The organism is Mesorhizobium sp. LMG 17147 (assembly GCF_024297145.1).
Classification (GTDB): domain Bacteria; phylum Pseudomonadota; class Alphaproteobacteria; order Rhizobiales; family Rhizobiaceae; genus Mesorhizobium.
Genome location: NZ_JANCTC010000006.1, coordinates 111,504 through 168,617 on the forward strand (window position 1 = coordinate 111,504; position 57,114 = coordinate 168,617).

A 57,114-nucleotide genomic window follows, 5' to 3' on the forward strand; every position below is an offset into this window, starting at 1 on the left:
CACCTGAAAGGAGCCCGAATCAGGCGGGGCTAAAGTCGCCAACATCATCCACAAGGAAGTCTGGCGGAGCGCCTTCTCCGACCCGGACAAGAAGGGATGATCCTCGAGCGCAGCATGGTCGAAACCATCGCGGCGGCACTTTCCGCACACGGTCTCGTGCTTCGCGGCGGCTTCAATTTTGCAGGCGCTGAGAAGGCGCCTTCCGATCTCTCCGGCACTACCGCCAAATCCGTCCTGCTGGTGGGCCAGGCGGGTGCCGCACCTTGGCCGCACTTCATGCGCTGGCTGGAGAAACAGTCACAGCCGATCGACGATCCGCTCGACAGATGGTCGCGCGAAGTGATCGGCGCGGTGGCCGGAAAATTCGGGGCGCGCGCGGTGTCGCCGTCCGACAGGCCTTATCTGCCATTCCAGCAATGGGCGATGCGTGCGGAGGGGTTGAAGCCGTCACCGCTCGGCATTCTCATGCATCCGCAATATGGGCTCTGGCATGCCTATCGCGGCGCGCTGCTGTTCGAAGACGAAATTGCGCTCCAAGAACCCCGCGACATGATTCACCTTTGCGATACATGTCTGGAAAAACCTTGCCTGAAATCCTGTCCGGTAGAGGCTTATTCTGCGGATGGTTTTGCACATGAAACCTGTCTGGCCCATGTGCGCGGGCAAAACGGCGCGCCCTGCCGGACCGGCGGCTGCCTTGATCGCAACGCCTGTCCTTACGGCACCGACTATCGCTATCCGGCCGAAGTTCAGGCCTTTCACATGGCAGCATTCGCGCGTCTGTAGCGTCGCCGAATGCCGCACGAAATCTTGAAGCAGATCGCCTCACTACAGCTTGCGGCGACGGTCACCGCCGGTATCTATCGCACGTCGGGCCGGTCGGCATTGTCGGCTACTGCATGGGTGGAGCGCGGGCGCTGAACGCAGCGGCCAGCTATCCCGGCCGCATCGTCGCGGCGGCCAGTTTCCACGGCGGCAATCTGGCTGGTGACGCTGCCGACAGTCCGCACCGGCAGGCCGCTTCGCTCAAGGCAAGGGTTTATATCGGTACGGCCGGCACTGATCGCAGCTTTCCGCCCGCGCAAGCCGCGCGGCTGGCCGAAGCGCTGCGCGCGGCCGAGGCAGACCATGTCATCGAGAACTATGCCGGCATGGCGCACGGCTGGTGCGTGCCGGACCACAGCGCCTTCGATGCAGCCGGCGCCGAGCGCCACTGGAAGCGGCTGACGACGCTGTTCGCGGAGACGCTCGGTCAGGGCACGCCAACCGTTACGACGTGACGGCGCGCCAGAAAATTCTTTCCATCGCCCCAAGGAACAGCCATTAGCCTTCGTCCAACAGGCAATGATGGCGATGATGCTGGACGAAAGCGAAGCCTCCGACGCTGAACTGATCGGGCGGGCGAAGGGCGGAGATCGGGGTGCTTTCGGCAAGTTGCTCGAAAGGCACTACGGTTTCGTCTATCGCGCCGCCTATCGCTGGTGCGGGAAAAAGGCCGACGCCGAGGATATCGCCCAGGAAGTCTGCGTCCGGCTTGGCCGGGCGATCCGCGACTATCATGGCAGCGGCGCCTTCACGACATGGCTCTACGCCATGACGCTGAATGCGGCGCGCGACATGATGCGCAAAACCGCCCGCGAGACGGTCAAGACCGATGCCTATGGCGCCTATGTCCTGATTTCGGGGGAAATCTCGGCTGAGCCGGAAGACCCGGCCGAGGCGCTCTGGGCGGCGGTGCGCAAGCTGCCGGACAAGCAGCGCGACGCGGTGCTGCTGGTCTATGGCGAAGGGCTGAGCCATGCAGCCGCCGCCGAGGCGATGGCGATCTCGGAGACGACGGTTTCCTGGCACATCCATGAAGCGAAGAAACGGCTGAAGACGCTGATGCGTTCAGCCGGGGAAGTGTGACCATGGTCGACGACAACGAACTCAACAAATTGCGCGACATCGCGGCACCGGCGCCGGACGCGGACGCAAAGGCGCGTGCCCTCCAGGCCGCGCTGCGCGCCTATGACATGGAAGAAAAAACTTTACCGGCCGCCCAAGGATCGACAAGCGGGCTTCGTCTCACAGAGCGAGCACAAAGGCTCTGGAGCGAAATCATGCAAAAGAAACTCTTCGCCACGCCGGCCATCGCCGGGCTCGTTGCCCTGCCGATCGCCGGATACGCTGCCATGTACATGCTTGGGGAATCCAAATTCAGCGGCCCCGAATTCGGCGGGGACGATAAGATCACCGAGACACTGGCCGACAAGCCGGCGGCCGTCAAACCGCCGGTCGTGGCCGAAGCAGACAAGCAGAAGAAGGCGGACGCCGACAGCGAAAGCCGTAACGCCGGCGAGGCGCTTGTGGCGCCGACATCGCCGCCGAAAGCGGAATCGACCGCAGTCGGCGGGTTGACCCAGCAGGACGTGCTCACCCGCAATGCTCCCGAACCGGCGCAGAGTGGCGAGTTTGTGCTGAATGGCGGCACCAGCACCGCGGCTCCGGCCGTCGATGGCGGCGCGCGGGTCGGACGCATGCCTGGCACGGTTGCCGAGCCCAAGCTGATGGCACAGCAGCCTGCCGCTGCGCCGGCCGACCAGATGCTGCCGCAAGAGGAAAACCGCGATCGCATCGAGAATTTCAAGACCAATCCGGTGCATGCCGCGCTGGAAGATCCGGTCTCGACGTTCTCTATCGATGTCGACACCGCTTCCTATTCCTTCGTGCGGCGCTCGCTGAAGGAAGGTTTTATTCCGCAAGCCGATACGGTGCGCGTCGAGGAGATGGTCAACTACTTCCCCTATGACTGGAAGGGACCGGACTCCGCCTCGGCGCCGTTCAACTCGACCGTCAGCGTCATGCCGACGCCGTGGAACGAGCACACCAAGCTGATGCATGTCGCTATCAAGGGCTTCGACGTGAAGCCGGCCGAGCAGCCCAAGGCCAATCTGGTCTTCCTGATCGATGTGTCGGGCTCGATGAACGAGCAGGACAAGCTGCCGCTCCTGCAGTCGGCCTTCCGACTGCTGGTCAACAAGCTGAGACCTGACGACACCGTCTCGATCGTCACCTATGCGGGCGATGCCGGTATCGTGCTGGAGCCCACCAAGGCTTCGGAAAAGGACAAGATCCTCGCCGCCATAGACAATCTGACATCCGGCGGCTCGACGGCAGGCGAGGCCGGCATCAAGGAAGCCTACAGGCTGGCGCAGAAATCCTTCGTCAAGGACGGCATCAATCGGGTGATGCTCGCCACCGACGGTGATTTCAATGTCGGCCAGACCGACGATGACGATCTGAAGCGGCTGATCGAAAAGGAGCGCAAGACAGGCGTATTCCTGTCTGTGTTCGGCTTCGGCCGCGACAATCTGAACGATCAGATGATGCAGACCATCGCCCAGAACGGCAATGGCACCGCTGCTTATATCGATACGTTGGCGGAGGCCGAGAAGGTACTGGTCGAGGATGCCTCCTCGACACTGTTCACCATCGCCAAGGACGTGAAGATCCAGGTCGAGTTCAACCCGAACAAGATTTCGGAGTACCGGCTGATCGGCTACGAGACCCGCGCCTTGAATCGCGAGGATTTCAACAATGACCGGGTCGACGCCGGCGAGATCGGCTCAGGCCATTCGGTCACAGCGATCTACGAAATCACGCCTAAGGGCAGCGGCGGCGAACAGATTGATCAACTGCGCTATGGCCAGGCCTCGGTGAACAATGGCGGTGTTGCCAATGCCGACGAATATGCCTTCGTCAAGATCCGCTACAAGCTGCCGAACGAGGACACTTCGAAGCTGATCACCACGCCAGTAACGTCAGCCAACGAAGTGGCGTCGTTCGACCAGGCCAGCACCGACCAGCGTTTCTCCGTTGCGGTTGCTGCTTTCGGCCAGAAGCTGCGCGACGAGGATGCGACCGCGAAGTTCGGCTACGACAAGATCATGCAGATTGCCACCGCCGCCAGAGGAGCCGACCCGTTTGGATACCGGTCCGAGTTCCTCTCGCTTGTGCGCCTTGCCTCGGCGCTCGGGGGTAACCGGTAGTGGCAATGACGGCCGGTTTCCTTCAGATGGGATCGTTCTGATAGGGGGAGCCGGCCTACGGGCGGGTGAGGCAGGCCGGCGAGGGAAACCTTGCCGGCCTTTTTTCGCCGCCGCACTGCTTCGCGCGGACCATGTCGCAGACGAAAGCGTCAGGCGCGTCCGCGGCGCCGCTCGCGGCGGGCTTCGCTGGTCTCGGCGACGTTGACCGTAGCCTGCTTGTTGCGCATCGGGCCGATGCGTTCGACGATCTGCTCGACGGTCGGGCGATCCGACTTGGTGTGCGCATCGAGCGCCTTGCGCATGGCGGCAAGGTGCTGGAACGAGGTACCGCAGCAGCCGCCGACGATCTTGGCGCCGGCATCGACGGCGAGGCGCACATAATCGGCCATCAGCTCGGGCGTGCCCGAATAGTAGATCTCGGCACCGCGAAATTCGGGAATGCCGCAATTGCCCTTAACGATCACCGTTGCTTCCGGCTTCGCCTCAGTCATGTCGAGCAGCGAGGCGAGAATGTCGGAGGCGCCGACGCCGCAATTGGCGCCGACAGCGAGCGGCGTCTGCGACAGGCCATCGACGACGCCGTGAATGTCCTTTGGCAGCAACCCCATCATGGTACGCCCGGCGGTGTCGAAGGAACCGGTATAGGTATACGGCAGGCCGACGCGGATGGCGGCTTCGGCGGCGGCGCGGATCTCGTCGGGCGCCGACATGGTCTCGATCCAGGCGACTTCGGCGCCGCCGGCCTTCAGGCCTTCGATCTGTTCGGCAAAGGCCTCGACCGCCTCATCATAGGTCATGGCGCCGAGCGGTACCAGCAACTCGCCGGTCGGGCCGACCGAGCCGGCCACGATCACCTTGCGGCCGGCCTTTTTTGCAACGGCGCTTGCGATCTCGGCGGCGCGCTTGTTCAGCGCATAGACCCGGTCCTGCGCATGGTGCAGCTTGAGCCGATGGCGGGTGCCGCCAAAAGAGTTGGTCAGGATGATGTCGGCGCCGGCATCGACAAAGTTCTGGTGCAGGCTGGTGATGGTGTCGGGAGCGGTCTCGTTCAAGAGCTCGGGAGCCTCGCCGGCCTCAAGGCCCATGGCGAACAGATTGGTGCCGGTGGCGCCATCGGCGAGCAGGACGCCCTTTTCGGCAAGCAGCGCGTCGATCGGATTGGTCATTGTGGAATACGCCTTCCCGGAGAATTATTGAGATAACGATATAAAGAATTCTTTATGTGACGTCAATGTCGGCGCGGGAAACAACCGGTCAAAATCGCATCTCCGCCAGCTTTCGTGTGAAGCTGGCCGCCTCATGCGCGTTGACGTCCGCGGCACGGATCAGATTGTCGAAATGGCTGGTCAGGATGCGGATCGGCTGCGTGGCGTTCAGCACCAGATACATGTCGCCGACGTAAATGGCAGCGCGATAAGGTCCGAAGATCGTGTAGGGGATCGAATAGCGCATCCGCCCGTCATAGAGAAACAGGCGGAAGGTGGGATAGAGGTCGTCGAGCAGTGTCGCCATGTGCAGGAGTTGCTGGTGGCGGTCGGCTTCCGGAAAGCGGTCCCACACGCCCAGCCCGCGCGCGAAGATCTCCAGCGTGTGGCGCGGCATACAGACTTCCATGTCGGTTTCCGGCCGTCGGTTGTAGTCGATGCGGTACTGCGTTTCGCCGGCCTGTGCCTCGCGGCTCTTGTTGGCGATGACGGCTTCGTAGTCGACAAGCGCCTCGGTGCGCAGAAGATCGGGAATGCCGGCCGGCACGTAGCGGATTTTCGTTCCCGCCGCCTCGGCATGCCAGCGAGCCAGCAGCGTGCGGTCGAAGCCGTCCGGCGCCTCCTCGATCTCAAGGCTCTCGCGGATTTCACCGGTGACGCCCTCGTCGTGGCTGAGGCCGAGCAGCCAGTCGAGCGAGACTTTGAATTCGGCGGCGATGTTGAGCAGCGTTTCAGCACGGGGAAGGCGGGTCGAGCCGCCGGAGAGCAGCTGCGACAGTGCCGAACGGTCGATGCCAACCGCACCGGCGAACGCTGATTGGTTCAAATCGGACCTTGTCAAGAGCATTTTCAGGCGCTCGCGAAAGATCGTCGACAGGTCGCGCTTGTCCAAATCGCCGTCCCACTCGATAGGAGGACAAATTTGCGCTGAAACCTGCGAATGCGGAGCTTCAGGCGTAAATGAATCCGGTTCCTTGTTTACAATGCATAACATATGCAGCTGAAAATGCGCAATCGCAACAGTTTGTGCGCTTTATCGCGTTGCCCCGATGCAACGCTCCTGACACAATGCTGTCAGGAATCAAACGGGTTCCGGCGACTGGAAGGCAGTGGTCGATAGCATGACGAGCATGGGCAACAGGCGACATGGCGCGGCGACCATCGAATGGCCGACGGTGTTTCTCGCACTTTTCTGCTACGGCGGCTGGCTCGCTGCCGGCTTTCTGCTCTGGCCATCCTACCCGCTGCTGGCGCTCGTCTTTCTGACCCTGATTGCGACGCTGCAATCCTCGCTGATGCACGAGGTCCTGCACGGCCACCCAACCCGGAACGCGCGGCTCAACGAAGCGTTTGTGTTCCTGCCGATTGGCCTTGTCTGGCCGTTTCGCCGGTTCAAGACCATTCACCTGCGCCACCATGCAGACGAGCGCCTGACCGATCCGCTTGACGATCCCGAAAGCTATTACAAGGCGCTCTGGCAGCACGAGGAGCTGCCGTCGGCGATGAAATTCCTGCTGAAGATCAACAACACAATGCTCGGCCGTTTCGTGCTGGGCCCGTGGCTGTCCTGCATAGGGTTCTTCATCGGCGACGCCAGGCAGGTTGCCGCGGGCGACAAGGTCGTCCGCAAGGCCTGGCTGCTGCACGCTATCGGCCTCGCCATCGTGCTGCCCATCGTGCAGTTCGGCTTCGGCATGCCGTTGTGGCTTTACGTTCTGGTGCCTGTATGGCTGGGACAATCGCTGATTTCGATCCGCACCTACGCCGAGCACCAATGGTCGGAACATCCGGAAGGCCGCACGATCATCGTCGAGCGCTCGCCGCTGTCCTTCCTGTTCCTCAACAACAATCTGCATTTCGTCCATCATAAGAGCCCGACGGTGGCCTGGTACAGGCTGCCGAAGCTGTTTCGCGACCGCCGCGACGAGTGGCTGCGGATGAACAATGGCTACGCCTATCCGAACTATTTCGCGTTGCTCAAGGCCTATGCCTTCAAGGCGAAGGAGCCGGTCGTCCATCCCGTGCTGCGGCGCATGCCGGAGCCGGGACGCGCATTCAAGCCGCGTGTCAGGGCACGCAGCCTCAATGGGCTTGGCAGCGCACCGGTACCCGCCGAGCCGCCGAAAGAGTGATTCTTGCGTTGTTGCAGGCGGTTCCGCGCGGACGACGCTTTCCTGAACTTGTCAATTTCCCCGCATAACGGTCAAATCCCCGACATGAGCGAATTCATTGCGGCTTTGCCGATGTATGACTGGCCGGAAGCGCGGGACGAGGTCGACGCGCAATGGGCGCGGTTGCGCGACACCTTCAGACAAAGAGGCATCGATGCGCCGGAGACGATCATCCGCCGCAATGGCGATTTGCCTCCAGTGCCTGGCGGTATCCGAGACGATCAGGGAAAACCCGTCGCGCCAGATCCGGCGACATTGCCGCCGGACGAGCTGGATTTTCACCGGCTCTGGCTGCACCCGGCGCTGCTCCTTGCGCAAACCTGTTGGGGACCGATGGAACTCGGCCTGTCGCAACGTGTCCAGCTCGTCGGTCAGCCGCGTTACGACGCCTTCGAGGGTGGACAGGGCGAACTCTATTCGAGCGCTATCATCATGAGAGCGGGCGAGGCACCGCAGGCAAGGTCGCCGGCCGACGGCGGTGCCGTCATTCCGCTCGATCTGCTGCGCGGCCAGCGTTTCACCTTTAACAGCTTGGATTCCATGTCGGGCATCATCGCGCCAACTCGCGACCTGCAAGCATTGGGCGAGAGTCTGGACATCTTTTCCGCGTTGAGCGAAAGCTGTGGGCACCGTGCTTCGATCGTTGCTGTTGCCGAGGGCAGGGCCGACGTCGCGGCGATCGACTGCGAGAGTTGGGCGCTGGCGCAACGTTTCGAGCCTGCGGCGCACAAGGTGACGGTCGTCGGCTGGACAAGGCGTCGCAAAGGCTTGCCGTTCATCACGGCCAAGACAACGCCGGAAACGATCGTTACCACGATGCGCGAGGCGATCGCAGCGCTCACATAACCGCGTCGCGTTCGGTCGGCCTCATGCGAGCACTTTAGATTCCTGTTTATGCATGTCGTTATCGCAAAACTGCTGCCCACCCTCGGGTCAAGCCCGAGGGCATGCTTTTACGCGACATGCATTAGCAGCCGCCAAGCAGCCGATTGTCGAGCGGGTAGGTCGAAAGCTTCTCGTTGCCGGACTCGGTGATCAGTATCTGTTCCTCGATCTTGACGCCTTCGTAGCCGCCAAGTCGACCGATATAGCTCTCGACGCACAGCACCATGCCAGGTTCGAGCACCCCGTCGGGTGTGTCGTCGGTCCAGTCGCTAGCATGCGGCAAGGTCGGGTATTCGTCGGCAAGACCGACGCCGTGATAGAGCACCCCGTAACGGGCGGGGAAGCAGTCCCCCGGCGGCACTGACGAGCGCTCGACGAGGTCGCGGAACGATACGCCCGGCCGCATCAGCTCCGTGTTGTGGGCGATCTGGTCGGCGGCGATTCGGAACAGGTCGCGCTGCTCCTGCGAGGGCGGCGCGTCACCGCAAAGCCAAGTGCGCGAAAGGTCGGCGCAGAAGCCGTAAGGACCGATCAGGTCGGTGTCGAAAGCGACGAGCTCGCCGGCCTCGATCGTCCGCGACGAACACTCCTGAAACCATGGATTGGTGCGCGGACCTGACGACAGGAGCCGGGTTTCGATCCATTCGCCGCCGCGCGCGATGTTGCCGCGATGGAGTTCGGCCCATAATTCGTTCTCGGAGATGCCAGGCCTCAGCGCCTGCTCCATCTCGCCCATCGCCGCCTCGCAAGCGACGATCGCCCGGCGCATGGCAAGGATCTCGTCGGGCGATTTGATCAGCCGCGCATTTTCCATCACCGCCTCGCCATTGCCGGTCGAGATGCCGAGACGGGCGAGTTCTTCGATGCCCTCGGGATTGATGTGGTCGACGGCGATGCGGCGATTGCCGCCGCCATGTTCCAATACCAGCTCGGCGATGCCGGCTGCCCAGCGGCGGACTTTTTGACCGGTCAGCTCGCCGCTGTAGAGGTAAGCCCACGACACCGCCGGCCGCACCTCGTCGACGACGCCGGAATGATCGGAAAGGTGCTTGCAGGAGAAATAGTCGAACAGCACCACCGGCCCATCGGTGGCGACGAAACAATGCCTGGTCCGATTGTGTGCGACCCAGAGCTGCATGTTGGTCGCATCCGTCGCGTAGCGAATGTTGACCGGATCGTAGAGCAAGGCTCCCGCATAGTCGCGGCGCTTCAGCTCGGCGCGGATGCGCTCGAGCCGGTATCGGCGCATGGCGGGCAGGTCAGGAGCAGCAATTCCCGCCGCCTGCCATTCGGTTTCCGCCAGCGCTCCATAGCCCAGCGCATGCTGGTTGAGTTCAGCGGCCTTCAGCCGCGATTTTTTGCGCAGCACATCGTTCGAGCCGTCCGGCTCGAACGGCATGATCTTGCGGTGATGACGGGGCCGGTCAGTCGGGTTCCTGTCCACCGTCGGCTCCTCCGCTAACGCCTTCTTTTGGCGCCGTGGCTCCTCCCACCGCCATTCTCTTCAATCTTACATAGGCGCCGGGCCGGGTGGACTTGCCGGTGCCACGCAACAGCGGAACCATCATTTGCCGCGGCTGGCCGTCCGGCTCATAGCCGGCCGCTTTGAGCTGGTCCAAAATGACCGGACGCGGATCGTCGCGGTCAAGCCAGACGAGTACGGCCGGCTCCTGCATCAGCATTTCGAAATTAGGCACTTCCTGGTCAAGTGCGACCAGTTTTTCGTCGACCAGCCGCAGGTTTCCGACCCATGCACCATCAGATATTGCGGTTTTGACCGGTCCGTCCGCAGTCAGTTGGCGATAGAGGGCGGGGTAATCCACGCGGATCATCCGCGACAGACCACTGGTCCCGTTTATCTGGACGTACCAGGTGGCGGGCGCGAGGAGCACGGCGATGATCGCTCCAGCCGCGATTACCAGGAGCTGCGCATTCCTGCCGTGCGGTGCCAGCCGTTCCATAGTGGCGACGATGGCCAGCGGCAACATGAACAGGACAGGTAGCAGCCAGCGGTCCTTGACCACCGTCACGCCGGTGGCCAGTACAAGTATTGCAAGCATGGCCAAGCCGAGCGCCAAGGCACGCCGCAACAGAATTTCCCGAGCCGGACCTTTCGGGTGCCACTCGGAGAAACGAAACCCGGCCAGCCCGAAAGCCAGCGCGGAAACGAGCACCGGCAAGACCGCGAAATTGAAGGTTCCCATGACAAACTTGCCGGCACCGACAAAAGCCGCCGCCATGCGCCCTCGTTGCGAGTCTATTCCGAACTTCTCGCCTCTCGACAATAAATCGGCGGGATGCATGAGGCTCCAATAGGTGGTTGGCGCCAGCACCAATATCGCGACCGCTATGCTGATGGCGAACTTCGGATCGAGGATTACGCTGCGCCATTCGCGCAGCGACAGCACTGCCGCAACAAGGGCCACCACGAGGAAGACATCATTATATTTGGCAAGAATTGCGGCCGCCGTGGCCAAGCCAAACGCCGCATAGGCGGCCATGCTTCGCCGCTCGAGAAGATAGGCCATGGCAAGCAGGAGCAGCGAGCAGAAGGCGACGACGGCGACGGAATGCGACAAGGCGCGCTGCGATTCCCAGACGATCTGCGGGATCGTAAACAGGCCGAACATGGCCGCCGCCGCTGTCGCTTTGGTGTAGCCGAACCGCCGCATGGCGGCGAACACGCTGCAGGCGGCGAGGAACAGCACGGAGTATTTGACGAGCTTCAGCGTGAAGATACTGGTGCCGAAAACATGCGCGGCCAGCCAGTTGATCCAGGTGTAGAGGGGTGGTTGCGAGCCGCCATATCCAGCCCAGAGATACGGTATATAGATCAGCTGCTCCGCATCATCGATGCCGACGCCGGTTCCCGCCCAAGAGCTCAACAGGGACAGTATGATGGTCTGCAAGGCGAAGTAAGCCGCGACCATGACGATCGCCGCCGGGAACGGGCCGATCCGTCCCTCGGCCAGCCACTCGGCCCATCTCAGATTGTACTTCAATGAAATCTCATCGCCCTTGCCAGCAGAGTGTTGCCGGCTGCGCTAGCATGAAGAGCATGCTCCGCACAATGCGACCGGCTGGCTGCGCCTACGTCCTCATCTTTTCGCCGCTCGGGTCGAACGGCGGTTCGACATTGATGCGTGCGGGACGCCGGTGGCCAAGGATTTCGATCTCGAACAGTCCGACGCTCTCGTTCTCGGCAAGCGCTGCCGGTACATAGCCTTGCGCCATCGACTTCTCGACATAATGCGCATAGCCGCCGGAGGTAACCCAGCCGACCACGCGCCAGTCGCCGTCCACAATGCCGCGCACGGCAGACGCGCCTTCGGCGGCGTTCGAGCCGCGCACTTCCTTGCCGCCCGCGTCGAAGCGCGGCGCACCGTAGCCATGCGGCTTTTGCACCGTGCCGTAATCCTTGCCGCCGACCTTGGCCCAGATCGGCTCGTCGCCCATGACGTCGGCATCCGCGGCATCGACGATGAAGGAAACGCGGCGCAGCTTCGGCCCTGCCGCCTGTTCCCTGGCTGCCGCCTCCCGGCCGATGAAATCGTTCTTCTCCAGCTTGATGAAGCGGTCCATCGAGCCTTCGAATGGTCCGTAGATCGGACGTAGCTCGCGGAACCAGGTCGGGAAGTTCTTCTCAAGGCGCATCGAGAGCAAAGCCCGCATTCCGAAATCGATAAGGCCAAACTCTTCGCCAGCCTCCTTGATCGCCTTGTAGACCAGGCGCTGGTAGGCGGGCGCCATCCAGATCTCATAGCCGAGGTCGCCGGTGTAGGTGATGCGGTTGACCATGCAGGGCGCGCCGCCGACCGCCATCTCGCTGAAATCCATGAAGCGGAAGGCCTTGGTCGAGATGTCGACATCGACCAGTTTCTGCAGCAGGTCACGCGATTTCGGCCCGGCGATCGACAACCCGACCAGCGTCTGGTCGAAGCGGTGGATGCGGATGCTTCCATCCTTCGGCAGATGCTTCTCGAACCAGCGCATGTGGTATTTCTGCGCTGCCGAAGAACCCCAGATCATGAAGCGTTCTTCGCCCGCCTTGGCGATGGTGAAGTCGCCGATCAGCCGGCCGAACTCGTTCAGCATCGGCGTCAGCACGATGCGGCCGGTCTTCGGCATGCGATTGGTCATCAGCCGGTTGAGGAAGTCCTCGGCCCCTGGTCCGGAGACTTCGTATTTGGCAAAGTTGGCGATCTCGGTGACGCCGACCTTCTCGCGGGTGGCTCGCACTTCCTCGCCGATCGGGCCAAAATCGTTGGAACGGTGGAAGGACACGATGTCCTTCGGCTCAGAGCCTTTCGGCGCGAACCAGAGCGGGGTTTCGAGCCCCCAGCTATCGCCCATGACGGCGTTATTGGCGAGCATCGTGTCGTAGAGCGGGGTTGTCTGCGCTGGTCTTGCCGCCGGCAATTCCTCGTTGGGAAAGCGGATGGAGAAACGGCGCGAATAGTTTTCGCGCACCTTTGCGTTGGTGTAGCGCAGCGTTGCCCATTCGCCGAAGCGGGCCACGTCCATGCCCCAGACGTCGAAGCCCGGATCGCCATGGACCATCCAGTTGGACAGTGCGAGACCGACGCCGCCACCCTGGCTGAAGCCGGCCATGACGGCGCAGGCGCACCAGAAATTGGTCAGGCCCTGCACCGGGCCGACCAGCGGGTTGCCGTCCAGCGCGAAGGTGAAGGGACCATTGATGATCTGCTTGATGCCGGCCTTCTCGATGCCGGGGAAATGCTTGAAGCCGATCTCGAGCGACGGCGCGATGCGGTCGATGTCGGGCTGCAGCAGCTCGTGGCCGAAATCCCACGGCGTGTTGACCGGCGACCACGGCTTGCAGGCCTTTTCATAGGTGCCGAGCAGGATGCCGTTGCGCTCCTGGCGGGTATAGATCTCGCCCTTGAAATCGAGCACGCCGATCATCTCGCGGCCGGTCGACTTGTTGAATTCCTCGACCTCCGGCATCGGCTCGGTCAGGAGATACATGTGCTCCATGGCCAGCACCGGCAGTTCGACGCCGACCATGCGACCGATCTCACGCGCCCACAGGCCGCCGCAGTTGACGACATGCTCGGCTTTGACCGTGCCTTGCTCGGTGACGACGTTCCAGGTGCCGTCGACCTCCTGCGTCAGTTCGACGACGCGGTTGCGCAGCACGATCTCGGCGCCCAGCTTCCTGGCGGCCTTGGCATAGGCGTGGGTGGTGCCGGAAGGATCGAGATGGCCCTCGACCGGATCCCACATGGCGCCGACGAAATTCGTCTCGTCCATCAGCGGGAACATCGCCTTGGCTTCGGACGGCGTGATCAGTTCCGTATCCATGCCGAGATAGCGGCCCTTGGCGTGGGCGAGCCGCAAGAAGTCCATGCGCTCGGGCGTGTCGGCCATCATCACGCCGCCGGTCAGGTGCAGCGAGCAGGATTGGCCGGAAATCTCCTCGATCTCCTTGTAAAGCTGCACCGTATAGGCCTGCAGCTTGGCGACGTTGGGATCGCCGTTCAGCGTATGGAAGCCGCCCGCCGCATGCCAGGACGAGCCGGAGGTGAGCTCCGAACGCTCGATCAGCAGGATGTCGGTCCAGCCAGCCTTGGCCAGATGATAGAGCACCGAGCAGCCAACGACCCCACCGCCGATGACAACCGCTTTTGCATGAGATTTCATGAAGATAGTTCCGTTTTCGAAGAGATTGAATCGAGTGAGCGGGGCGCGAAAACAAAGCGGAGGTCGAATACAGCGATGTTTTCGGCCAGCCTGCCATCAAGACGGAGTGGGGGTCGACTACTCATCCGATGATCAGAAATCGGTCGGCGCGCCGCCTTCGGCCCGGCGCTTGTCGACGAAAGCGTTGAGCTCCTCGCGGATTGCCGGGTCCATATAAGGCTCTTCATAGGACGCCAGCCGTTCCTTCCACACGCGATTGGCCTTTTCGAGTGCGGTCGGCGATCCGGCCTCAACCCAACTCTCGAAATTGCGCCAGTCGGAAATGATTGGCGCGTAAAACGCGGTCTTGTAGCGGTCCTGCGTGTGCTGGGTGCCGAAGAAATGGCCGCCGGGGCCGACCGACTGGATGGCGTCGAAACCGAGCGCTTCCTCGGAAAGATCGAGCGGTGTCAGGAACTCGGCGACCATCTGCAACAGGTCTATATCGAGGATGGTCTTTTCGTAGGAGCAGCGCAGGCCGCCTTCGAGCCAGCCGGCCGCATGCATCATCAGATTGCCGCCACCCTGGATGGCGCCCCACAGCGAGAACACGCTTTCATAGGCGGCTTGAGCGTCGACCGTGTTAGCGGCGCAGGTGTTGGAGGTGCGGTAGGGGATGTTGTAGCGGCGGGCGAGCTGCCCGCCGACCAGCTGCGCCTTCATATATTCCGGCGTGCCGAAGGCCGGCGCGCCGGACTTCATATCGACATTCGAGGTGAAGCCGCCGTAGCCGACAGGCGCGCCCTTGCGCACCATCTGCGCAAAGGCGATGCCGGACAGCGCCTCGGCATTCTGTTGCACCAGCGCGCCGGCAATCGTCACCGGCGCCATGGCGCCGGACAGGGTGAAGGGCGTCACGATGACCACCTGGCCCTTGCTCGACATCTGGATGATACCTTCCATCATCGGCACGTCGAGCTTGAGCGGCGAATTGGTGTTGATGATGGTGAATACCGACGGCTCTGCGAGCAACTGCTCATGGCTGATGCCGCGCGCGATCCTGGTGATCTCGATGCCGTCGACGTTGCGCTCCTTACCGAGCGAATAGATGTGGAACATCTTGTCAGTCAGCGTGGCGAGGTCACGGATGCATTCGAGGTGGCGCACGGACGGATGGATGTCGATCGGCTCGACCGGGTAGCCGCCCGTGCAGTTCAATATGTTGTGCATCTGCGCAAGCTTGAGGAAGTTGCGGTAGTCCTGCTGGTTGCCTGGCCGGCGGCCGCGGTCGACGTCTGAGCAATTGGGTGCCGACGCCATCATCGAGATGATCAGATTATCGCCACCAAAGCGCACATTGTGCGCCGGGTTGCGGGCGTGGATGGTGAATTCCGGCGGGCAATGGGCAACCAGTTCCAGGATCATGTCGCTGTCGAAGCGCACCCGCTCACTGCCCTCGCGGACATCGGCGCCATGCGCCTTCATGATGCGCCGGGCTTCGTCATGCAGCACATCGACGCCGATTTCCCGCAGCACGCGCAGAGAGGCGAGGTGAATTGATTCCAGCTCGTCGTCGGAAACCAGCCGGGTCGGCGTCAGCGGGTTCTTCAACTGCCGAAACGGCGGCTGCTCAAACGCCGTCGATCCGCCGGCACGCTTCCCCGCGCGGCCGCCGCGACGGGCGCGGTCGTTTGCCAGTGCCGGTTCGGCGGGCTGAAGGGCGGCGGTCATGATAGTCCTCGTACGCTGCGGCAATGCGGCGGCATAATGGACCGCCGGCCGTCCGGCCATTGCGGAGGCGGCGACCACTAGGGCGAGGGAAGCGACATGCCCTGGGGCAGCCGGCGGGATCGCCAGCCTCTTGATCGCGTTCCGGCTGGCGCAAGCGGTTTTCGTTGCCGGTGCTTACCGCGACGGAACCGAAACGCTAATCCTGCATCATGGACCGGGCGGAACAAAGCAGCGGCGAAATAGGGCAATGGGCGGCGATCACCGGCGTGATCGCCACCGTCTCGGTGTTCGCCATCGCGCAAGGGCTGAGCTATCCGCTGTTGAGCTTCATCCTGCAGCGCCAGGGCGTCTCGCCGGCCATAATCGGCCTGTCGGCGGCAATGACGCCGATCGGCTTCATCGTCTCGTCGCCGCTGGTTCCGGCGCTGGCGCGGCGTTTCGGGGCAGGGCGCACCGCGCTTACTTGCGCGGCACTTTCCGCGCTGGTGCTCGCGCTGATCGGCTGGACCCAAAATGTCTATCTGTGGTTTCCGCTGCGCTTTTTGATCGGCGCCGTCACCAACCCGCTCTACGTGCTGAGCGAAGTCTGGGTGATCGCACTGGCGCCGCCGGCACGCCGCGGCCGCGTCATGGGCATCTATTCGACCATCATTTCGGCGGGCTTTGCGGCGGGGCCGCTGTGCCTGCTTGCGGTCGGCACCGTGGGATGGCCGCCGTTTCTGGTCGGCATCGGCGCATTCCTGTTTTGCGGCGCCTGCCTCGCCTCGGTGCTGGCACGGCTGCCCAAGGTCGACGAGAGCGGGCACCGGGTTTCGGTGCTGGGGTTCGTGCCGCAGGCGTGGCTGCTGTTATCGGCGGTGATTGTGGCCGCCGGTTTCGAACAGGCGGTGCTCGCCTTGCTGCCGGTCTACGGAACACATTATGGCATTGCGGAAGCGCGCATGTCGGCGCTGCTGTCAGTGATGATCGCCGGCAATATCGCTATGCAGGTGCCCCTCGGGCTATTGGCGGAACGACTGACGGCGCGGCTGGTGCGGTTCATCTGTGTTTCGATGACGGTACTGGGATGCGCGCTGCTGCCGGTTCTCATCGAGACGCCGCTGATCTGGCCGTGCGTCTTCGTCTGGGGCGCGGTTTCGTACGGTATCTACACGATGTCGATCATCGAGCTCGGCGAGCGGTTCACCGGCTCGGCACTGGTCGCCGGCAATGCCGCCTTCTCTTTGATGTGGGGCATCGGCGGCATCGCCGTGCCGCCGCTGGCGGGCAGCGCCATGGATGTTGTTGGCGCCGGCGGCCTGCCAATGACGCTCGGTGCCATTTGCCTGGCGCTGGCAGTTGTAACGGTCATTCGAAGACGGATGGCGTGAATGCCAGAAAGCCGCCGTTTCTGACGAATGACTTGAATATAAGCGGCCCCATGTCGATCTTGGCTATGCCGCCGCCCGACTCAACCGGAGACCTCATGACCAAATCGAATACCAAGGGCCAGCCGGGTTCGGCGGCCGAAGACCCGTTTCTCTGGCTGGAGGACAGGAGGGGCAAGCAGGCGCTCGACTGGGTGCATCGCCAAAATGCGATCACGGTCGGGGAGCTGCAGGGCGATCCGTCCTATCGGACGTCGTTCGAGACGGCGCTCGACCTGATGACGGCCGAGGATAACATCGCCGTCGGGGCCGCTATCAACGGCTATGTCTATAATTTCTGGCAGGACCGAACGAACGTACTCGGCCTCTGGCGGCGCACCACGGTCGCGTCCTACAAGACCGACAAGCCGGAATGGCAGACGATCATCGACTTCGATAACCTGGCGGCGAAAGAAGGGGTGAAATGGGTGTTCAGCGGCGCCAGTCGGCTCTACCCCGACTTCAGCCGCTGCCTGCTCAGCCTGTCGCCGGATGGCGGCGATGCCAGCGAGATGCGCGAATTCGATATCGAAAGCAGGTCCTTCGTCGATGGCGGCTTTCGCGCTCCTGCCTCGAAGTCGAGCTTTAGCTGGCTGGACGAGGACACGGTTATCGTCTCCGCCGCTTTCGAGGAGGACGACAAGACCCAGTCCGGTTATCCGCGCGTGGTCAAGCTTTGGCGGCGCGGCACGCCACTGGAAGCGGCGACGCCGATCTTCGAGGCGTTGAAGCAGGATCTTGCCGCCGGCGGGTCCGTCGAATTCGACGGCAACAAGCGTCATGTCTTCCTCGCCCGGACCATCGACTTCTTCGCCTCGCACAGTTTCCTGCGGCTGCCATCGGGCGAAAACAGGCGCATCCCGTTGCCGGACGACGTCACCGATACAGCACTGTTCAAGGGCCAGTTTGTCTTCGGCGTGCGTACGCCATGGACGGCGCCGGACGGCACGCTGTGCAAGCCCGACGGGCTCTATTCACTCGATTTCGAGCGCTGGATCGAAACCGGGCTATTCGGATCCCTCGATACCGTGCTCGAGCCGGCGCACCGTGTCTCGATCGCCGGTATTGCCCGCACGCAGGACCGGCTGTTCATCAATTTGATGGACAATGTGCGCGGCAAGGTCGTCGCCGGCAAGCGCAGCGACAGCGGCTGGGAGTTCAAGCCCGTGGCTTTGCCCGAAAACGGCAATGTCGGCATCAGCCATGCCGAGCATTTCGGTTCCAGCGTCTCCTTCTCCTTCACCGATTTCCTGACGCCGAGCTCGATCATCTGGTCGGACGACAACGCCGCGGGCCTGGCAACGGTGAAGTCGCAGCCGGCGCGTTTCGATGCGTCGTCGCTGGTCTCCGAACAGTTCGAAGCGCGCTCGAAGGATGGCACGATGATCCCGTACTTCGTCGTCAGGAGGCGCGACTTGCATGGACCCGTGCCGACATTGCTTTACGGCTATGGCGGCTTCGAAGTGCCGCTGCTGCCCGGCTATGCCGGCGTGCGCGGCAGGCTGTGGCTGGAGAAGGGCAATGCCTATGTGCAGGCCAACATCCGCGGCGGCGGCGAGTTCGGCCCGAACTGGCATCAGGCCGCGCTCAAGGCCAATCGCCAGAATGCCTTCGACGACTTCGCCGCGGTCGCGCAGGATCTGGTGAAGCGCGGCATCGCTACGCCCGCCACGCTGGGCATCCAAGGCGGATCGAATGGTGGCCTGCTGACCGGCGTCTCGCTGACCCAGCACCCGGAATTGTTCGGTGCCGTGATCATCGAGGTGCCGCTGCTCGATATGCTGCGCTACACCGAACTGCCGCCCGGCGCGTCGTGGATGGCCGAGTATGGCGATCCGGCGAAGCCTGAAGAGGCAGCCTGGCTCGCCGCCTATTCGCCCTACCAGCATGTTGACACGGACGCAGCCTATCCGCCGGTGTTGCTGACGACCTCGACCGCCGACGATCGCGTCCATCCCGGGCATGCGCGCAAAATGGCGGCACGGCTGCAGGCGGCCGGCCACGGCAAGACGCTGTTCTTCGAGGAGACCGAGGGCGGCCATGGCGGACGCGGCGATCGGCGGCCGCAGGCCGCACAGGCGGCAATGAAGTACGTCTTCCTGCAGCGGGCCCTGACTGGCACCAATTGACTGGCGCCAATTGACCGGCGTCGCTTGACCGGCACGGCTTGAACTGAGGGCTCGAGGCAGCCTAAGGTACAAGCATGGCTCGGCTGGCGAAATCGGGTTGCGCATTTGGGGTCGCGGTGACGCCGTCGCCGCGCACGCTTCGCGCCGAGCTGTTGCGGCTGTGCGCCCGCATCGGCTATTCGCCGCCCGCTGTCCTCTGACGAATCCGCCCCGGCGCAAAAGCTGCCGGATTGGTTCAAGAGGAAAGATCAGACATGACCTACCAGAATTATTCGCTGAGGCAGCTTCAGCAGATCGATGCCGCGCATCACCTTCATCCGTTCACCGACCACAAAGAGATGCGCGAGACCGGCTCGCGGATCATCACTCGCGCCAACGGGCCGTTCATCTACGATTCCGAAGGGACGGAAATCCTCGACGGCATGGCAGGGCTGTGGTGCGTCAATGTCGGCTATGGCCGCGACGAGCTGGCCGACGCCGCCTACGCCCAGATGAAGGAATTGCCCTACTACAACTCCTTCTTCAAATGCTCGACGCCGACGCCGGTTCTGCTGTCGAAAAAGCTGGCGGAGATCGCGCCAAGGCATATCAACCAGGTGTTCTACGGCTCGTCCGGTTCGGAGGCCAACGACACGGCGCTGCGCCTGGTCCGTCACTATTGGGTGCTGGAAGGCAAACCGGAGAAGAACCGCATCATCTCGCGCAAGATGGGCTACCACGGCTCGACCATCGCCGGCGCTTCGCTCGGCGGCATGGATTTGATGCACAAGCAGCTCGGCGGCGCTGTGCCCAACATCGTCCATGTAATGATGCCCTATGCCTATGAGCTCGCACTGCCCGGCGAAAGCGACCATGATTTCGGCCTGCGCGCGGCAAAAGCGGTCGAGGACGCGATCCTCGAAGCTGGCGCCGACAAGGTGGCCGCCTTCATCGGCGAACCGGTGATGGGGGCAGGCGGGGTGAAGATCCCGCCGATGAGCTATTGGCCGGAAGTGCAGCGCATCTGCCGCAAATACGACGTCCTGCTGATGCTGGACGAGGTCATCACCGGCTACGGCCGCACCGGCGAGTGGTTCGCGGCACAAGCCTTCGATGTCGAGCCCGACACCATCACCACGGCCAAGGCGCTGACCTCTGGCTATCAGCCGCTGTCGGCGCTGCTGGTCGGCGACCGCATCGCGGCGACGCTGGTCGAAAAGGGCGGCGAATTCTATCACGGCTACACCTATGCCGGGCACCCGGTGGCCTGCGCGGTGGCGCTGAAGAACCTTGAGATCATCGAGCGCGAGGGGCTGGTCGAGCGCGGCAGGAACGACACCGGGCCTTACTTCGCCAGGGCTTTGCAGGAACGTCTCGGCGGGCACGACCTGGTCGGCGAGGTGCGCTCGTTCGGGCTGATGGGAGCGATCGAGATCGTCAAAGACAAGGCAACCAAGGAGCGCTACCTGCCGGCCGGCAGCGCGGCGGTGACCGTTCGCGACCACGCAATTGCCCAGGGCATGATGCTGCGCGCCACCGGCGACACGATGATCCTGTCGCCTCCGCTGATCTGGACGCGCCAGACGATCGACATGGCCTGCGATCGTATCGCAAAGGCGCTCGATCTGGCGCAAGCAGATTTGCGCAAGCGGTGAACGATCGCCGGGCGTTCCATGTCGGGCGCCCGGCGATCGACCGAGCGCTTACCAGGCGAGGAAGCGAAACGCAAAAACCGCGCTCCATCGGAACGCGGCTTTGCCAGATACGCATGGCGTTTCGCCAACTAAACACTTGCGAAACTTGCGGGCTCCGGTACGCGAGACCTGATCCGGAGCGCCGGGCGGATGTCCGCCTCGCAATCCGTTTTAAACGCATATCGTTACTGCAGGGTTAGCAAGAGCTTAAGCAAACCTAAATTTGCCGACTTTCCGCTTTGGGCAGATCGAAAACCTGTGAGCTTGGAGCTTACGCCGGGTTACCACGGAGGAAATTAATGATGCCGGAAAAATCGGCACCGGCATTCCCTTGTGCGTTGAATAGCGCATAGAGCTGAGCTGCCTCGGCGCCGAGCGGCGTTGCTGCACCGACGCTCTGTGCGGCTTCCTGCGACAGTTTCAGGTCCTTCAGCATCAGTGCCGCCGCGAAGCCAGGCTTATAGCCATTGTTGGCGGGCGATGTCGGCACCGGGCCGGGCACCGGGCAATAGGTGGTCAGCGACCAGCACTGGCCGGACGAGGTCGAGGCGACGTCGAACAGCGCCTGGTGGGACAGGCCGAGCTTTTCCGCCAGCACGAAAGCCTCGGCAACACCGATCATCGAAATGCCCAAAATCATGTTGTTGCAGATCTTCGCCGCCTGTCCGGCGCCGTCGTCGCCGCAATGAACGATGCGGCCGGCCATCGGCTTGAGGATTGGTTCGGCCTTGGCGAAGGCATCCTTCGAACCGCCGGCCATGAAGGTCAGCGTGCCGGCCGCCGCACCGCCCGTGCCGCCGGAGACTGGCGCGTCGATCGACAGCAACCCGTGCTTGGCGGCGATGGTATGGGCCTTTCGAGCCGACTCGACATCGATGGTCGAGGAATCGATGAACAGCGCGCCTTTTTTTGCCTTGGACACTATGTCTGCGTAAACCGACAGAACATGCTTACCGGCTGGCAGCATGGTGATGACCGCATCGGCGTCTTTGACCGCCGCAACGGCGTTGGCCATGATGACGACTCCGTGTTCCCTGGCGATGGCGAGGTTCTCCGGCACCAGGTCGAAGCCGTGCACGGCATACCCGGCCTTGACCAGGTTGGCGGCCATCGGATTGCCCATATTGCCGAGGCCGATGAAGGCGATGGTGGTCATATTGACGCTCCCGTGGTGTGGGTAGGCAGTAGGCAGTAGGCAGTAGGCAGTAGGCGGTAGGCAGTAAGCGACCTATTCGGGCGCAAGTTTGTTAATAAGCTGGCGAAGCATTTTCCCAATGCCCTCGGTCGCTAAAAGCACGTGATAAGCTTGATCATGCGTAGCAAGGCCAATGCGTTCAGCGATCTGGAGGTGTGTCTCGAACTCCTTCAGCGATCCCTGGGCAATCCTGAGAAATTGCTGATAGGAGCCTCTGTTGTCTCGGCCGTAACCTTCCGCGATGTTTGCAGGAATAGAGGTTGCTGAGCGGCGGATCTGGCTGGTCAACCCATACAATTCCTCTTTTGGCCATGCCTTGGTCAGGGAGTAGGTGGTGACGGCCAGATCCATCGCTTGCTGCCATACGATAAGATCCTTGTACGAATTGATCTTGCCGGTCATCTTTCTGCCTACTGCCTACTGCCTACTGCCTTACCGCCCGATCAGGGCGCGAGCGATGATGACGCGCATGATCTCGTTGGTGCCTTCGAGGATCTGGTGGACACGCAGGTCGCGCACCAGCTTCTCGATGCCGTAATCGTGCAGATAACCATAGCCGCCGTGCAGCTGCAGGGCGTCGTTGGCGACATTGAAGCCGGTGTCGGTGACGAAGCGCTTCGCCATCGCCGACCATTTTGAGGCATCCGGCGTGTTGCGGTCGAGCTTCGAGGCGGCGGTGTAGAGGAAGACGCGCGCTGCCTGCAATTCGGTCTCCATGTCCGCAAGCTTGAACTGCAGCGCCTGGAACTGGTTGATCTTCGAGCCGAAAGCCTTGCGCTCGGCCGTGTAAGCGAGCGCCTTGTAGAGTGCCGATTGCGCGCCCCCGAGCGAGCAGGCGGCGATGTTCAACCGGCCGCCGTCGAGCCCGGCCATGGCGATGCCGAAGCCGGCGCCTTCTGCCGACAGAAGGTTTTCCGCCGGCACCTTGCAGTCCACGAAGACGACCTGGCGCGTCGACTGCATGTGCCAGCCCATCTTGTGCTCGTTGGCGCCGAAAGAAAGGCCCGGCGCATCGTTCGGCACGACGAAGGTGGAAATGCCTTTCGGCCCGTCGGCGCCGGTGCGCGCCATGACGACATAGAGGTCGCTGTCGCCGGCACCGGAGATAAACTGCTTGGCGCCGTTCAGCACATAGTCGCCGCCGCTCTTTGCCGCGCGCGTCTTCAGCGCCGCCGCATCCGAGCCCGAGCCGGGCTCGGTCAGGCAATAGCTTGCCAGCCATTCCATTGAGGTCAGCTTCGGCAGGAAGCGCCGGCGCTGTTCGTCGCTGCCGAAGCGGTCGATCATAGATGCCGCCATATTGTGGATAGAGATGAAGGCGGAAAACGCCGGATCGGCCCGCGAAAGCGCCTCGAAGATCAGCACGGCGTCGAGCCGGCCGAGCCCCGAGCCGCCGACATCCTCGCGGACATATATGCCTCCAAGGCCGAGCGGGCCCGTCTCGCGGATCACGTCGGCGGGGAAATACTTGTTGCGATCCCAGTCGAGTGCGTTCGGCGCCACACGGTCGGCGGCGAAGGCCTCGGCCATCTCCTGGATGGCGCGCTGGTCCTCGTTGAGTTCGAACTGGCTGGTGCCAGCATCGACAGCGGCGTCCATGGCGTGCTCCCTGACGTTTCCGGCCTGCTGGCCTGTCGTTTTTGGCTTTGCGCGCCGTTCAATCTAGACCAATGATGCCGCCGCGCAACCCGACCCGTCCGCGCAGCCGCTGTGCGCGAATGCGCTTTGGAGCAAAGTGTGACGACAAAATTCGTCGAACTGCTTGGATGCTTCCATGCCTATCTCCAGACGTTCGACGATGCGCTGGTGCGCGACGCCGTTGCCCGGATCGGCTGGGACATGCCAAGCCGGCCGCTCGAACCGCATGCACTGCCTTGTCTCGTCCAGCTCGACCGTATCGTCGAACTCGCTCCCGCTGCGGCCAAGCCGCTGGCGCGGCTGGTTGCGGAGCGTCGCGGCGATCTGCGCTGGGGCCAGACCTATGGCGAAGCGGATTTCGGCAAGGTTTTCATCGACAATTACGGCTGGCTGGAGGTGTTCGGTACGCGCGGCCATTTCGTCAATGAAGAGGTCGCGGCCGGCCTGCTGATCCTTGGACCCGACATCGTCTACCCCGATCACCACCATGTCGCGGAGGAGATCTACATCCCGCTGACCGGCGGCACCGAATGGCGCATGGGCGATGGCGGTTTTCGCCTTCGAGCGCCGGGCGAGGTGATCCACCATGCCTCTGACGTCAGCCACGCCATGCGCACCGGCAAGGAGCCGCTGCTGGCGCTCTATCTCTGGCGCGGCGGGCCACTGGCAGCCAAGTCGACGATCACCGGAACCGTTGCGCAGGGCAGGGACTGATATGGCCAAGGCGATCATGCTGCAGGGCACGGGTTCGGATGTCGGCAAGACGGTGCTCGTCGCCGGTCTGTGCCGCGCGGCCAGGAACCGTGGGCTGAAAGTGCGGCCGTTCAAGCCGCAGAACATGTCGAACAACGCCGCTGTCGCCGATATTCCAGGCGTTTCAGGCGGCGGTGAGATCGGCCGCGCCCAATGGCTGCAGGCGATCGCCTGCGGCGTGGCGCCGACCATCCACATGAACCCGGTGCTCCTCAAGCCGCAGACCGATGTCGGCGCTCAAGTCGTAGTGCAGGGCAAGGTGTTCGGCGAGGCGCGGGCGCGCGACTATCAGGCGCTAAAGGGCAGGCTGATGGATGCGGTGCTGGACTCCTGGGCGACGGTCGGCGAGGGCGCGGACCTGGTCATTGTCGAGGGCGCGGGATCGCCGGCCGAGATCAACCTCAGGAGCCGCGACATTGCCAATATGGGCTTTGCGACGCGCGCCGGCGTGCCGGTGATCCTGGTCGGCGATATCGATCGCGGCGGCGTCATCGCCTCGGTCGCCGGCACCCACCTGATCCTGCCGGACGAGGACCGGCGCATGATCGTCGGCTATCTCATCAACAAGTTCCGCGGCGATGTCTCGCTGTTCGACGATGGCATCGAGGCGATCGAAAGATTCACCGGCTGGCGCTGCTTTGGCGTGGTGCCGTGGCTGAAGGCGGCGGCGCGGCTGCCGTCGGAAGACTCCGTCGTGCTCGAACGGTTGGCGTCCGGTGAGAAGCGCGCGCTGAAGATCGCCGTGCCGGTGCTTTCGCGCATCGCCAATTTCGACGATCTCGACCCGCTCAAGGCCGAACCGCAGGTCGAGGTGGTGTTCGTGCCGCCTGGCCAGCGCCTGCCGCAGGATGCAGGGCTGGTGGTCATTCCCGGCTCGAAGTCGACGATCGGCGATCTCCTGAAATTCCGCGAGAACGGCTGGGACCGCGACCTTGCCGCGCACAGGAAACGCGGTGGCCATATCGTCGGCATTTGCGGCGGCTTCCAGATGCTCGGCCATGTCGTGCGCGATCCCGATGGTATCGAGGGCAGCGTTACCGAGGCGCAAGGCCTCGGGCTGCTCGACGTCGAAACGGTGATGGAGCCGGAAAAGACGGTGCGCAACGTCAGCGCGCGCTCGGTGCAATTCGATCTGCCGCTCGAGGGCTACGAGATCCATCTCGGCCGCACCACCGGTCCGGACACGCTGCGGCCGTCCGCCGTTATCAACGGCGTCGATGACGGCGCTATCTCGGCCGACGGCAAGGTGCTGGGCACCTATATGCACGGGCTGTTTTCCGCCGATGCCTTCCGGGCGAAATTCCTCGAAAGCCTCGGCGTCAAGGGCGGCGGCATCGACTACCGCGCCGAGGTCGAACGGGCACTGGACGAGATCGCCGCCGAGCTGGAAACCCACCTCGACTGCGACGCCCTCTTTGGGCTGGCGCGTTAGCTGGCGGGCTCGTCAGCCTTCGGCCAGTAGGTGCCGAACGACCAGACATTGCCTTCCGGATCGCGGCAGATGAATTCGCGGCTGCCATAGTCGCGGTCGGTGAGTTCTTCCAGAATCTCGGCGCCGGCGGTCTTTGCCCGCGCGTATGCCGCATCTGCGTCAGCGACCGCAACGTAGATCGACTTGCCGCCGCCCGAACCGGGCGCGCCGACCATCTTGCCATAGGCATCGTCGCGCGCCGTGCCGAGCATGATGATCGAGGAGCCGAAAGCGAGTTCGGCATGGTGCACCACGTCGCCTTCGCCATAGCGGGCGCGAAGGCTAAAGCCGAAGGCCTCGCACAGCCAATCGATCATCCTGCCGGCATTCCTGTAGCGCAGCGCCGGATAAAGCCGCGGTGGTTCGGTGATGTTCGGCATGACTGATCTCCTTCAGCGAGTTGGTCGATCAACCCAGTCTGGGCGAAGGCTGGTTGCGCGTCTTGAAGAAATGTTACCTCGCGGCGACAGTGGTCGGCGTGACGCCTGCGAGGTCGCGGAACTCGCGCACCAGATGCGCCTGGTCGGCATAGCCGCAGTCGGCGGCGATGTCGGCCCAATCGCCGTTGGCGTGTCTCGACAGGCCAAGCGCATGGTTGAAGCGGACAATTCGCGATAGCGTTTTTGGGCCGGTGCCGACTGCGTCCGAAAATTTTCCGGCAAGATGCTTGCGGCTCCAGCCAAGCTTTTCGGCCAGCGTCGAGATGCGGGTCCGCCCACGCGTCGAGACGATCGTCTCATAGGCCCAGACCATTTCGGCCTGAGTGCGGTCTGCGGTTGCCAACCGGTCGGCGACGAAGGCCTCGGCGATGGCAAAGCGTGAGCTCCAATCCGGCGCATTGCCAAGCCTTTCGCGAAGCGCGATGCCTTCGACGCCGAGCACGTCATCCAGGCCGACCATGCGGTCGGTCAGTTCGCTCATCGGGCGGCCGAAGAAGCGACGAGCGCCGAGCGGGGTGAAATTGATCTGCACACAGCAGGCGCCGCCGAAGGATTCGATCACCACCGGCCCGGCATAAAGGCCGGCGGCAAAACTGGCGAAGCGGTCATTGTCGCTGGGGTTCCTGCCGAGCCCGATGGCAAAGGGTTCGGCAAAGCTGATGACCAGCGGCACGGTCAGCGAGGCATATTCGATCGCGCGGAAATGGCCTGGCATATTTTCGCGAAAGCCGCACATGTCAGTGACGGCGCCCTGAAGCCGATGGCTCGGCGCGCGCCGCACCATCTCGAACCGATCGAGCTCCGGGCTGTCGTGGCGGCTGCCGTCTTCGCTGGTGGGCATGTGCTTTCCCTGGTCCAGGGATTCTAACAGACCATCCTGCAGAATCAAAAGCGCCCGGCTTTTGGCCGGGCGCTCCGAGTTGCCTGAGATTCTGAATTGTCTGGACCTGTTTAAGCGCCGCGCATCAGGCAGCCGGCGGCCAGCACGATGTAAGCGATGACGACAATCCACACGGAAGCCAAAGGGATAAACGCAAGAACGCCAAGCGCGGCGAGAACGCCGATGATGGCGATGACAAGGGATATGATAAAAATAAGCTGGGTAGGTGCACTGAGATTCATGTCCGTCCCTCCTCAACATGATTCGTACAGCGGCATAGTATCAGTCGCACGGTCACACACCAATGAGCGCAGCGGCTTGCCGGATTGGCCGGCAGCTTTCCGGCGAGAAAACATGCGGCTCCAGCACGCGCACCCCCGTTTGCGCCAGGCCGATTCCGCGCTACCTTCCGAACGAATCGGAAGGGGCTGATGGCGATGGGATTGCTGGACCAGATACGCTCGATTTTCGACGGCGACCCCGGCGTGCGCAAGGTGGCGGACGATCCGGTGCTGTCGGCGGAGCTACTGATGCTGTTCCGCATGATCCTGGCCGATGGTTCGGTCAGCGAAAGCGAAATGACCGCCTTCAGGCGTATCTGCCGGGACGCCTTCGGCATTCCCGAAACCAGCGTCGACAGCGTCATCGAATACCTCAACGAATTCGGCTACGAGACCAACGGCTCCCAAGCCATCGCGCAATTCCGCGACCTCGATGTCGACCGGCGCAAGCTGCTCGCCCGCCACATGGCGGAAATCGCCAAGGCCGATTCGCAACTTGCCGGGAGTGAGATGCAGCTGCTGCGCCGCACGCTCGACCTGCTCGAAATCAGCCCTGCCGATGTGGTCAAGCCGCAAGGCTAACGGTCGCCGCTCACCCCTGTTCCTGCAGTCGTTTCGCGATCGCCCGGTGCAAATCTGGAGCGGCGGCGACCAACGCCTTGGCGGCTGCGGATTGCGGGTGGTCGAGCACTTCGCTCGTCCTGCCGCGCTCGACGATCTTGCCGTCATGCATGACCATCACTTCGTCGGTGATGGCGCGGGCGACGGTCAGATCATGGGTGATGAACAGATAGGCGATACCGAGCTTCTGGTTGAGCTCCGCGAACAAATCGAGGATCTGGGCGCGGATCGAGACGTCGAGCGCCGAGACCGGCTCGTCGGCGACGACCAGCTTCGGCCGCGTAATGATGGCGCGGGCGATCGAAAGGCGCTGACGCTGGCCACCCGAAAACTCATGCGGATACTTGTCCATGTCGCCTGGTGAGAGGCCGACCTCGTGTAGCGCATGCGCCACCATCTCGCGTCGCGCGGCGGGCACCGGCTTCTTCTCCAGCACATGCAGCGGCTCGGCCACCAATCTCTCGACCTTCTGGCGTGGGTCGAACGAACCGTACGGGTCCTGGAACACGACCTGCATGTCGCGCCGTGCCGGCTTCAGCTCCGCCTCGCTCTTGCCGGTGAGGGTATCGCCGCGGAAGCGGATCGCTCCCGATGTCGGCCCGTCCAGCGCCAGGACCATGCGGGCGAGCGTCGACTTGCCGCAGCCGGAACGGCCGACGAGCGCCACCGACTGGCCGGGCGCCATCGAGAACGAGACATCGTCGACGGCGCGGATTGGAGCCGCGCGTTTCAACAGGGATGTGCGCCGCCCCGGATAATCCCGCGTTACGTTCTCTACCTGAAGCAGCGGTTTGGCCGATCCGCTGTCATGCGTTCGAGCCCGCGCCGGCACATGCATGGAGGCCTGCGCCAGCTGTCGCGTGTAGGGATGAAGCTGTTCGGACAGCGTGCGCGCGGTATCGCCGGCCTCCATCACCTCGCCATGGCGCAGGATGATGATGCGGTCCGCCATCTCGGTCACCACTGCGAGGTCGTGCGAGATCAGCAGAAGACCCATGCGGTTTTCCGCTACGAGGTCGCGCAGCAGGTCGAGAATCTGCGCCTGCAGCACCACGTCGAGCGCGGTCGTCGGCTCGTCGGCAATCAGCAGCTTGGGCTTCAGCGCACAGGCAATGGCGATGACGACGCGCTGGCGCTGGCCGCCGGAGAGTTCGTGCGGATAACGCGAGAGCGGGAATTGTGCTGCCGGCAGGCCGACCCGGTCCAGCATTTTTCGCGCCCGTTCCTCAGCGTCGGCTCGGCTCGCCCTGGTATGCCAGCGAATACCTTCGGCGACCTGCTCGCCGATGGTTTTGACCGGATTGAGCGCCGTCATTGGCTCCTGGAACACCATGCCGATGTCGTCGCCGCGCAGCGCGCACATCTGGTCCTCGCTGGCGGCAAGGATGTCGATGCCGTCGAAGGTGATGTGTCCGCTGGTATGCGCTGCCCAAGGCAGAAGCTGCATCACCGTGAGCGCCGTCATCGACTTGCCGGAGCCGGATTCGCCGACCAGCCCCATCACTTCGCCCGGCGCGACGGAAAGTTCGATGTCTCTGAGGATACGGGTGCTGCCGATGGTCAGCGACAGCTTCTCGATTTCGAGCAGGCTCATCGCTGCCGCCGCGATTTCGGATCGAGAATGTCGGCAATGCCGTCGCCAAGCAGGTTCAGGCCAAGCACGGTGACGACGATCGCCATGCCCGGAAAGATCGCCATCCAAGGCGCCACCACCATGCGGGTCTGGGCGTCAAACAGCATGCGGCCCCAGCTCGGCATTGGCGGCTGGGTGCCCAGCCCGACATAGGAAAGCCCGGCTTCGGCCAGTATGCCCAGCGCGAACTGGATGGTGCCTTGCACCAGCAGCAGCGTGGCGATGTTGGGCAGCACATGTTCGATGCTGATTAGCGTCCTGCTCTTGCCGGCGGCGCGGGCGGCGAGGATGAATTCGCGCGGCCAGATCGCCAGGGCGCCGGCCCGGGCGACGCGCGCGAACACCGGGATGTTGAAGATGCCAATGGCAATGATGGCGTTGAACGCGCCCGGCCCGAAGATGGCGGTGATCATAATTGCCGAAAGCAGCGCCGGAAAGGCGAAGACCAAATCGTTCAACCGCATCAGCACGTCGTCGGCGAAGCCGCCGCGCGCCGCGGCAAAGGCGCCGAGCGGTACGCCGACGCCCATGCCGATGCCGACCGCCACCAGCGCCACGGCAATCGAGTTGCGGGCGCCAACCATGATCATCGACAGGATGTCGCGACCGAAATGGTCGGTGCCGAACCAGTGCGCCAGCGACGGCGCCTGGGTCTTGTCGGAAATGACCAGATTGGTGACATCGTAAGGCGTCCAGAAGAACGACAGGATCGCGACCGCCGCCACCAGTGCGGTGATGACGAAGCCGGCAAGGAACGAACGGTTTTTGAACGCCTTGACCAGGATGCCGGCAAGGTTCTCGTCGGGGATGTCGATGTGCAGCGTCATTACCTGCCTCTCAGGCGCGGATCGACCACCGCATAGGAGAGATCGACAATGAAATTGACGACGATGACGGCGGCAACCAGCAGCATGACGACGCTCTCGACCACGATCAGGTCACGCTGATTGATCGCCTGGAACACCAGCCGGCCGAGGCCGGGCAAATAGAAGACGTTCTCGATGATGATGGTACCGGCAAGCAGGAAAGCGAATTGCAGGCCTAGAATGGTGACCACCGGGATCATGGCGTTGCGCAGCGCATGCCGCCACAAGACAAGGCGATAGGGCAGGCCCTTGGCACGGGCGGTTCGGATGTAGTCCTCGTTCAGCACTTCGATCAGCGCCGAGCGGGTGACCCGGGCGAGGATCGCCGCCTGTGGCAGAGCGAGGGCGACCGCCGGCAGAAGCAGCGATTTCAGTGCCGGCAAGACGCCGGCGCTCCAGCCGGGAAAGCCGCCGCCCGGCACCAGCCGCAGCCAGACGGCGAACAGATAAATCAGCATCAGCGCAAACCAGAAATTGGGCACGGCGACGCCAAGCTGGGCGGCACCCATCGCGATCGTGTCGCCGGCCCGGCCGTGCCGGCTGGCGGAAAACAGTCCGACCGGAATGGCAATGATGGTGGACAGCGCCAGCGCCATCAGTGCCAGCGGCAGCGAGACGACGAGGCGCTCACGGACCAGATCGATGACCGGCACCGAATAGGTGTAGGAACGGCCGAAATCGAGGCTCAGCAAGCCGCCGGCCCAATGCAGATAGCGCAGCACGACGGGAGCGTTGAGACCCATCTGGTTGCGCAGCAATTCGATCTGGTCGGCGCTGGCGTTCAGGCCAAGCATCAGCCGTGCCGGGTCGCCGGGAATGATTTCCAGCACGGCAAACACCACCATCGAGGCCAGAACCAGCGTGACGACGGCGATGGCGAGCCGCTTGAGGAGGTAGGCGGTCATGGACGTTGAGGAACCGCTGTGTTGGCGAACGCAAAAACCAGGCGAAGCTTGCGTTCCCGCCCACCCTTTGTGCCGGACATCTCCCCCTCAAGCGGGGAGATTGAGCCCTCATCGCCACTTTCGCTAACCACTAGCGTTGCAAGGACAGAGCCAGCGTGGAAACGGCCAGTCTCCCCCCTTGAGGGGGAGATGTCCGGCAGGACAGAGGGGGGTATGACGGAGTGCAACTTTCGCCCCTTCTGTCAGCGCCTCAATCCGTCCACTTCACCTTGGTCAGGTCGTTGGCCTGGATCGGGGCGTTTTCCCACAGGCCCTGCAGTTTGGCGTCCCAGACGCCGACCTTCGGCAATTCGTACAGGAAGCCGACCACGGCGTCATCTGCCAGGACCTTCTGCGCCTCGCCAAGCAGCGTCGTGCGCTTGGCCTCATCGGAGGTAAGGTTCAGCTCCTCGATGATCTTGTCGAAGGCCGGATTGTCGTAGTTGAAGTAATAGTCCTTACGCGAATAGATATCGATGTCGTTGGGCTCGGTATGGGAAACGATGGTCAGGTCGTAATCCTTCTTGGTGAAGACCTGGTCCAGCCATTGCGCCCATTCAACCGGTATGATCTCGAGATCGACGCCGATTTCGCGAAGCTCGGAGGCGATGATCTCGCCACCGAGCCGCGCGTAGGAGGGTGGCGGCAGCTTGAGCGTCGCCTTGAAGCCATTCTCCAGGCCGGCTTCCTTCAGCAATTCCTTGGCCTTCTCCACATTGTGCGGATAGAGGCCGGTGAGGTCGACATAGGCCTTGCTGGCGGGCGACATGTGCGAGCCGATCGGCACGCCGAGGCCGGCCGAGGCGCCGTCGATGATCGCCTTGCGATCGAGCGCAAAGGAAATCGCCTGCCTGACCTGTAGCTTGTCGAACGGCGGCTTCTTGTTGTTGATCGACAGGATGGTTTCACCCTCGGTCGAGCCGATCACCACCTTGAAGCGTGGGTCGTCCTTGACCTGGGCGACGCTGTCGGGGTCGAAGAACGGAAAGGCCTGAACGTCGCCGGAAAGCAGCGCCGGAACGGCGGCGGCGGCATCCGGAATGATGCGGAACTCGGCCTTGTCGAGGAATACCGGGGCGCCCCAGTAATTGTCCGACTTGACCAGCGTGATCGATGAGCCCTTGGCCCAGTTCTGGAACTTGAATGGGCCGGTGCCAACAGGCTTTTCCTTGTTGGTGTCGGCTGTCTCAGGCGCCACGATAACCGCGTCGCCCCAGCCCATATTGTACAGGAACGAGCCTTGCGGGTTCTTCAGCGTGACCTTTACCGTCGCGGGATCGACAACCTCGACCTTGTCGATGGCGGCAAACAGGCCCTTTTGCGCGTTGACGGAATTTTCGGCGCGGGCACGGTCGAGCGAGAATTTCACGTCGTCGGCGTTGAAGTCGGTGCCGTCATGGAATTTCACGCCGGTATGCAGCTTGAAAATGTAGACCTTGCCGTCGTCGGAAATGCTCCAGCTTTCCGCGAGATCGGGCAGCACCTCGCCGTTCGGGCCGATGCGGGTCAGCCCCTCGAAGACATTGGCATAGAGTACCTCGTCGATTGCCGCGGCGGCACCCGCGGTCGGGTCGAGATGCGGGGGTTCGAGCGTAATGCCGATGACCAGGTCGGTGCGCGCGGCCATCGCCGAGGTTCCGGCGGCCAACGCCAGCGCCGCGGCGGCCAGAATGGTTTTCCACAATTTCATCGTGCAACTCCCCAAATCTAAAACACCTGCTCAAACCCGGCCGGATAGAAGCGTGAATTCGCCGCCGAGTAAATTGCGTTTCGTACCGTCGGCGATCGCCGGGAGGAATGTTTTTTCGCCCATGGCCGGATCATCGCGGGCCGGCGTCCCTCAGCAGAACGTCGAGGCCGATCGCCATCACCTTTGCCGAGTCCAGCATGTCGGCAATGCCGACCCATTCATCGGGCCGGTGGGCGAGATCGAGGATGCCCGGGCCATAGGCGATGCAGTCATAGATGTGGCCGATACGGGCGATGTGCTTCTGGTCGTAAGTGCCGGGCGAAATCACGTAATCCGGTTCGCGGTCGAATATCTCCATGATGCCTTGCGCGACCGCCTTAACCACCGGCGCGTCGCGCTCGGTCATCAGCGGCAGCACCTCCATCAGATCGCGGATTTCGTAGTCGAACTTTTTGCGCTCGCGCTTCAGCCGTTCGAGGATATCGGTCACCTCGCTCTTGACCGTAGCGAGATCCTCTTCGAGCAGGAAGCGGCGGTCGATGGTCAGCCGGCAGGAATCGGGCACGTTGGGCGAGGGCAGGCCGGGCCGGAAATCCTCCGTCTGGCCGCCATGGACCGAGTTGATGTTCATGGTTGAGCGTCTCGCGCCTTCGGGCACGACCGGCATGCGCGTCATCTTGCGATCGAGCGCCGGAAACAATTCGTCCTCGAAGGCGCGCAGCACGGCGCCCATATGGCGCACCGCATTGTCGCCGAGGAACGGCATCGAGCCGTGCGCGATCTCGCCCCTGGTCTCGATCTCCGCCCACCAGACGCCGCGATGGCCAAGGCAGATGCGATCCTTGTTGAGCGGTTCGGGAATGATGACGTGGTCGACCTTCGGCCTGGAGAAATAGCCGAGCTTGGCCAGATGCGCGACGCCGCCAAAGCCGCCGGACTCCTCGTCGACCGTGCCTGAAATCTCGATGGCGCCCGGGAAATCGGGAAAGACCTCCATGAAGGCTTCAGCGGCGATGATCGAGGCGGCAAGCCCGCCTTTCATGTCGCAAGCGCCGCGGCCATAGACCTTGCCATCTTTGACGATGCCGGCGAACGGATCGAGGCTCCAGCCGTCGCCGGGCTCGACGACGTCGATATGCGAATTGAAGTGCACGCAAGCACCCGCCGCCCGGCCATCGAAGCGGGCGACGACGTTGACGCGCGGGTAACGGTCAGTGTCGCCAGGCGTGCCCTCGGCACGGATGAAGTCGATCTCAAAACCACGCTTCTTCAGCCGCGCGCCGATATATTCGGCACATGGCCGATAGGCTTCGCCGGGCGGATTGATGGTCGGAAAGCGGATCAGATCCGCAGTCAGTGCAACCAGATCATCGGCTCGGTCCTCGATAGCCTTGAGGAGCCGTTTGTTCGGTTCGTTCATTCGGCGAATTGAGCAGCGGATGAGGGGGTTTTGCAAGCCCGATGGCGAATTGCCAGGCGATTGCGTGTCGTTACGGCAACTATTGCGGGAAATCGTTCAAATTCGCTGCTTGGGATTGGTGAAATCGTCAGGGAGTAAGTGTTAGCTCGCTGGCTTGCCATCAAAACGCTGGAGAACAGCGTGAGGGCAGGCAGGCAAGGGGCATCAAAGGGGTTTGATAGCATGAAAAACACTGTTCTCATGGCAGCGGCATTAGTAGCGATGCTGTTCGGTTCGTCGTTCGAGAGCCGTGCGGCCAGCCTGGTCGCGAACATCGATATTTCCTCACAGACGATGACGGTAAGATACGGGCTGTCGTATTACCGGTGGAGCGTTTCCACCGCCCGCAAAGGCTACATCACGCCACGCGGCAGCTATCGTCCACAGCGGACGGCCCGGATGTGGTATTCGCGCAAATACGACATGTCGCCGATGCCCTATTCGGTGTTCTTCCGCGGCGGCTATGCCATCCACGGCACCGGCGCGATCCGGCAATTGGGGCGCCCGGCATCGCATGGCTGTGTGCGCCTTCACCCCAGCAACGCGGCCGCATTCTATTCGATGGTGCGCAAAGCCGGCTTCGGCAATACGCGAATCCTCGTGACGAATTAGGGTCTGCTCCCCGGCCCGCAACAAAAAACCCGCCGGAGCGGCGGGTTCGTCGGGGCCAAATAGCACCATAACTAAATTTGTAGCATAGCTGCCGGCACAAAGCAAGAACAAAATACGTCAGTAGCGGAAAACGCTTGCTATGGTTTCCGCTCAAGCGGCTTTGTCGCGCATTGTCGCCGGCCGACGCTTTTTGCGCTTGCTGATCTCCCAGCGCTTGTGGAACCACATCCACTGGCCGGGGTCTTCGCGCACCCAGCGCTCGACGACGTCGTTGAGCAGCTGGGTGGTGGCGGGGACGTCGACACTGCCGCCGGCGGTGCGCGGCAAGGTGAGCTTGTCCTCGATCTCGAGCCGGAAACGATTGTTCGGCAAGCGCACGCAGCGCGCCGGGTAGACATCGCAATCGTAGTGCCGCGCCAGGGTGCCGAGGACCCGGTTGCTCTCGCAGGGGCGGCCGAAGAATGTCGTCTCGAGCCCGCCGGTGAATTTCTGGTCTACCAGCACGCCGATATTGCCGCCCTTCTCCAGGACGGCCGCAAGCGCAAACGAGGCACCGGTCGAAGACGGCAGCAGCGATCCCATGCTCGAGCGGCGGGTCGAGAGGATGTAGTCGGCGAGGTAAGGGTTGTTGGGCGGGCGAAACAGCGCCGTGATGTTCATGCCGAAAGTCGCCGCCGCCACCGGCAGCAGCTCGAAATTGCCGAGATGCCCGGTGAAGACGATATGCGGCTTGTCCTCGCCCGCGATGCGCACGAAATGCTCCACGCCCTTGACCTCGACACGGCCCGGCTTCGTCGCAGCGGGATCGTAGTCGAACAAAGCATCGAGAAAGATGTATTCGGCGGCCAGGCGGGCCATGTTGCCCCACATGTCGGAAGCGATCGCTTCGATCTCGGCATCGCTTTTTTCCGGATAGGCCTGGCGCAGATTGTCGACCGCAACCTGATGGCGCGCCACCCAAGGGCCGATGCGGCGGGCGGCGCGGTCGGCGAAATTGAGCGCGCTGTCGGGCGGCAGCAGGCGCAGCGCGGAGATGATGATCATCGCGACCCGCGCGACCAGCCAGTAGTTGAACTGGCGAAGCCGCCTGCCATAGCGGAATCCCAGGTCCCTTCGGATCTTCTTGAAGGCGTTGCCGATCATTCTCAGCCGACGCGCAGGATGATCTTGCCGAAGACGTCGCGGCCTTCCATGCGTTTCAGCGCCGCATCGATGCCGTCGAAGCCGACCTCGGTGTCGATCACCGGCGCGACCAGGCCCGCCGCCATCTTCTGCATGGCGTCGGCCATGTTTTCCATGCGGCAGCCGAACGAGCCGAGCAGCTTCAGCTGCTGCTGGAACAACTGCATCAAATTGATCTGCGTCGACACGCCGGAGGTCGAGCCACAGGTGACCAGCCGGCCGCCGCGTTTGAGGCACAGCATGGACGCGGCAAAGGTGTCGGCGCCGACATGCTCGAACACCACGTCGACGCCCTTCTTCTTGGTCAGCTTGCGCACGACGCCCTCGAAGCGGTCGTCGCGGTAATTGATGACGTGGTCGGCGCCGAGCGCCTTGGCCTTGTCGATCTTGTCGTTCGAGCCGACGGTGGTGATGACCGTGCAGCCCATCTTCTTGGCCAGCTGAATGGCGGCGGAGCCGATCCCGGAGCCGCCGGCATGGACCAGTATCGTCTCGCCGGGCTGCAGCCGGGCATTGTCGAACAGCATGTGCTCGACCGTGCCGAAGGTGACAGGCGCCACCGCCGCGCCGATTTCGCTCACGCCTGGCGGGGCGGGGACCAGAAGGCGCGCCGGCAGGTTGATCTTTTCCTGCGCAAAGCCGTCGAGATGGAAGCCGTGGACGCCCGAAACATGCTCGCAGAGATTGTCACGGCCTTCGCGGCAGGCGCGGCAAAGCCCGCAGGTGCGGGCGCCATAGATCGACACCAGCTGCCCGGGCACAAGGCTGGAAACGCCGGGGCCGACCGCCTCGACCTCGCCGGAGGCCTCGGCGCCGACGACCAGCGGCAGCTTGCGTTTGGCGAAGGCCATGCCCCGCCAGCCCCAGACATCGATGTGGTTCAGCGCCACGGCCTTGATGCGCAGTGTCACCTCGCCGAGCGAGGGCGGCGGCGGTGGCGGCAGGTCCACCGTTTCAAGCCGGCGATCCTCGATAAGTTGCAATGCGCGCATGGTGCCTGTCGGTTCAGTCCGGCTGAAAAAGGTCGCTTAGACCGGTTCCCGCGCCATGACAAGGCAGGTGTTCTGGCCGCCGAAGCCGAAGGAGTTCGACAGGACCGTGCCGACCTCGGCGTTGCGCTTGGCGTTCGGCACCACGTCGAGCACGATCGCCGGGTCGGGATTGTCATAGTTGATGGTCGGCGGAATGACGCTTTCACGCATCGTCATCAGCGAAAATGCGGCCTCGACGGCACCGGCAGCCGATAGGGTGTGGCCAATCATCGACTTGTTCGACGAGACCGGCATCGATGAGATCCGCTCGCCGAATACCGTCGACAGCGACAAGTGCTCCATCTTGTCGTTTTCGGGCGTCGAGGTGCCATGGGCATTGACATAATCGATCCCGTCCTCGCTCAAGCCGGCATCGGCAAGAGCGGCGCGCACCGCCGCGATCGCCGGCGAACCGTCCGGCTTGGAGCGGGTGCGATGGAAGTCGTCGGCCTTTTCGCCGCAGCCGCGCAATATACCGAGAACGGTGGCGCCGCGGGCAAGTGCTGCCTCCAGTGATTCCAGCACAAGGGCGCCCGAGCCTTCGGCCAGCACGAAGCCGTCGCGGTCCTTGGAGAAGGGTTTTGAGGCCTTTTCGGGGATGTCGTTATGGGTGGAGAGCGCGGACAGAAGCGAGAAGCGGATCAGCGCCTCGGCGGTTGCCGAGCCGTCGGCGCCGATCGACAGCGCCCTGTCGCATTCGCCGCGGCGGATCGCCTCGACACCGAGCTGGATCGCCGTGGCGCCCGAAGCGCAGGCGGTCGACAGCGTGATCGGCAGGCCACGCGTGCCGAAACGGTCGGCAAGCCGGTCGGCGATCGAGCCGAACTGGGTGGTCTCGAAGATGTCGAGTTCCCTGAGGCCGCGCGCTACCCGCAGCAGCCTCTCTGCACCGGTGTCGTGCGTGTCGGAATTGTAGAGCGAAAAGCGCTCGCTCCAGTCGAGCTCGACCGGCGGCGAAGCGAGGAAGAGCGGTCCGCCGAAATCGCCGGCATCGAGGCCGGCCTCCGACATCGCTTCCTGGGCGGCGGTTTCGGCAAGCTCATAGGTGAGAAGACTGGCGCCCTTGGAACTCGACGGCAGAAAATCGACCATGCCGGAGATGCGGGTGTTGAGATGATCGACCGGGAAGCGGGTGATCGGATGGATGCCGGATTTGCCTGACGTAAGTGCCGCCCAATTGTCGGCTTTTCCGACACCGAGCGACGTCACCACGCCGATGCCGGTGACCGCGACGATAGGCCTGCCCATATGGTCGTTCAGATTGGCCATTTGTTGTCCAAAAACCTGTTTCTCTTGCAGTAATCGGATCGCCCGAAAACCGCATCACGATTTCGGTCCGATGCTCTAGGCGGCTTTGATCAGCGCCATGCCCTCGAATTGGTGATAGCCGATCGCCGTTGCAAGGACGGTCTTCGGGACGCCGGCAAACGGTTTTTCGACTGTGGCGTCGAAGACAGGGTAGGCCGCCTTGCGGTCGACAGCCAGGGCCGCCAGCGCAACGGCAAAGGGGAACTGCGCTTCCTTCAGGTGGCCGGTCAGCGTGGAAAAGCCGCGTGCGGCGATCGCCGGATTGGCCTCGAGTGCCGATTTCTCGGCGGCGGTCGCGGCATGGGCGCCCGAAGCGCCGGAGATCGCCAGCAGTTCGCCGTCCGGCAATGCGGCTTGCTTCAACAGCGCGGCGATCTCACCGTCGAGTTCGCCCCGTCGGCGCCTGGCACGACCGGACAGGACCGGGCCGAGTTCCGCGTAGATCTTCCGGCCACGGCGTTCCGCGTGCTCGCGCTGCTCCAGGACGAGAAACGCACCGCCGGATCCGGTCACCACACCGCCGCCTTCGGCGCCTTGCCTCTGCCAGACCGGCCGCCACGCGCCGCGATGCAGGTAGCCGGCCAGTTCATAGCCGAGCAGCATGTCGGAATGTTCGGTCTGAAAAGCGCCGCCGACCAGTATATGCGTCGACTGGCCGGAGCGGATGCGCGCGGTCGCCGTCTCGACCGCGGCAACGCCCGCACCTTCCTCGCCCATGAAGGTGCGCGACGACCCCGTCACCTTGTGGACGATCGAGATGTTGCCGGCGAGCAGGTTGGAAAGCTGTGCCAGAAACAGCGTCGGGCGCAATTCCGTGGTCAGCTTCTCGTTAAGCAGCACGTCGCGGTCATTGCGGCTTTCCGATGCCGCGAGAATGGCCGCATCGACCGCCTCGTCGCGCTCGCCGCCGCCGGCGGCCACCACCATGTCCATGGTCGCGCAGAGTTCGTCATTGCCCTTGATGCCGGCATCGTCGAGCGCAAGGCCGGCCGCATAGGTGCCGAGCCTCTGCCAGGTCTCCATCTGCCGCTGGTCGCCGCGCTTGGCGATCTGCAGGTTCCAGTCGATCTCCGGCAGCGGATGGACCGTATAGGGCGAGAAGCGCGAGGCCTCCAGAACCGGCTCAAGGCGCGGCTGGACAAGCTTTTGCCAATGCGCATCCGGACCCTCGCCCAGCGACGAGACAAGGCCGATGCCTGATATGACGACGTCGTGGGGGTTCATTGGGGGCTGTTGTGGGTCGGGCGCGTCAGGCGCTGTGTTCACGCGGCGTTCTTGGCGGCGACGAGCGCGTCGATCTTGGCGCACAGGTTCTTCATGACGAAATAGTCGTCGGTCGAAGCCTTGCCGTCGTTGACCTCCTGCGTCCACTTTTCCAGCGGCACCTTGATGCCGAATTCCTTGTCGATGGCAAAGACGATGTCGAGGAAGTCGAGGCTGTCGATGCCGAGATCGTCGATGGTGTGGCTTTCGGGCGTGATCGTCTCGATATCGATCTCGCTGGTGTCGGCGATGATCTTGGCGACTTTGTCGAACGTGGTGGACAAGGGCTTTTCCTTCGATTGCGGGCGGAATCTGTCCGCATGTGTTTGGCGCTGTCTAATCGGTTTTTCCGGGCAGGAAAAGGCCTGATGCGCCGACCGCAGCTGGGATTGATGTTCTGGCAGAGCAATAGGGGTCGCTGGCAACCCCTCCCGGCGATATGCCCAAACCGTCCCATCTCTGGTCATTGCGTGTACCAATGTACCACGAAGATCTATGACTACAGAAACGCTCGCAGACCGGGTGCGCCTGGAAAAACGATTGGCGAAGGTGCTCAAGGCCTTGGCTGAGCATCGCGACATGAGCCTGGGTGGACGGCTGGCGCATCGCATCCGCTATGTTCGCGTTACGCCGGATTCGCGTTTCGGATTTGTCGAGGTGGCCTGCCGACCGACACTAACGGAGGCACGGAGGCGTCGATTACCTATGCGTTCACGGCCTTGAGCCCGGCAGGAGCATCGTATCTGTCCGAACTGACGCGTTCGCGGACATGATCGAGGGATGGAAGCTCCGTGTCGACGCTTGGCTGGTAGCGGTGAAAATCTGACGCCAGGTAACTTAAACGAATTGCCACCAAGGGTGGAATGTTACCTTCGTCTCGTAGATGGGAACCAGCAAGTAGCGGACAAAGCTGTCGCTCAGTGAGTTTTCCTTCGTTCTGTGCCTTGATGGGACAATTCCTCGCCGCTGATCGGAGCAACACCCGTGGCCATTCATTCCTTCCACATTAACATCCCGGATGAACAGATCGAGTACCTACAGCGTCGTATCCAAGCGACAAGATGGCCGTCGTCGATCTTCGCATACGGATGGGAGGACGGTACTGACGTTGATTTCCTCAGTAAGCTTTCACGTTACTGGCAATACGATTTCAGGTGGCGCGATCACGAAAAACGTCTGAACCTGTTGCCTCAGTTTAGGGTCACGATAGACGGGTGCGACATCCATTTCGTTCACCAGAAAGGAAAGGGGTCAGCGCCCTTGCCGTTGATCCTCACTCATGGCTGGCCCGGCTCCTTCGCCGAGTTCGAGCATGTCATTCCGCTGCTCACGGATCCTGCCAAATACGGCGGGGATGCCGATGACGCCTTCGATGTCGTCGCACCGTCGCTTCCGGGTTTCGGCTTCTCGTCCCCGCCGCGTCAGGCCGGCGTTAGCTCAAAGCATGTCGCGAAACTGTGGCGGGGGCTGATGCGCGAACTGGGATATGATCGCTTCGCCGCACAAGGTGGCGACATCGGCGCCGGAGTCTCGACCTGGCTCGCTCGGCTTTACCCAGAGGACCTTATCGGATTGCACCTGAATTACATTCCAGGCAGTTTCCGCCCGACCCTCGGTCGCGGCGACCCACCTGTCACGCCGGAGGAGAAGGCATTCCTCGACAGTGCGGCGAATTTCGCCGCGACGGAGGGGGCCTACGCTTTTCTGCAGGGGACCAAGCCCCAGACGCTAGCCTTTGCACTGACAGATTCCCCAATCGGGCTAGCCGCATGGATTGCCGAGAAGTTCCGCAGTTGGAGCGACTGCGAAGGCGAACTCGAACGCGCCATCCCTCTAGACACGCTGCTTACCGACATCTCGCTCTACTGGTTCGGTAACACGATCGAGGCCTCGCTCCGGATTTACAAAGAGAACCGGCTCTGCCCCCTGATCTTTGGGCCAAGAGAGCGAATAACACCGCCCCTCGGCGTTGCAGTCTTCCCTCGAGAGCTTCCTATGCCACCTCGCTCCTGGGTCGAGCGAGTCTTCCGCGTCCAGCGCTGGACCGACATGCCGAAAGGAGGACATTTCGCGGCGATTGAGCAACCCGAACTCCTGGTCGAGGACATCCGGGCGTTTTTTCGGCCGCTGAGGCTCCGGCCGGCAAAGTAGAGGAGGAAAACCTCGCCCGTTGTCACGGCTCGGAAGTCCTGATGAGACGCAGTCAGAAAGTGACGCGGCCGAGTACCCGCAGGCCGTCGCCCTGCGGCTCGACGACCACGGCCTCGCCTTCACGCGGCGAGATCCCGGTCAATTCCTTGATGTTTTCGAGATGCGTGACCATGACCAGATTGTCGGAGCCGGAATAGCCGCGGATCTCGGCAAGGATCGCGGCAATCTGGTCGGCCTTTTCCTTTTCGTCGGTCTTCAGCAGGTCAAGCGGTGCGAACGGCTCCGGCTCGCTTTCGAAAGCGATGCGGGCGGTCTCGAGGCAGCGGCAATAGCGGCTGGACAGCACGCGCTCGACCGGTGCGGCGCGGGCGCCAAACAGCGCGCCGATCTTGCGCGCCTGTTGCTTGCCGCGCTCAGAGAGATTGACCTGGGTCGCGCATTTGCCGAGGTCGAAATTGGCGGCATCGGTGGTGCCGGTGACCATGGCATGGCGAAGCAGGACCACATGCCCGCCGTCGCGCAGCAGCGCCCAGCCGGCTTCCGTCGCATGGGCTGTGGCGGAAACGGCAAGCAACAGCAGCGCCAGCACAAATCGAAGCATCAGACGTCCTTTTCGGGTGACCGGCAGGCAGGTCCCCGGTGACCGGCATATAGGGACGGCAAAGCCGGCTGAAAGACAAGCCGCGTGCAACCTGCGGCCGAGACGCCTATTTCTTCGCTATCTGCTTCTTCACCAGATCGATCTTGCGGTCGGTCAGCGGGATAGGGGGTGTGTAGCCGGCTTCGGTAAAGCCCTGCTTGGCGTTCTCGAAGAATTCGATCGCCTTTTGGTATTCGGCATTGCCGCCGCCATAGCTGCCGCGGTTCCAGTGGACGTCGCCGAGATTGTTCTGCTCGAAGGCCCATTGCATCGGCTGGCCTTCGCGGGTGAAGACCTTGAGCGTCGCCTCGAAGGCGGCTTCGGCTTCGTCCAGATATTTGCCGGTCCGTTCGAGATTGCCGAGATTGATCAGGCAAAGCCGATCACCGTCCCCAGATTTTCCGTCGCGGTAACGTTCGCCAGTGCCCTGGCGCCGCGCACCGGTTCCAATCCGCCGGCGCTGATCGGCGAGGCCGAGGCCGTCTGCGCTCGGCGCAGCACCGCATCCGCCGGGAAACGGGTTGGTGCGGCAGGCATCGAGCAGCATGATCGTTACCGGCACGGTCGTCTTCAATTCGTCCATGACGGCGGAGATCGGCACCAGGGCCTGATCGGCGTCCTTCAGTGAAGAGACGTCGGCGTCGACCGGCATCAGATAGTTTTCGCCGCCGGCCTCGATGCCGTGGCCGGAATAGTAGATCAAGGCGACGTCGGCGTCCTCGGCATCCTCGGCGAAACGCTCGAGGTCGCGCTTCAGCTTTGCCGCGTCGCGGTCGGTGACGCTGCGTGCGTCGAAGCCGAGATCGGTCAGCATCTTGGCGATGTCGCAGGCGTCGTTGGCGGGGTTGGGAAGAGCCGCTATGTGTTGGTATTTCGACTGGCCGACAATCAGCGCCACGCCCTTGAGGCTCGCCGGCTCAGCGGCATGAGCCGAGGTCACCACGAGGCAAAGCATGGCGCCGACGAAAGCCGTCAGCCACGCCTGCTTGAAGAAGTGCTGATTTCCGACAAGGCCCATTCGCCGCGTGTCCCCCGACAGCCCTGTATAGCGCTGGCATCCAACCATGGGCAAATTCGGACAAGATCCGAGCGGCAGGATTGTTGGCCGGTACATTCGCGAGGGAAGGGCGATTGCGCCGCCGCCGGGCCTCGCCTATCACGGGAAAAATGTCTCCGCTTACCGAAACCGTCCTCTTCGTCTTCAGTCTCGTCGGGCTCGGCTATCTTGCCGGGTTGACCGGCTATTTGAAGCCGGCGAGCGGCGAGGGCGTATCCGAATTCGCCATCAACGTGGCAATGCCGCTTTTGCTGTTCCAGACCATGGTAAAGGCCGATTTCCACGGCGTGGCGCCGTGGTCGCTATGGGGCGCTTATTTCGCGGCGGTCGCGCTCACCTGGGCCACCGGCCATCTGGTTGTTACGCGCATCTTCGGGCGGGACGCCCGCACCGGCGTCGTCGGCGGCGTATCGTCGTCCTTCTCCAACGTCGTCCTGCTCGGCGCGCCCTTCATCATCGGCGTGTTCGGGCCGGCCGGGTTCGAAGTGCTGTCACTGCTCGTCTCCGTTCACCTGCCGGTGATGATGATGGCCTCGATCATCCTGTTCGAGATGTTCGGCCGCGGCGGCAGCGAGCCTGTGCATCCGGTCCGTGTCGTCAGGAGCTTTCTCAGGAGGGTATTCATCAATCCGCTGATCATCGGCATACTGGCCGGGCTGGCGTGGCGCTTCACCGGTGCGCCGCTGCCGGTGCTTGCGACGCGGCTGAGCGACGCGCTGGCCGGCACGGCCGCCCCGGTTGCGCTGTTTGCCATGGGGCTCAGCCTGCGCCGCTTTGGCATCTCCGGCAATGTAAGGCCGGCGCTGGCGCTGTCGGCGCTGAAACTGTTCCTGATGCCGGCGCTGGTTCTCGGCCTGGTGTGGCTGATCGGCCTGCCGCCATTGACGGCCAAGGTGGCGGTGATGGTTGCGGCGTTGCCGTCCGGCATCAATTCCTATCTCATCGCGGTGCAGTTCAACACCGGCCAGGCGCTGGCGTCGAACCAGATGACCATCGCCACCGCCTGTGCTGTCGTGACCACTGCGTTTTGGCTGACGGTGGTCGTCCATGTTTTTGGGTAGGGTATGTCGATATTCAGGTGATGCCGGCCTGCGAATGGCGGTTTCCTGCGCTTCCGGTACTCACGGACCCGAATGTCCGCTCCGTTCCGGTTCTCGGAACCCACCCTTCTCGACTCGGCCTGACCTGAATCTCAATATACCCTGGAGCCTTGGCTGCATCGCTCTCGCTTTGGCTGGCCCAAACCCTATATGCCATCTTGTGATTGCTTGCGGGGCTTGCCCTGGGCTAAGAGCAGTGGCTCTAGCGATGCTATCGCGCACGTCCATTCACGAAATCAGCGACCGGCCCGCCAGGTGCCGAACGGAGGCGAGATCATGCTTCAGAAAACCAGCCATTTCATGCGGCAGGCCAATCTCATCAATGGCGAATGGGTGCAGGCCGATTCAGGCCAGACGATCGACGTCAACAATCCTGCCACCGGCCTCAAGATCGGCACAGTGCCGAAGTCGGGCAAGGCCGAGACCCGCCGCGCCGTCGAAGCCGCCGACGCTGCTTTCCAGACATGGCGCAAGACCACCGCGCTCGAACGCTCGAAGCTGTTGCGCAAGCTGCACGACGCGATGATGGACAATCAGGACGTGCTGGCCGAACTGCTGACCATCGAGCAGGGCAAGTCGCTGTTCGAATCGAAGGGCGAGATCGGCTCGGCCGCGTCCTACATATTGTGGTTCGCCGAAGAGGGCCGCCGCACCTATGGCGACGTCGTTCCGTCGCCCTGGGCGGACCGCCGTATCCTGGTGACCAAGGAACCGGTCGGCGTCATCGCCGCCATCACGCCGTGGAATTTCCCATCCTCGATGCTGGCCCGCAAGCTTGGCCCGGCGCTTGCCGCCGGCTGTACCGCCGTGGTCAAGCCCGCGTCGCAGACGCCTTATTCCGGCCTTGCCTGGGGCGCGCTTGCCGAGGAAGTCGGCTTCCCCAAAGGCGTAATCAATATCCTGACCGGCGCCGCCGGTGAGATCGGCGACGAGATCTGTGCCAACCCACTGGTCAAGAAGATCACCTTCACCGGCTCGACCGAGGTCGGCAAGATCCTGATCCAGAAGTCGTCGGTGACCGTCAAGAAAGTGTCGATGGAGCTCGGCGGCAATGCGCCGTTCATCGTCTTCGACGACGCCGACATCGAGCGGGCCGTCGCCGGCGCCATCACCGCCAAGTACCGCAATTCCGGCCAGACCTGCGTCTGCACCAACCGCTTCCTGGTGCAGGCCGGCATCTACGACCAGTTCGTCGAAAAGCTGGCTGCTGCGAGCAACGGGCTGAAGGTCGGTTCCGGCCTCGAAGACGGCGTCCAGCAGGGGCCGCTGATCGATGAGAAGGCGGTGGAGAAGGTCGAGGAACTGATTGCCGACGCTACCGCCAAAGGCGGCAAGGTCGTCGCCGGCGGAAAGCGCCACGCGCTCGGCGGCTCGTTCTTCCAGCCGACGGTGATCGCCAATGCGACGCCGAAGATGCGCTTCATGAAGGAAGAGATCTTCGGCCCGGTAGCACCGGTATTCAAGTTCGAGACCGAGGAAGAGGCCGTAGCACTCGCCAACGACACCGAATTCGGCCTGGCCTGCTATTTCTACACCGGCGATCTCGGCCGCGCCTTCCGGGTCATGGAAGGGCTGAAATACGGCATGGTCGGCGTCAATGAAGGGCTCATCACCACCCCTGAAGCGCCGTTCGGCGGCGTCAAGGAATCGGGCCTCGGCAAGGAAGGCGGCCATCAGGGCATCGAGGATTATCTCGACACCAAATATGTCTGCATCGGCGGACTTGGTCTCTAGAAGCCTGATGCGGTAATACCGAAAACGACCCTGGGCCGCTTCGAAAGGCCAGGCTGGCATCGAGCAGCGAACTTGCGAGCATGGCAATGAAGGACGGCGAGGTTTTCGGCACGACGCAGGCGGGCGAGGCCGTCCGCCGCTTCACCATCCGTGGCGGCGGCCTTACCGCCAACATCATCGGGCTGGGTGCGATCATCCAGGATCTGCGTCTGGCCGGGCACGACGCGCCGCTGGTGCTCGGCTATGATCGTTTCGAGCACTATGAGACTGACACCGCCTTCTTCGGCACCGTCGTCGGGCGTTATGCCAACCGTATCCGCGACGGCCGCTTCACGCTTGCCGGAAAACGCTACCAGACCGAGCGCAATTTCCTCGAAAAGCACACGCTGCATGGCGGTTCGCAAGGTTTTTCGCGCCGGGCCTGGGCGGTTTCGCTGCATGGCAGGGATTTTGTCACGCTGACCCTGCACGACCCGGACGGCACGATGGGCTTTCCCGGCGCGCTCGACGTGACCTGCACCTACCGGCTGAAGATCCCCGGCACGCTCAGCGTCGAACTGACCGCCACCTGTGAGGAGCCGACGCTCTGCAACCTCACCCAGCATTCCTATTTCAACCTGGATGACGGCGGCGCCGGCGACATTCTCGACCACCGGCTGATGCTGAATGCCGGGGCCTATCTTCCTGTCGACGCCGATCTGATCCCGACAGGCACGGTCAAGCCGGTCGACGGCACGCCCTTCGATTTTCGCCAGGCCCGGCCGCTGCGCATGGAGACCGAGGGCGAACAACTCCCCTACGACCAGAATTTCTGCCTCGCCTCGACGCGCGGGCCGCTGAAGCAGGCGTCGTGGGCGCAAGGCGCGAATTCCGGGGTCGAGATGGAGCTCTGGACCACGGAGCCGGGCGTCCAGCTCTATACCGGCCAGTATCTGGCGCCGTCTTCGCCTGGATTGGGTGGGCGTCAATACAAGGCCTTTTCGGGCTTCTGCCTGGAGCCGCAAATCTGGCCGGATGCGCCGAACCGGCCGTATTTCCCGCAAGCCACGCTGTGGCCCGGGCAGATCTACCATCACGTGACGGAATACCGGTTCAGGCTGCCTTAGGGCAGGAGTGCCGCTGCCGAAGCGTACGACTCGAGCGTCGCGAACATGCCCAACGTAGCGCCTCGGGATCCCTAGTCTGCGGCAGAGCTTCAGCTATCTGGCGGGTTATCTCAGAACCGGCTGGAGCGTTCTTTCGGCTGAGGCGACTTCAAGCCGTGACAGGAGCATTCCGGATCAGCGGGAAGTCGCGCGGCGGTCTCCAGCGCGACCCGCGAGGCTGTCATGGAAAGATTGGGCAGCACGTCCTCCTGCAGCAATTTCTGGCGATTGCGATCCATATAGTCGTTGAAGCCCGCCGTCACGAACGCGCAAGGCACGAAACACGCGCCGATCTCGCGCGACAGGGTCGCCTCAGGGGCGATGGAATGGTTGAGTACATCCGCCCCCATGCCCCGATACGCCAAGGCTTCGGCTGGCGTTGTCAGCCGTGGCCCATAACAGTGGGCAGCCACCAACTGCTGTTCGATGCCATAAACGCGGCATTCGGCTGGCCAATGACGGCGGGCCGTTTCGACCAGAACCGCCGCACATCTTGGACACACGATTTGCTTGCCCGAACAGTCAAAGCTCTGGCGGTCAGGCAACAGTGAAAACGGGGTCTGCGTCAGTTCGATGATGTCGGCGGTCACCACCATGTCGCCCGGCTGGATCGCCTTGTTGACGGCGCCAACCGTCGAGCAGGCGAGAACTTGCCGTACACCCGCCCGCATCAATACCCAGAACGCGCGGCGATGGCAGGAATGGTCGATATGGTCGCGGGGATTGCCGTGCGAATACATGCACAGTGCGCGCTTCGCTCTCCCGTCGGCAGTAATCGACGCGTCGAACTCGAGCAGCTTCCAGTTGTCGGTGCGACCGAAAGGTGTTTCAAAACTGATGTCGCGCCGCAACGTGCGCACACCATCGAATTCGACATCTTCCGGGAAGGAAAGCCCCCAGTTTGCCGACCCGGTGATGATGGCCAACCCTACCTGAGGGATGTCCGTCGAATGATCCGTCAGATCGTCGGCTGCATGGTGATTGGCGGGCATGTTTCCAGTCTCGGTCAGGATTTTTGGCGAAGGGTCACAATCAGGACCACGGCCACGACGATGACGGTCCACAATGTCGAGATCGCCGCAATGGTCGGATCGATCTGATCGCGCAGCGACAGGAACATAAGCTTCGGCATCGTGCTGTTGCGACCGCTTGCGATGAAGATCGAAATCACAGACTCGTCAAGCGAAGTCAGGAACGCCATCAATGTCGCCGACAGCAAGCTGATCCGAAGTTGCGGAACGATTATTCCGCCAATGGCTCTGGCCCAGTTTGCACCGAGGCTGCGCGCCGCCTGAACCTGGTTCCAGTCAAAGCGGGCGAGAGCGGGTAGCAACACAATGCAGGCGACCGGAACGGCCAGCACCACATGTCCGACCAGCACACCCAATAGCGTTCCGATCAGATGTTGTGCGGCCAACACAAAGAAGAGACCGATCGCAAGCAGGATACCTGGGGTGATCGAGGGGGTCAGCAGGACGCTCTGGATGGCCGCAGCGGTCTTTCCGCCCAGCCGGTTCATTGAAATGCAGGCGAGCAGCGCGAAAGGCACCGCGATCAACGCCGTCAATGTCCCAAGGATCAAACTCGTCCTCAGCGCGGCCATCCACGTTGCCGAGCCGAAGAAGTTCTCGTACCAGCGCAACGAGTAGGCGTGCGGCGGAAACTCGAGGAGATTCGATGCCGAAAAGGAAAGCGGCACCACCACGAGCGTCGGCAGCATCAGAAATGCCATGACAAGAGCGGCAAAGCTCCAGAGCAAAATGCGGGCGAGCCTGTTTTGCGGATAGGCTTCAAGCATGGGAGGCTTCCACGGTGTTCTGGGCCACCAGCCGGCGTGCCGCCAGCAACATCACACCGATCAGCGCCATGAGAACGAGGAGCAGAATGCCCAGGACGCTCGCCGACCCCCAGTCCTGAAAGGTCGATAATGTACGCTCGATCCGGGTAGAGAGCGGATTTACCTTGCCGCCGCCAAGCACCGCCGGCGTGATGAAAAAACCTATGGCGTAGATGAGGACGATGATCGAACCCGAGAAGATGCCGCCCGCCGAAAGCGGCATAATGACGGTGCGGATGACCTGCCTGAGAGTGGCTCCCATGCTCGCTGCCGCGCGAATGAGATTTGGGTCGATATCGCGCATCGCAGCATAAACAGGCAGCAGAAAGAGTGGCAGCATGTAGTGCACCATGCCGATGAGCGTTCCCGTGAAGTTGTAGACCAGCGGCAATGGCTCCGCCGTCAGGCCTGATCCGGTCAACGCCGCGTTGATCAGGCCGTCGCGCCGCAAAAGCACGAGCCAACCATAGGTACGCACCAGAATGGAGGTCCACAGCGGCAGCATGACGAACGCCATGAGCACGTTGGCCAACCTTGGTCTGACGCTGGCCAGAGCGAGCGCCAGAGGGGTGCCGAGGAGAATGCAGGCCGCTAGCGTACCCAAGGACAGTTCGAGGGTCGTGACGAGCGCCGACCATGTCAGTCCGCTCGAAAGGACCTTCTGGTAATTGCCAACGGTGTACTCACCTCCGGTGGTCAGGAAGGATTGCCGGATTATCCAAAGGATGGGCAGTATCGCCGCTAGTCCAACGATGAACAGCGCCGGGAGCGAAAGCGATAGAAAAAACCGCCGCTCGCGCCGTGCATCCGCTGCGAGCGCCGGATCCCGGACGACGGTCACGCCGTCGCTCCCGGTATCGCGTGAACCTTCGCGGCTGGTGCATATGCGGTCATCCGCTGACCGGCGGCAAGTTCGGCGCAACCGCCGGCCAGCGCTGCCGGAATGCAGACAAGAACCTCTTGCCCACCGTCAAGCGCCAGCGTCAAAAGCCAGTTCTCGCCGCGGAACGCTTTGGTGCGCAGTATTCCTTCGAGGGCCACTCCGTCTCCTCCGACGAGCTTCGCATCAAGATGGAAGCTTTCGGCGCGGATCATCAGCGTTTCGTGTGATGCTTCGGCGCCGTCGATTCTGCGCGCCGAGCCCGGGGCCACAATGTTGGCCTCGCCCATGAACTCCGCGACGAAGCGGGTCGATGGACGATCATAAATCCGCTGCGGCGTATCTATCTGCTGGATGCGGCCAGAATTCATCACCGCAATCCGGTCAGACATAATAAGCGCTTCGCGCTGGTCGTGGGTCACATAGATTGTGGTGATCCGTAGATGATCATGCAGACGCCGGATCTCATACTGCATGGTCTCGCGCAGATTCTTGTCGAGCGCCGACAGCGGCTCGTCCATCAACATCACGCGCGGTTCGAAGACAATAGCCCGCGCCAATGCCACCCGTTGACGTTGGCCGCCGGATAGTGCGGCAATATTGCGCTCCGCCAGGCCATCCAGCTTCACGCGGGCCAAGGTATCAAGCGCCCGCTGACGCGCCTCCGCTCTCGGTACCTTGCGCAGCACCAGCGGATACGCGACGTTCGCCAGGACGTTCATGTGGGGAAACAAGGCGTAATTCTGGAATACTATGCCGATGTCTCGTTTGTTGGGCGGCAGGCGGGTGATGTCTCGATCGCCCAGGAAAAGTTTACCGGAATCCGGCCGGACAAAACCGGCCAGAGCCATGAGTAAAGTCGTCTTGCCCGATCCGGATGGCCCTAGCAGGGTGAGGAATTCGCCAGCCTGAATGTCGAGCGAAACATCATCCAGTGCGACGTAGGACCCGTAAGCCTTGTGCACGCTTTCGATGGTGATCGCGAGCGACTTCATCATGTGCTCCAGCCTTGAAGCGCGTCGCGTTCGACCGGCTTCACGCGACGCGCTTTAGGTTCTTGTTTTCATGCATGTCGTTGTCGCGCGCTGCACATTTTGCGCGACATGCGTCAGAGCTGAGAGTCAGCGAGCCATCATTTCATCGAAGGCTCTTTGGGCAGCCTCGCCATTCTTGACCCACCATTCTGAATTGGAAAACACCGAAGTGCCAGCATTTTCAGGCGCGGTCGCAAGTGTCTTCAGACGGTCCGCGGGAATAAGTCCACCCTCATATGCCGCAGGATTGACTGGGCCATAGGCAATGAAATCGGTCAGCTTGGCAACCCGCGCGGGCTGCGTCATCGCTGCAATGAGCTTCATCGCGGCTTCCTTGTTCGGCGCTCCCTTCGGCACCCCAAGACAGTCCGTGCCGATGACCGAACCCTTGAACGTGTAGTCAGCCGCGCCCCCATCTGCTTTCACGGTTTGGGCGCGTCCGTTCCAGGTAATGACCAAATCCGCCTCACCGTCTTTCAGCAACTGCGCGGACTGGGCGCCCGAGGTCCACCACACGGCTACGTTTGGTTTAATCGCTTCAAGCCGCTTGATGGCGCGCTCTAGCCCTTCCGGCGTGCTGAGCACGGAATAGACGTCCGCCGGTGCCACGCCATCAGAGAGAAGCGCGATTTCGATCGAGTCTTGCGCATTGGCGCGCAACGCGCGACGGCCAGAAAATTTGGCAACATCCCAGAACTCCGCCCACGTCTTCGGCGGGTTCTGGCCATAGGTCTTGGTGTTCCACGACATGACGGTGCCATAGGAATCGAACGGATAGCAGTAGTCGGACTTTGCGCCGTCCGGCACGGATTTCGGATCGATGATCTTGTAGTCGAGCGGCTCCAGCAGCGACTGTGCGGCCGCCTGAGCACCTTCCGGTGAGCCCAGGTGAATGACGTCGGTCGTGACCGCACCCGATGTGACCTGCATCTTCAAGGCGGCCAGGCCGTCGCTCTGCGTCTCCTCGCGGACATCATAGCCAAGCTCTTTTGCAGCCGGGCCCCACATGGCCTCCTTGATGGCGTTGCCATAGTCGCCGCCCGCGGTCGTGATGGTGACCGTCTGCGCATGCACGGGCAGGGCAGCCGAGATTGCGAATGCTGTTAAGGATATGCGTAGCCAGGACATAGGTTCTCCTCCCCAACTTTTATGGAATATCGCTTGAAAGAGCCATTATTTTGCAATCGTAACGTTACGATTGCATCTGGATACGCTAGAGTCAAGCTGCTTCCATGGGAGTTCGGATTGACCGGGATGTCGAATTCGGTAACGCTATGGCGGTCAGCAAATCAGCCGGCGCTTTCGCAAATGAGGTCGGGCGAACAATGGCCAATCTAAAGCAGATCGCCGCGGAACTTTCCCTCTCGGTGACCACGGTGTCCCGCGCTCTGAAGGATGGACCGGAAGTGCAGCCCTCGACCATAGCCCGCGTCAAGGAGGCGGCTAAGCGGGTCGGCTATTTACCAAATCATTATGGTCGCGCGCTCAAAACCGGTCGAACGCAGACGCTGACGGCGGTGCTCCCGATGGAGACACGAGACCATCTGTCCGATCTGTTGAAGCTTCCTTTAATCGAAGGCATGACGCTGGCGGCGCGGCAAGCCGGCTATAGTCTGTCCATCTATTCTACTACTCCCGACGACGATCCCGTTGAGAGTGTGCAGCGGCAGCTTCAGGCGCGCAGCGCAGACGGCCTGATCATCACACGCCTGGTGTCGGCTGATCCGCGCGTCAGGCTGCTGCTGGATCAACGCATGCCATTCGTCGCGTTTGGAAGAACCGACCTGGATATCGCCTATCCCTATGTCGATGTCGACAATGAACAGATTGCCTACGAGGCGACCCGGCGGCTCATGGATAAGGGCTGTCGACGCATTGCGCTGCAACTTCTCGTTCCGGAGGACCAGGCGAGTGCCATGCGTCTTTCCGGGTATGGAAGGGCAATGGCCGAGGCCGGTATTCCGATCGACCAATCGCTGATCGGTCATGGCATGTTCACCATGGAATCGAGCGCCGGCTGGTTCGATCGCTTGCTGGCGTCATCAGATCCGCCAACGGGCTTGGCGTGCGCCAACGAACTGGGCCTTCTGGGAGCGTTGCACGCTCTCGGCAAGCGGGGTCTTACAGCAGGCCGCGACGTCCACATCGTCACCCGCGACAGCACGCGGCTGGCACGCTTCCTGCCGGCGAGGATCGGAGTTCATTCCGTGGATATGGCGGGTGTTGGACGCAAACTTATCGAAGTCCTGGAGAGCCGGATCATCAATCCGCTTGGGCCGGTGGAGACAGTCTTGGTGCAAGGCAGATTCGAGCCGGCCGAATAGTCCGGGCGGCCCTCAGGAGGCCACCTCGTCTTGAACCGGCCGGATCAGCGCCTTTGCGGCATCTGCTCCCGCTGCAAGGACCCGATCCGACAATTCCGTCCCTTCCAGGGCGCGAGCCAGTTGAAGCGCGCCGATGAGCGTTGCAAACATGCCCAACGCGGTGCCCTCGCGATCCTCGGTCGGCGGCAGAGCTTCGGCTATCTGGCGCACCAGGGATTGAACGCGCTCGGCGTAGAGGGCTCGCGTTTCAGGCGGCTGCCGCGCTATTTCCGGCAACAACGCGGCCGAAGCGCAGCCCTTTCCTGGATTATCCCGGTGCTCGGCCGACAGATATGCCTCTATGGCCATTTCCGGGCCGCCGGCGGCCAATGCTTCCTGCACTTCATGCGACTGCGCGTCCAAGGCCGCCGCCACGCTTTCACGGACGAGCTCCGCCTTGGACTGGAAGTGCGGATAGAAGGCGCCGTTCGTCAGCCCAGCGTCGCTCATGATGGTCGCAAGCCCGGACGCCGCGATGCCGTCAGATCGAAAACGTTCGCCGGCGACTTCCATGATCCGGCTGCGTGACGCGTCTTTTCGGCCCTTTTCGTAGCGCATGTCTTTCTTTCCTGCCCTGCTATTGCATTATGATCATAATCTGATATTACGATCATAATTCAATACGTGGAAATAAGCTAGACCTTTTCGAACCTGGAACATCAAAAATGAATGGGAATTCTGAAAGACCGCAATCGTGACTGGAGCCTCCTCGGGCATCGGCCGCGCCAGCGCCGAGGCCTTGGCGCAGGGCGGCTATGCAGCTGAAAACGTTCGGCTTGTTTCGTTCCACAACAGCAACTGACATTCCTAGAAAGTAACTGCCATGAAGGCATTCGTTGTCGATAAATATAATAAAAAGGGCACCCTGCGGCTGGCCGAAATGCCGGAACCGGAGCTCCAGGACGGCGATGTCCTGATAGCGGTCCATGCCGCTGGGGTGAACCTGCTCGATTCCAAGGTCAGAACCGGAGAATTCAAGCTTATCCTGCCCTATCGTCGGCCGTTCATCCTGGGCCACGACGTGGCTGGGACGATTGTCCGTGTGGGATCGAAAGTCCGCAAGTTCAAAGCCGGCGACGATGTCTATGCGCGGCCGCGCGATGGCCGGATTGGGACATTCGCCGAATTCATTGCCGTCAATGAGGCCGACGTGGCCTTGAAGCCTGCGAATGTCAGTATGGAAGAGGCGGCGTCGATTCCCCTGGTCGGTCTCACCGCCTGGCAGACGCTCATCGAACGGGCAAACCTGAAGAAGGGACAGAAGGTCTTCATTCAGGCTGGTTCCGGCGGCGTCGGGACATTTGTTATTCAGTTGGCCAAGCACCTCGGCGCGACCGTTGCGACAACTGCGAGCGCGGCGAGTGCCGATCTGGTCAAAAGTCTCGGCGCCGATGTCGTCGTCGACTACAGGAAAGACGACTTCGAGAAAGTTTTGTCAGGCTACGATGTCGTCTTGAACAGCCAGGACGCCAAAACACTGGAAAAATCCCTGAGCGTGCTGAAAGCGGGTGGGAAGCTCATCTCCATTTCCGGTCCACCGGATCCCGAATTTGCCAGGGAGAAGGGCCTGAATTTGATGCTGAGGCTGGTGCTGCGCGTCCTGAGCCGCGGAATTCGGGCCAAAGCCAAGCGCCGCGGCGTGCAGTTTTCGTTCCTTTTCATGTGGGCGCAGGGCGATCAGCTGAGCAAAATCACCTCTCTCATCGAAGCCGGCGCGATCCGCCCGGTTGTGGATCGAGTCTTTCCATTCGAAGCGACCAATGACGCCCTGGCCTATGTCGAAACAGGACGCGCCAAGGGCAAGGTCGTCATCAAGCTCAGATAGCAGGTGCCTCGAACGCACCCCTCAGCGTCTCGAACGGCGCCAGGGCGCCGCGCACCTGCACGACGGCGGCGGCGACGCGATGGGCGCGCTGCACCGCTTCTTCCGGGGCATGTCCGGCAAGGCGAGCGGCGAGGTAGGCGCCGTTGAAGGAGTCGCCGGCGCCGGTGGTGTCGACCGGCGCGGCGACATGCACCGCCGGCACCGATTGCGAGCTGCCGTTCCGGGCGATCAGCGCCGGCTCCTCGCCGTTCTTGACGACGACTTCGCTGACCAGCTTTCGCAGCCGTTCGGCTGTTTCCTGCGGTGTCGTATCACCAAATAGCACCTGCTCGTCGGGGAAGGTCGGCAGCGCGATGTCGGCGACTGCGAGCGCCTCGAGCATGGCGGCCTGTGCTTCCTCGCGCCGGCGCCACAGCCGCGACCGGTAATTGGGATCAAAGGCGATCAGCGAGCCGGCCGCGCGCGCTGTGGCCACGGCCGTCAGCAGTACCTTGCGTGGACCCTCGTCGAGAATTGCCAAAGTGATTCCGGAAAAATAGACAAGCGCTTGGTTTTCAAGGCTTTTCTGCAATGCCGCTGGGTCCGAAGCCAACTGCCTTGCGGCCGCATCGGCCCGCCAATAGGTGAAAGAACGTTCGGCGCCGGTCAGGGTGATCGCATAGAGGCCTGGGCGGGCGCCCGCTATCACCGGGCTGGCGCCGATGCCGATGCCGTTTTCGGCCAGGAACTTGATCTGGTCGCGCGAGAACGGGTCGTCGCCGAAGGCCGACACGTAGGTCGCCGGCCGCTCGCCGCTCAAGGCATGCAGCGCCCATAACGTGTTGAACGTGTCGCCGGCAAAGCCCATGCGCCAGTTCGGCCCGGTCTGGCCCGAAAGCTCGAGCATGCACTCGCCAATCGAGGCGATGCCGTTTCCTGCCATGAAGCACTCCTCCATCCTGCAATTGCGGTGCTGTAGCTTTTTGCGGCCGGCAGCGCCATGCTTGGCGACGGCGGATTCTTGCGCTGGGCGCGATTTCCCACAGGGGCGTGGGACGCGATCTGCCCAGCGAAACGTTATCCGCAGAACAGGAATAGGTTTGGCATCGTTATGGCGTTATCTTCTTGGAGGCCTCGGCCTGGCTGCCTTGCTCGCCGGCGTGCTGGCCGTCGTCTATCTGACGGCGCCGCATGCGCCGCAACCAAGCTCGGATGTAGGCCGTTCCAA

51 protein-coding genes and 1 pseudogene (2 of these 52 running past the window's edge) are annotated in these 57,114 nt (G+C 62.6%); 21 read left to right on the forward strand and 31 right to left on the reverse strand.

Annotated features, from left to right (window positions below; all coding sequences use genetic code 11):
* From NMG46_RS13685 to NMG46_RS13705, 5 genes and pseudogenes are all read left to right on the forward strand, one after another.
* On the forward strand, positions 1-7 hold the end of the coding sequence (locus tag NMG46_RS13685; protein WP_254818174.1) for a trimethylamine methyltransferase family protein. The gene continues 1,568 nt to the left of window position 1, outside the view; only the last 7 of its 1,575 coding nucleotides appear in the window; its start codon lies off the left edge, out of view; it ends in the stop codon at positions 5-7.
* Positions 8-96: 89 nt separating this feature from the next.
* Positions 97-786, forward strand: a complete 690-nt coding sequence (locus NMG46_RS13690; RefSeq protein WP_254818175.1) for a hypothetical protein — start codon at positions 97-99, stop codon at positions 784-786.
* 86 nt (positions 787-872) lie between these two features.
* Positions 873-1,280, forward strand: a pseudogene (locus NMG46_RS13695) (dienelactone hydrolase family protein); the annotation flags it as partial.
* Between the two features lie 67 nt (positions 1,281-1,347).
* Positions 1,348-1,908, forward strand: coding sequence for an RNA polymerase sigma factor (locus NMG46_RS13700; protein WP_254818176.1), 561 nt, complete (start codon positions 1,348-1,350; stop codon positions 1,906-1,908).
* 2 nt (positions 1,909-1,910) lie between these two features.
* Positions 1,911-4,031, forward strand: coding sequence for a VWA domain-containing protein (locus tag NMG46_RS13705; RefSeq protein WP_254818177.1), 2,121 nt, complete (start codon positions 1,911-1,913; stop codon positions 4,029-4,031).
* Between the two features lie 149 nt (positions 4,032-4,180).
* On the opposite strand, the gene bmt is transcribed toward NMG46_RS13705, so the two are convergent.
* Entirely contained in the window at positions 4,181-5,197 is a 1,017-nt protein-coding gene (gene bmt / locus NMG46_RS13710) for a betaine--homocysteine S-methyltransferase (RefSeq protein WP_254818178.1), read from the reverse strand.
* Positions 5,198-5,285: 88 nt separating this feature from the next.
* Entirely contained in the window at positions 5,286-6,128 is an 843-nt protein-coding gene (locus tag NMG46_RS13715; RefSeq protein ID WP_254818179.1) for a helix-turn-helix domain-containing protein, read from the reverse strand.
* Positions 6,129-6,357: 229 nt separating this feature from the next.
* On the opposite strand from NMG46_RS13715, the gene NMG46_RS13720 reads away from it, so the two are divergent.
* A complete protein-coding gene (locus tag NMG46_RS13720) occupies positions 6,358-7,368 on the forward strand; it encodes a fatty acid desaturase (protein WP_254818180.1) in 1,011 nt (336 codons plus the stop codon).
* Between the two features lie 84 nt (positions 7,369-7,452).
* A complete protein-coding gene (locus NMG46_RS13725; RefSeq protein ID WP_254818181.1) occupies positions 7,453-8,253 on the forward strand; it encodes a phosphate/phosphite/phosphonate ABC transporter substrate-binding protein in 801 nt (266 codons plus the stop codon).
* 121 nt (positions 8,254-8,374) lie between these two features.
* Here the strand turns inward: NMG46_RS13725 and NMG46_RS13730 are convergent, their stop codons facing one another.
* The 4 genes from NMG46_RS13730 to NMG46_RS13745 all read right to left on the reverse strand — a co-directional run bounded on the left by NMG46_RS13730 (position 8,375) and on the right by NMG46_RS13745 (position 15,666).
* Positions 8,375-9,691: a Xaa-Pro peptidase family protein gene (locus NMG46_RS13730; RefSeq protein WP_254818388.1), complete on the reverse strand. Its 1,317-nt coding sequence runs from the start codon at positions 9,689-9,691 to the stop codon at positions 8,375-8,377.
* A gap of 25 nt (positions 9,692-9,716) precedes the next feature.
* Positions 9,717-11,294, reverse strand: a complete 1,578-nt coding sequence (locus NMG46_RS13735; RefSeq protein WP_254818182.1) for a glycosyltransferase family 39 protein — start codon at positions 11,292-11,294, stop codon at positions 9,717-9,719.
* 88 nt (positions 11,295-11,382) lie between these two features.
* On the reverse strand, positions 11,383-13,956 hold the full coding sequence (locus NMG46_RS13740) for an FAD-dependent oxidoreductase (RefSeq protein ID WP_254818183.1): 2,574 nt from the start codon (positions 13,954-13,956) through the stop codon (positions 11,383-11,385).
* Between the two features lie 132 nt (positions 13,957-14,088).
* On the reverse strand, positions 14,089-15,666 hold the full coding sequence (locus tag NMG46_RS13745) for a trimethylamine methyltransferase family protein (RefSeq protein ID WP_254818184.1): 1,578 nt from the start codon (positions 15,664-15,666) through the stop codon (positions 14,089-14,091).
* A 209-nt stretch (positions 15,667-15,875) separates the two neighbouring features.
* Between NMG46_RS13745 and NMG46_RS13750 the strand changes: the two genes are divergently transcribed.
* From NMG46_RS13750 to NMG46_RS13760, 3 genes are all read left to right on the forward strand, one after another.
* Complete coding sequence (locus tag NMG46_RS13750) at positions 15,876-17,036, forward strand: MFS transporter (RefSeq protein ID WP_254818185.1); 1,161 nt, start codon at positions 15,876-15,878, stop codon at positions 17,034-17,036.
* Positions 17,037-17,131: 95 nt separating this feature from the next.
* On the forward strand, positions 17,132-19,201 hold the full coding sequence (locus tag NMG46_RS13755) for a prolyl oligopeptidase family protein (protein WP_254818186.1): 2,070 nt from the start codon (positions 17,132-17,134) through the stop codon (positions 19,199-19,201).
* 254 nt (positions 19,202-19,455) lie between these two features.
* Positions 19,456-20,835 carry an aspartate aminotransferase family protein gene (locus tag NMG46_RS13760; RefSeq protein ID WP_254818187.1) on the forward strand — a complete coding sequence of 460 codons (1,380 nt, stop codon included), beginning with the start codon at positions 19,456-19,458 and terminating at the stop codon, positions 20,833-20,835.
* Positions 20,836-21,145: 310 nt separating this feature from the next.
* Here the strand turns inward: NMG46_RS13760 and mmsB are convergent, their stop codons facing one another.
* The 3 genes from mmsB to NMG46_RS13775 form a co-directional block, all read right to left on the reverse strand.
* On the reverse strand, positions 21,146-22,030 hold the full coding sequence (gene mmsB, locus NMG46_RS13765; RefSeq protein ID WP_254818188.1) for a 3-hydroxyisobutyrate dehydrogenase: 885 nt from the start codon (positions 22,028-22,030) through the stop codon (positions 21,146-21,148).
* A 72-nt stretch (positions 22,031-22,102) separates the two neighbouring features.
* Complete coding sequence (locus NMG46_RS13770) at positions 22,103-22,471, reverse strand: four helix bundle protein (protein ID WP_254818189.1); 369 nt, start codon at positions 22,469-22,471, stop codon at positions 22,103-22,105.
* 30 nt (positions 22,472-22,501) lie between these two features.
* Positions 22,502-23,668, reverse strand: a complete 1,167-nt coding sequence (locus tag NMG46_RS13775) for an isobutyryl-CoA dehydrogenase (RefSeq protein ID WP_254818190.1) — start codon at positions 23,666-23,668, stop codon at positions 22,502-22,504.
* Positions 23,669-23,806: 138 nt separating this feature from the next.
* On the opposite strand from NMG46_RS13775, the gene NMG46_RS13780 reads away from it, so the two are divergent.
* Positions 23,807-24,421 carry a dimethylsulfonioproprionate lyase family protein gene (locus NMG46_RS13780; RefSeq protein ID WP_254818191.1) on the forward strand — a complete coding sequence of 205 codons (615 nt, stop codon included), beginning with the start codon at positions 23,807-23,809 and terminating at the stop codon, positions 24,419-24,421.
* Position 24,422: 1 nt separating this feature from the next.
* A complete protein-coding gene (locus NMG46_RS13785) occupies positions 24,423-25,892 on the forward strand; it encodes a cobyric acid synthase (RefSeq protein ID WP_254818192.1) in 1,470 nt (489 codons plus the stop codon).
* Here the strand turns inward: NMG46_RS13785 and NMG46_RS13790 are convergent.
* From NMG46_RS13790 to NMG46_RS13800, 3 genes are all read right to left on the reverse strand, one after another.
* On the reverse strand, positions 25,889-26,311 hold the full coding sequence (locus NMG46_RS13790; RefSeq protein ID WP_254818193.1) for a VOC family protein: 423 nt from the start codon (positions 26,309-26,311) through the stop codon (positions 25,889-25,891). The genes NMG46_RS13785 and NMG46_RS13790 overlap by 4 nt on opposite strands.
* A gap of 73 nt (positions 26,312-26,384) precedes the next feature.
* On the reverse strand, positions 26,385-27,212 hold the full coding sequence (locus tag NMG46_RS13795) for an AraC family transcriptional regulator (RefSeq protein ID WP_254818194.1): 828 nt from the start codon (positions 27,210-27,212) through the stop codon (positions 26,385-26,387).
* Between the two features lie 110 nt (positions 27,213-27,322).
* A complete protein-coding gene (locus NMG46_RS13800) occupies positions 27,323-27,493 on the reverse strand; it encodes a hypothetical protein (RefSeq protein WP_254818195.1) in 171 nt (56 codons plus the stop codon).
* A 189-nt stretch (positions 27,494-27,682) separates the two neighbouring features.
* Between NMG46_RS13800 and NMG46_RS13805 the strand changes: the two genes are divergently transcribed.
* Positions 27,683-28,114, forward strand: a complete 432-nt coding sequence (locus NMG46_RS13805) for a TerB family tellurite resistance protein (RefSeq protein ID WP_254818196.1) — start codon at positions 27,683-27,685, stop codon at positions 28,112-28,114.
* A 10-nt stretch (positions 28,115-28,124) separates the two neighbouring features.
* Here the strand turns inward: NMG46_RS13805 and NMG46_RS13810 are convergent, their stop codons facing one another.
* The 5 genes from NMG46_RS13810 to NMG46_RS13830 form a co-directional block, all read right to left on the reverse strand.
* A complete protein-coding gene (locus NMG46_RS13810; RefSeq protein WP_254818197.1) occupies positions 28,125-29,747 on the reverse strand; it encodes an ABC transporter ATP-binding protein in 1,623 nt (540 codons plus the stop codon).
* Positions 29,744-30,613, reverse strand: a complete 870-nt coding sequence (locus NMG46_RS13815) for an ABC transporter permease (RefSeq protein ID WP_254818198.1) — start codon at positions 30,611-30,613, stop codon at positions 29,744-29,746. Before NMG46_RS13815 ends, NMG46_RS13810 begins: the two co-directional genes overlap by 4 nt.
* A complete protein-coding gene (locus NMG46_RS13820; RefSeq protein WP_254818199.1) occupies positions 30,613-31,557 on the reverse strand; it encodes an ABC transporter permease in 945 nt (314 codons plus the stop codon). The genes NMG46_RS13815 and NMG46_RS13820 overlap by 1 nt, the downstream gene beginning before the upstream one ends.
* A 250-nt stretch (positions 31,558-31,807) precedes the next feature.
* A complete protein-coding gene (locus tag NMG46_RS13825; protein ID WP_254818200.1) occupies positions 31,808-33,286 on the reverse strand; it encodes an ABC transporter substrate-binding protein in 1,479 nt (492 codons plus the stop codon).
* 130 nt (positions 33,287-33,416) lie between these two features.
* A complete protein-coding gene (locus NMG46_RS13830) occupies positions 33,417-34,706 on the reverse strand; it encodes an acetylornithine deacetylase/succinyl-diaminopimelate desuccinylase family protein (protein WP_254818201.1) in 1,290 nt (429 codons plus the stop codon).
* Between the two features lie 222 nt (positions 34,707-34,928).
* Between NMG46_RS13830 and NMG46_RS13835 the strand changes: the two genes are divergently transcribed.
* A complete protein-coding gene (locus NMG46_RS13835; RefSeq protein WP_254818202.1) occupies positions 34,929-35,357 on the forward strand; it encodes a L,D-transpeptidase in 429 nt (142 codons plus the stop codon).
* A gap of 150 nt (positions 35,358-35,507) precedes the next feature.
* Here NMG46_RS13835 and NMG46_RS13840 read toward each other — a convergent pair whose 3' ends face one another.
* The 5 genes from NMG46_RS13840 to NMG46_RS13860 form a co-directional block, all read right to left on the reverse strand.
* On the reverse strand, positions 35,508-36,500 hold the full coding sequence (locus NMG46_RS13840) for a lipid A biosynthesis lauroyl acyltransferase (protein WP_254818203.1): 993 nt from the start codon (positions 36,498-36,500) through the stop codon (positions 35,508-35,510).
* A 2-nt stretch (positions 36,501-36,502) separates the two neighbouring features.
* Positions 36,503-37,531 carry a zinc-binding dehydrogenase gene (locus tag NMG46_RS13845; RefSeq protein WP_254818204.1) on the reverse strand — a complete coding sequence of 343 codons (1,029 nt, stop codon included), beginning with the start codon at positions 37,529-37,531 and terminating at the stop codon, positions 36,503-36,505.
* A gap of 36 nt (positions 37,532-37,567) precedes the next feature.
* Positions 37,568-38,839, reverse strand: a complete 1,272-nt coding sequence (locus tag NMG46_RS13850) for a beta-ketoacyl-ACP synthase (RefSeq protein WP_254818205.1) — start codon at positions 38,837-38,839, stop codon at positions 37,568-37,570.
* 75 nt (positions 38,840-38,914) lie between these two features.
* Entirely contained in the window at positions 38,915-40,102 is a 1,188-nt protein-coding gene (locus tag NMG46_RS13855; RefSeq protein ID WP_254818206.1) for a beta-ketoacyl-ACP synthase, read from the reverse strand.
* 38 nt (positions 40,103-40,140) lie between these two features.
* On the reverse strand, positions 40,141-40,425 hold the full coding sequence (locus NMG46_RS13860) for an acyl carrier protein (protein WP_254818207.1): 285 nt from the start codon (positions 40,423-40,425) through the stop codon (positions 40,141-40,143).
* Between the two features lie 700 nt (positions 40,426-41,125).
* On the opposite strand from NMG46_RS13860, the gene NMG46_RS13865 reads away from it, so the two are divergent.
* Entirely contained in the window at positions 41,126-42,292 is a 1,167-nt protein-coding gene (locus NMG46_RS13865; RefSeq protein WP_254818208.1) for an epoxide hydrolase family protein, read from the forward strand.
* A 52-nt stretch (positions 42,293-42,344) separates the two neighbouring features.
* On the opposite strand, the gene NMG46_RS13870 is transcribed toward NMG46_RS13865, so the two are convergent.
* Together NMG46_RS13870 and NMG46_RS13875 are read right to left on the reverse strand one after the other, a co-directional pair.
* Positions 42,345-42,893: a histidine phosphatase family protein gene (locus NMG46_RS13870; RefSeq protein WP_254818209.1), complete on the reverse strand. Its 549-nt coding sequence runs from the start codon at positions 42,891-42,893 to the stop codon at positions 42,345-42,347.
* A 106-nt stretch (positions 42,894-42,999) separates the two neighbouring features.
* Positions 43,000-43,950, reverse strand: a complete 951-nt coding sequence (locus NMG46_RS13875) for a caspase family protein (protein ID WP_254818210.1) — start codon at positions 43,948-43,950, stop codon at positions 43,000-43,002.
* Positions 43,951-44,099: 149 nt separating this feature from the next.
* Here NMG46_RS13875 and NMG46_RS13880 point away from each other — a divergent pair, with 149 nt between their 5' ends.
* The 3 genes from NMG46_RS13880 to NMG46_RS13890 all read left to right on the forward strand — a co-directional run bounded on the left by NMG46_RS13880 (position 44,100) and on the right by NMG46_RS13890 (position 47,929).
* Positions 44,100-45,050: an AEC family transporter gene (locus NMG46_RS13880; protein ID WP_254818211.1), complete on the forward strand. Its 951-nt coding sequence runs from the start codon at positions 44,100-44,102 to the stop codon at positions 45,048-45,050.
* A gap of 315 nt (positions 45,051-45,365) precedes the next feature.
* The gene (locus NMG46_RS13885) at positions 45,366-46,823 is read left to right on the forward strand and encodes an NAD-dependent succinate-semialdehyde dehydrogenase (RefSeq protein ID WP_254818212.1); all 1,458 of its coding nucleotides are present in this window, start codon (positions 45,366-45,368) and stop codon (positions 46,821-46,823) included.
* Between the two features lie 80 nt (positions 46,824-46,903).
* Positions 46,904-47,929 (forward strand): aldose epimerase family protein, encoded by a 1,026-nt coding sequence (locus tag NMG46_RS13890; RefSeq protein ID WP_254818213.1) that lies wholly within the window; start codon positions 46,904-46,906, stop codon positions 47,927-47,929.
* A 110-nt stretch (positions 47,930-48,039) separates the two neighbouring features.
* Here the strand turns inward: NMG46_RS13890 and NMG46_RS13895 are convergent, their stop codons facing one another.
* The 5 genes from NMG46_RS13895 to NMG46_RS13915 form a co-directional block, all read right to left on the reverse strand.
* Positions 48,040-48,960 carry a 5'-methylthioadenosine phosphorylase gene (locus NMG46_RS13895; protein ID WP_254818214.1) on the reverse strand — a complete coding sequence of 307 codons (921 nt, stop codon included), beginning with the start codon at positions 48,958-48,960 and terminating at the stop codon, positions 48,040-48,042.
* A 14-nt stretch (positions 48,961-48,974) separates the two neighbouring features.
* Complete coding sequence (locus tag NMG46_RS13900) at positions 48,975-49,766, reverse strand: ABC transporter permease (RefSeq protein WP_254818215.1); 792 nt, start codon at positions 49,764-49,766, stop codon at positions 48,975-48,977.
* Complete coding sequence (locus tag NMG46_RS13905; RefSeq protein ID WP_254818216.1) at positions 49,759-50,646, reverse strand: ABC transporter permease; 888 nt, start codon at positions 50,644-50,646, stop codon at positions 49,759-49,761. The genes NMG46_RS13900 and NMG46_RS13905 overlap by 8 nt, the downstream gene beginning before the upstream one ends.
* Positions 50,643-51,680: an ABC transporter ATP-binding protein gene (locus NMG46_RS13910; RefSeq protein ID WP_254818389.1), complete on the reverse strand. Its 1,038-nt coding sequence runs from the start codon at positions 51,678-51,680 to the stop codon at positions 50,643-50,645. Before NMG46_RS13910 ends, NMG46_RS13905 begins: the two co-directional genes overlap by 4 nt.
* A gap of 126 nt (positions 51,681-51,806) precedes the next feature.
* The gene (locus NMG46_RS13915) at positions 51,807-52,847 is read right to left on the reverse strand and encodes an ABC transporter substrate-binding protein (RefSeq protein ID WP_254818217.1); all 1,041 of its coding nucleotides are present in this window, start codon (positions 52,845-52,847) and stop codon (positions 51,807-51,809) included.
* A gap of 146 nt (positions 52,848-52,993) precedes the next feature.
* On the opposite strand from NMG46_RS13915, the gene NMG46_RS13920 reads away from it, so the two are divergent.
* Complete coding sequence (locus NMG46_RS13920) at positions 52,994-54,043, forward strand: LacI family DNA-binding transcriptional regulator (protein WP_254818218.1); 1,050 nt, start codon at positions 52,994-52,996, stop codon at positions 54,041-54,043.
* A gap of 12 nt (positions 54,044-54,055) precedes the next feature.
* Here NMG46_RS13920 and NMG46_RS13925 read toward each other — a convergent pair whose 3' ends face one another.
* Complete coding sequence (locus tag NMG46_RS13925; RefSeq protein ID WP_254818219.1) at positions 54,056-54,640, reverse strand: TetR/AcrR family transcriptional regulator; 585 nt, start codon at positions 54,638-54,640, stop codon at positions 54,056-54,058.
* 265 nt (positions 54,641-54,905) lie between these two features.
* Here NMG46_RS13925 and NMG46_RS13930 point away from each other — a divergent pair, with 265 nt between their 5' ends.
* Positions 54,906-55,907 carry an NADP-dependent oxidoreductase gene (locus NMG46_RS13930; protein WP_254818220.1) on the forward strand — a complete coding sequence of 334 codons (1,002 nt, stop codon included), beginning with the start codon at positions 54,906-54,908 and terminating at the stop codon, positions 55,905-55,907.
* Here NMG46_RS13930 and NMG46_RS13935 read toward each other — a convergent pair.
* A complete protein-coding gene (locus NMG46_RS13935; protein WP_254818221.1) occupies positions 55,900-56,829 on the reverse strand; it encodes a sugar kinase in 930 nt (309 codons plus the stop codon). The two genes, NMG46_RS13930 and NMG46_RS13935, sit on opposite strands and share 8 nt — an antisense overlap.
* Positions 56,830-56,986: 157 nt before the next feature.
* Between NMG46_RS13935 and NMG46_RS13940 the strand changes: the two genes are divergently transcribed.
* Positions 56,987-57,114 carry the beginning of a FixH family protein gene (locus tag NMG46_RS13940; RefSeq protein ID WP_254818222.1) on the forward strand. The gene runs 319 nt beyond the window's last position, so only the first 128 of its 447 coding nucleotides appear in the window; the start codon lies at positions 56,987-56,989; the stop codon falls past the right edge of the window.

Coding starts and splice junctions, on each gene's coding strand:
- NMG46_RS13750 (WP_254818185.1), top strand. CDS start 15,876: ATGGACCGGGCGGAACAAAGCAGCGGCGAAATAGGGCAATGGGCGGCG.
- NMG46_RS13770 (WP_254818189.1), bottom strand. CDS start 22,471: ATGACCGGCAAGATCAATTCGTACAAGGATCTTATCGTATGGCAGCAA.
- NMG46_RS13760 (WP_254818187.1), top strand. CDS start 19,456: ATGACCTACCAGAATTATTCGCTGAGGCAGCTTCAGCAGATCGATGCC.
- NMG46_RS13885 (WP_254818212.1), top strand. CDS start 45,366: ATGCTTCAGAAAACCAGCCATTTCATGCGGCAGGCCAATCTCATCAAT.
- NMG46_RS13705 (WP_254818177.1), top strand. CDS start 1,911: ATGGTCGACGACAACGAACTCAACAAATTGCGCGACATCGCGGCACCG.
- NMG46_RS13835 (WP_254818202.1), top strand. CDS start 34,929: ATGAAAAACACTGTTCTCATGGCAGCGGCATTAGTAGCGATGCTGTTC.
- NMG46_RS13925 (WP_254818219.1), bottom strand. CDS start 54,640: ATGCGCTACGAAAAGGGCCGAAAAGACGCGTCACGCAGCCGGATCATG.
- NMG46_RS13840 (WP_254818203.1), bottom strand. CDS start 36,500: ATGATCGGCAACGCCTTCAAGAAGATCCGAAGGGACCTGGGATTCCGC.
- NMG46_RS13825 (WP_254818200.1), bottom strand. CDS start 33,286: ATGAAATTGTGGAAAACCATTCTGGCCGCCGCGGCGCTGGCGTTGGCC.
- NMG46_RS13790 (WP_254818193.1), bottom strand. CDS start 26,311: ATGCCGAACATCACCGAACCACCGCGGCTTTATCCGGCGCTGCGCTAC.
- NMG46_RS13745 (WP_254818184.1), bottom strand. CDS start 15,666: ATGACCGCCGCCCTTCAGCCCGCCGAACCGGCACTGGCAAACGACCGC.
- NMG46_RS13820 (WP_254818199.1), bottom strand. CDS start 31,557: ATGACCGCCTACCTCCTCAAGCGGCTCGCCATCGCCGTCGTCACGCTG.
- NMG46_RS13870 (WP_254818209.1), bottom strand. CDS start 42,893: ATGCTTCGATTTGTGCTGGCGCTGCTGTTGCTTGCCGTTTCCGCCACA.
- NMG46_RS13785 (WP_254818192.1), top strand. CDS start 24,423: ATGGCCAAGGCGATCATGCTGCAGGGCACGGGTTCGGATGTCGGCAAG.
- NMG46_RS13755 (WP_254818186.1), top strand. CDS start 17,132: ATGACCAAATCGAATACCAAGGGCCAGCCGGGTTCGGCGGCCGAAGAC.
- NMG46_RS13880 (WP_254818211.1), top strand. CDS start 44,100: ATGTCTCCGCTTACCGAAACCGTCCTCTTCGTCTTCAGTCTCGTCGGG.
- NMG46_RS13830 (WP_254818201.1), bottom strand. CDS start 34,706: ATGAACGAACCGAACAAACGGCTCCTCAAGGCTATCGAGGACCGAGCC.
- NMG46_RS13805 (WP_254818196.1), top strand. CDS start 27,683: ATGGCGATGGGATTGCTGGACCAGATACGCTCGATTTTCGACGGCGAC.
- mmsB (WP_254818188.1), bottom strand. CDS start 22,030: ATGACCACCATCGCCTTCATCGGCCTCGGCAATATGGGCAATCCGATG.
- NMG46_RS13730 (WP_254818388.1), bottom strand. CDS start 9,691: ATGCCGTTCGAGCCGGACGGCTCGAACGATGTGCTGCGCAAAAAATCG.
- NMG46_RS13700 (WP_254818176.1), top strand. CDS start 1,348: ATGGCGATGATGCTGGACGAAAGCGAAGCCTCCGACGCTGAACTGATC.
- NMG46_RS13795 (WP_254818194.1), bottom strand. CDS start 27,212: ATGCCCACCAGCGAAGACGGCAGCCGCCACGACAGCCCGGAGCTCGAT.
- NMG46_RS13930 (WP_254818220.1), top strand. CDS start 54,906: ATGAAGGCATTCGTTGTCGATAAATATAATAAAAAGGGCACCCTGCGG.
- NMG46_RS13690 (WP_254818175.1), top strand. CDS start 97: ATGATCCTCGAGCGCAGCATGGTCGAAACCATCGCGGCGGCACTTTCC.
- NMG46_RS13850 (WP_254818205.1), bottom strand. CDS start 38,839: ATGGCCAATCTGAACGACCATATGGGCAGGCCTATCGTCGCGGTCACC.
- NMG46_RS13855 (WP_254818206.1), bottom strand. CDS start 40,102: ATGAACCCCCACGACGTCGTCATATCAGGCATCGGCCTTGTCTCGTCG.
- NMG46_RS13740 (WP_254818183.1), bottom strand. CDS start 13,956: ATGAAATCTCATGCAAAAGCGGTTGTCATCGGCGGTGGGGTCGTTGGC.
- NMG46_RS13935 (WP_254818221.1), bottom strand. CDS start 56,829: ATGGCAGGAAACGGCATCGCCTCGATTGGCGAGTGCATGCTCGAGCTT.
- NMG46_RS13895 (WP_254818214.1), bottom strand. CDS start 48,960: ATGCCCGCCAATCACCATGCAGCCGACGATCTGACGGATCATTCGACG.
- NMG46_RS13720 (WP_254818180.1), top strand. CDS start 6,358: ATGACGAGCATGGGCAACAGGCGACATGGCGCGGCGACCATCGAATGG.
- NMG46_RS13810 (WP_254818197.1), bottom strand. CDS start 29,747: ATGAGCCTGCTCGAAATCGAGAAGCTGTCGCTGACCATCGGCAGCACC.
- NMG46_RS13815 (WP_254818198.1), bottom strand. CDS start 30,613: ATGACGCTGCACATCGACATCCCCGACGAGAACCTTGCCGGCATCCTG.
- NMG46_RS13845 (WP_254818204.1), bottom strand. CDS start 37,531: ATGCGCGCATTGCAACTTATCGAGGATCGCCGGCTTGAAACGGTGGAC.
- NMG46_RS13890 (WP_254818213.1), top strand. CDS start 46,904: ATGGCAATGAAGGACGGCGAGGTTTTCGGCACGACGCAGGCGGGCGAG.
- NMG46_RS13725 (WP_254818181.1), top strand. CDS start 7,453: ATGAGCGAATTCATTGCGGCTTTGCCGATGTATGACTGGCCGGAAGCG.
- NMG46_RS13775 (WP_254818190.1), bottom strand. CDS start 23,668: ATGGACGCCGCTGTCGATGCTGGCACCAGCCAGTTCGAACTCAACGAG.
- NMG46_RS13920 (WP_254818218.1), top strand. CDS start 52,994: ATGGCGGTCAGCAAATCAGCCGGCGCTTTCGCAAATGAGGTCGGGCGA.
- NMG46_RS13875 (WP_254818210.1), bottom strand. CDS start 43,950: ATGGGCCTTGTCGGAAATCAGCACTTCTTCAAGCAGGCGTGGCTGACG.
- NMG46_RS13910 (WP_254818389.1), bottom strand. CDS start 51,680: ATGAAGTCGCTCGCGATCACCATCGAAAGCGTGCACAAGGCTTACGGG.
- bmt (WP_254818178.1), bottom strand. CDS start 5,197: ATGACCAATCCGATCGACGCGCTGCTTGCCGAAAAGGGCGTCCTGCTC.
- NMG46_RS13915 (WP_254818217.1), bottom strand. CDS start 52,847: ATGTCCTGGCTACGCATATCCTTAACAGCATTCGCAATCTCGGCTGCC.
- NMG46_RS13900 (WP_254818215.1), bottom strand. CDS start 49,766: ATGCTTGAAGCCTATCCGCAAAACAGGCTCGCCCGCATTTTGCTCTGG.
- NMG46_RS13800 (WP_254818195.1), bottom strand. CDS start 27,493: ATGAATCTCAGTGCACCTACCCAGCTTATTTTTATCATATCCCTTGTC.